General features: G+C 62.2%; 50 protein-coding genes (2 of these 50 only partly in view). 30 read left to right on the forward strand and 20 right to left on the reverse strand.

The features are described 5' to 3' along the window. The 9 genes in view from G6N78_RS20045 to G6N78_RS20085 are tightly spaced (at most 29 nt apart) and all read left to right on the forward strand, a layout consistent with a single transcriptional unit that may run on beyond the window. A protein-coding gene (locus tag G6N78_RS20045) for an ABC transporter permease (RefSeq protein WP_165223009.1) crosses the window boundary here: on the forward strand, nt 1-753 show its 3' portion. Its footprint begins 363 nt before the window's first position; the window shows 753 of its 1,116 coding nt (coding positions 364-1,116); its start codon lies off the left edge, out of view; its stop codon occupies nt 751-753. Beyond that, nucleotides 750-1,682: an ABC transporter permease gene (locus G6N78_RS20050; RefSeq protein ID WP_234906055.1), complete on the forward strand. Its 933-nt coding sequence runs from the start codon at nt 750-752 to the stop codon at nt 1,680-1,682. Before G6N78_RS20045 ends, G6N78_RS20050 begins: the two co-directional genes overlap by 4 nt. Before the next feature lie 9 nt (nt 1,683-1,691). Continuing rightward, the gene (biuH, locus tag G6N78_RS20055; RefSeq protein ID WP_165223011.1) at nt 1,692-2,414 is read left to right on the forward strand and encodes a biuret amidohydrolase; all 723 of its coding nucleotides are present in this window, start codon (nt 1,692-1,694) and stop codon (nt 2,412-2,414) included. After that, on the forward strand, nt 2,414-3,490 hold the full coding sequence (atzD, locus tag G6N78_RS20060) for a cyanuric acid amidohydrolase (RefSeq protein WP_165223013.1): 1,077 nt from the start codon (nt 2,414-2,416) through the stop codon (nt 3,488-3,490). Before biuH ends, atzD begins: the two co-directional genes overlap by 1 nt. 2 nt (nt 3,491-3,492) lie before the next feature. Continuing rightward, nucleotides 3,493-5,034, forward strand: coding sequence for an ABC transporter ATP-binding protein (locus G6N78_RS20065; RefSeq protein WP_165223015.1), 1,542 nt, complete (start codon nt 3,493-3,495; stop codon nt 5,032-5,034). 13 nt (nt 5,035-5,047) lie between these two features. Then, nucleotides 5,048-5,731 (forward strand): cysteine hydrolase family protein, encoded by a 684-nt coding sequence (locus G6N78_RS20070; RefSeq protein ID WP_165223017.1) that lies wholly within the window; start codon nt 5,048-5,050, stop codon nt 5,729-5,731. Further along, a complete protein-coding gene (locus G6N78_RS20075) occupies nt 5,724-6,512 on the forward strand; it encodes a 5-formyltetrahydrofolate cyclo-ligase (protein ID WP_165223019.1) in 789 nt (262 codons plus the stop codon). The genes G6N78_RS20070 and G6N78_RS20075 overlap by 8 nt, the downstream gene beginning before the upstream one ends. Beyond that, on the forward strand, nt 6,512-6,901 hold the full coding sequence (gene hpxZ / locus G6N78_RS20080) for an oxalurate catabolism protein HpxZ (RefSeq protein ID WP_165223021.1): 390 nt from the start codon (nt 6,512-6,514) through the stop codon (nt 6,899-6,901). Before G6N78_RS20075 ends, hpxZ begins: the two co-directional genes overlap by 1 nt. Before the next feature lie 29 nt (nt 6,902-6,930). Next, nucleotides 6,931-7,581, forward strand: a complete 651-nt coding sequence (locus G6N78_RS20085) for a GntR family transcriptional regulator (protein ID WP_165223024.1) — start codon at nt 6,931-6,933, stop codon at nt 7,579-7,581. Here G6N78_RS20085 and atzF read toward each other — a convergent pair. From atzF to G6N78_RS20110, 5 genes are all read right to left on the reverse strand, one after another. Beyond that, nucleotides 7,578-8,897: an allophanate hydrolase gene (gene atzF, locus G6N78_RS20090; RefSeq protein WP_165223026.1), complete on the reverse strand. Its 1,320-nt coding sequence runs from the start codon at nt 8,895-8,897 to the stop codon at nt 7,578-7,580. The genes G6N78_RS20085 and atzF overlap by 4 nt on opposite strands. 100 nt (nt 8,898-8,997) lie before the next feature. After that, the gene (locus tag G6N78_RS20095) at nt 8,998-9,975 is read right to left on the reverse strand and encodes a threonine ammonia-lyase (protein WP_165223029.1); all 978 of its coding nucleotides are present in this window, start codon (nt 9,973-9,975) and stop codon (nt 8,998-9,000) included. 238 nt (nt 9,976-10,213) lie between these two features. Next, entirely contained in the window at nt 10,214-11,149 is a 936-nt protein-coding gene (locus G6N78_RS20100) for a glutaminase (RefSeq protein ID WP_370691545.1), read from the reverse strand. A gap of 106 nt (nt 11,150-11,255) precedes the next feature. Then, on the reverse strand, nt 11,256-11,768 hold the full coding sequence (locus G6N78_RS20105) for a MarR family winged helix-turn-helix transcriptional regulator (protein WP_165223035.1): 513 nt from the start codon (nt 11,766-11,768) through the stop codon (nt 11,256-11,258). A gap of 375 nt (nt 11,769-12,143) precedes the next feature. Then, nucleotides 12,144-13,181 carry an NAD(P)-dependent alcohol dehydrogenase gene (locus tag G6N78_RS20110; RefSeq protein ID WP_165223038.1) on the reverse strand — a complete coding sequence of 346 codons (1,038 nt, stop codon included), beginning with the start codon at nt 13,179-13,181 and terminating at the stop codon, nt 12,144-12,146. A gap of 548 nt (nt 13,182-13,729) precedes the next feature. On the opposite strand from G6N78_RS20110, the gene G6N78_RS20115 reads away from it, so the two are divergent. Then, a complete protein-coding gene (locus G6N78_RS20115; protein ID WP_165223041.1) occupies nt 13,730-19,948 on the forward strand; it encodes an autotransporter outer membrane beta-barrel domain-containing protein in 6,219 nt (2,072 codons plus the stop codon). 268 nt (nt 19,949-20,216) lie between these two features. Here the strand turns inward: G6N78_RS20115 and G6N78_RS20120 are convergent, their stop codons facing one another. Beyond that, a complete protein-coding gene (locus tag G6N78_RS20120) occupies nt 20,217-21,218 on the reverse strand; it encodes a sugar-binding transcriptional regulator (protein WP_165223044.1) in 1,002 nt (333 codons plus the stop codon). A gap of 191 nt (nt 21,219-21,409) precedes the next feature. Between G6N78_RS20120 and G6N78_RS20125 the strand changes: the two genes are divergently transcribed. The 4 genes from G6N78_RS20125 to ptsP are packed head-to-tail and all read left to right on the forward strand — an operon-like array spanning nt 21,410 to nt 25,591. Beyond that, nucleotides 21,410-22,834: a PTS galactitol transporter subunit IIC gene (locus G6N78_RS20125; RefSeq protein WP_165223047.1), complete on the forward strand. Its 1,425-nt coding sequence runs from the start codon at nt 21,410-21,412 to the stop codon at nt 22,832-22,834. Further along, nucleotides 22,831-23,319 (forward strand): PTS sugar transporter subunit IIA, encoded by a 489-nt coding sequence (locus G6N78_RS20130; protein ID WP_165223050.1) that lies wholly within the window; start codon nt 22,831-22,833, stop codon nt 23,317-23,319. The genes G6N78_RS20125 and G6N78_RS20130 overlap by 4 nt, the downstream gene beginning before the upstream one ends. A gap of 7 nt (nt 23,320-23,326) precedes the next feature. Continuing rightward, nucleotides 23,327-23,611, forward strand: a complete 285-nt coding sequence (locus tag G6N78_RS20135) for a PTS sugar transporter subunit IIB (protein ID WP_165223053.1) — start codon at nt 23,327-23,329, stop codon at nt 23,609-23,611. Between the two features lie 15 nt (nt 23,612-23,626). After that, nucleotides 23,627-25,591: a phosphoenolpyruvate--protein phosphotransferase gene (gene ptsP / locus G6N78_RS20140; RefSeq protein ID WP_165223056.1), complete on the forward strand. Its 1,965-nt coding sequence runs from the start codon at nt 23,627-23,629 to the stop codon at nt 25,589-25,591. A 92-nt stretch (nt 25,592-25,683) separates the two neighbouring features. Here the strand turns inward: ptsP and G6N78_RS20145 are convergent, their stop codons facing one another. From G6N78_RS20145 to G6N78_RS20165, 5 genes are read right to left on the reverse strand one after another with little or no spacing between them, the layout of a single operon-like run. After that, the gene (locus G6N78_RS20145; RefSeq protein WP_234906056.1) at nt 25,684-26,616 is read right to left on the reverse strand and encodes a sugar-binding transcriptional regulator; all 933 of its coding nucleotides are present in this window, start codon (nt 26,614-26,616) and stop codon (nt 25,684-25,686) included. Nucleotides 26,617-26,667: 51 nt separating this feature from the next. Further along, nucleotides 26,668-28,017, reverse strand: coding sequence for an acetoin dehydrogenase dihydrolipoyllysine-residue acetyltransferase subunit (locus G6N78_RS20150; RefSeq protein WP_165223062.1), 1,350 nt, complete (start codon nt 28,015-28,017; stop codon nt 26,668-26,670). Nucleotide 28,018: 1 nt separating this feature from the next. Beyond that, the gene (locus G6N78_RS20155) at nt 28,019-29,032 is read right to left on the reverse strand and encodes an alpha-ketoacid dehydrogenase subunit beta (RefSeq protein WP_165223065.1); all 1,014 of its coding nucleotides are present in this window, start codon (nt 29,030-29,032) and stop codon (nt 28,019-28,021) included. A gap of 1 nt (nt 29,033) precedes the next feature. After that, nucleotides 29,034-30,032: a thiamine pyrophosphate-dependent dehydrogenase E1 component subunit alpha gene (locus G6N78_RS20160; protein WP_165223068.1), complete on the reverse strand. Its 999-nt coding sequence runs from the start codon at nt 30,030-30,032 to the stop codon at nt 29,034-29,036. After that, the gene (locus G6N78_RS20165; RefSeq protein WP_165223071.1) at nt 30,029-31,354 is read right to left on the reverse strand and encodes an NAD(P)H-dependent oxidoreductase; all 1,326 of its coding nucleotides are present in this window, start codon (nt 31,352-31,354) and stop codon (nt 30,029-30,031) included. Before G6N78_RS20165 ends, G6N78_RS20160 begins: the two co-directional genes overlap by 4 nt. A gap of 220 nt (nt 31,355-31,574) precedes the next feature. On the opposite strand from G6N78_RS20165, the gene G6N78_RS20170 reads away from it, so the two are divergent. The 7 genes from G6N78_RS20170 to G6N78_RS20200 are packed head-to-tail and all read left to right on the forward strand — an operon-like array spanning nt 31,575 to nt 38,259. Next, the gene (locus G6N78_RS20170) at nt 31,575-33,128 is read left to right on the forward strand and encodes an ABC transporter substrate-binding protein (RefSeq protein WP_165223074.1); all 1,554 of its coding nucleotides are present in this window, start codon (nt 31,575-31,577) and stop codon (nt 33,126-33,128) included. Nucleotides 33,129-33,132: 4 nt separating this feature from the next. Next, nucleotides 33,133-34,074, forward strand: coding sequence for a carbohydrate ABC transporter permease (locus tag G6N78_RS20175; protein ID WP_165223077.1), 942 nt, complete (start codon nt 33,133-33,135; stop codon nt 34,072-34,074). 1 nt (nt 34,075) lies between these two features. After that, entirely contained in the window at nt 34,076-34,918 is an 843-nt protein-coding gene (locus tag G6N78_RS20180; RefSeq protein ID WP_165223080.1) for a carbohydrate ABC transporter permease, read from the forward strand. Between the two features lie 3 nt (nt 34,919-34,921). Next, nucleotides 34,922-35,968 carry an ABC transporter ATP-binding protein gene (locus G6N78_RS20185; protein ID WP_165223083.1) on the forward strand — a complete coding sequence of 349 codons (1,047 nt, stop codon included), beginning with the start codon at nt 34,922-34,924 and terminating at the stop codon, nt 35,966-35,968. Then, nucleotides 35,965-36,954: a carbohydrate kinase family protein gene (locus tag G6N78_RS20190; RefSeq protein ID WP_165223086.1), complete on the forward strand. Its 990-nt coding sequence runs from the start codon at nt 35,965-35,967 to the stop codon at nt 36,952-36,954. Before G6N78_RS20185 ends, G6N78_RS20190 begins: the two co-directional genes overlap by 4 nt. A 23-nt stretch (nt 36,955-36,977) precedes the next feature. Continuing rightward, the gene (locus tag G6N78_RS20195; protein WP_165223089.1) at nt 36,978-37,694 is read left to right on the forward strand and encodes a hypothetical protein; all 717 of its coding nucleotides are present in this window, start codon (nt 36,978-36,980) and stop codon (nt 37,692-37,694) included. Further along, nucleotides 37,687-38,259, forward strand: coding sequence for a hypothetical protein (locus G6N78_RS20200; protein WP_165223092.1), 573 nt, complete (start codon nt 37,687-37,689; stop codon nt 38,257-38,259). Before G6N78_RS20195 ends, G6N78_RS20200 begins: the two co-directional genes overlap by 8 nt. 141 nt (nt 38,260-38,400) lie before the next feature. Here G6N78_RS20200 and G6N78_RS20205 read toward each other — a convergent pair whose 3' ends face one another. From G6N78_RS20205 to G6N78_RS20225, 5 genes are read right to left on the reverse strand one after another with little or no spacing between them, the layout of a single operon-like run. Further along, nucleotides 38,401-40,623, reverse strand: a complete 2,223-nt coding sequence (locus G6N78_RS20205) for a glycoside hydrolase family 95 protein (RefSeq protein ID WP_165223095.1) — start codon at nt 40,621-40,623, stop codon at nt 38,401-38,403. A 14-nt stretch (nt 40,624-40,637) separates the two neighbouring features. Further along, on the reverse strand, nt 40,638-41,711 hold the full coding sequence (locus G6N78_RS20210; RefSeq protein WP_165223098.1) for an ABC transporter ATP-binding protein: 1,074 nt from the start codon (nt 41,709-41,711) through the stop codon (nt 40,638-40,640). Between the two features lie 30 nt (nt 41,712-41,741). Then, the gene (locus tag G6N78_RS20215) at nt 41,742-42,563 is read right to left on the reverse strand and encodes a carbohydrate ABC transporter permease (protein ID WP_165223101.1); all 822 of its coding nucleotides are present in this window, start codon (nt 42,561-42,563) and stop codon (nt 41,742-41,744) included. Continuing rightward, on the reverse strand, nt 42,563-43,522 hold the full coding sequence (locus G6N78_RS20220; RefSeq protein ID WP_165223104.1) for a carbohydrate ABC transporter permease: 960 nt from the start codon (nt 43,520-43,522) through the stop codon (nt 42,563-42,565). Before G6N78_RS20220 ends, G6N78_RS20215 begins: the two co-directional genes overlap by 1 nt. Then, nucleotides 43,522-44,796 (reverse strand): ABC transporter substrate-binding protein, encoded by a 1,275-nt coding sequence (locus G6N78_RS20225; RefSeq protein ID WP_165223108.1) that lies wholly within the window; start codon nt 44,794-44,796, stop codon nt 43,522-43,524. The genes G6N78_RS20220 and G6N78_RS20225 overlap by 1 nt, the downstream gene beginning before the upstream one ends. Nucleotides 44,797-45,034: 238 nt before the next feature. On the opposite strand from G6N78_RS20225, the gene G6N78_RS20230 reads away from it, so the two are divergent. The 7 genes from G6N78_RS20230 (at nt 45,035) to G6N78_RS20260 (ending at nt 52,407) form a co-directional block, all read left to right on the forward strand. Continuing rightward, complete coding sequence (locus tag G6N78_RS20230) at nt 45,035-46,060, forward strand: LacI family DNA-binding transcriptional regulator (RefSeq protein ID WP_165223110.1); 1,026 nt, start codon at nt 45,035-45,037, stop codon at nt 46,058-46,060. 269 nt (nt 46,061-46,329) lie between these two features. Beyond that, nucleotides 46,330-47,772: an FAD-binding oxidoreductase gene (locus tag G6N78_RS20235; protein WP_234906057.1), complete on the forward strand. Its 1,443-nt coding sequence runs from the start codon at nt 46,330-46,332 to the stop codon at nt 47,770-47,772. A 56-nt stretch (nt 47,773-47,828) separates the two neighbouring features. Then, nucleotides 47,829-48,809, forward strand: coding sequence for a Bug family tripartite tricarboxylate transporter substrate binding protein (locus G6N78_RS20240; protein ID WP_165223112.1), 981 nt, complete (start codon nt 47,829-47,831; stop codon nt 48,807-48,809). Nucleotides 48,810-48,866: 57 nt separating this feature from the next. Then, entirely contained in the window at nt 48,867-49,334 is a 468-nt protein-coding gene (locus tag G6N78_RS20245) for a tripartite tricarboxylate transporter TctB family protein (RefSeq protein ID WP_165223114.1), read from the forward strand. After that, nucleotides 49,334-50,824, forward strand: a complete 1,491-nt coding sequence (locus G6N78_RS20250) for a tripartite tricarboxylate transporter permease (protein ID WP_165223116.1) — start codon at nt 49,334-49,336, stop codon at nt 50,822-50,824. Before G6N78_RS20245 ends, G6N78_RS20250 begins: the two co-directional genes overlap by 1 nt. Beyond that, complete coding sequence (locus G6N78_RS20255) at nt 50,821-51,519, forward strand: GntR family transcriptional regulator (protein ID WP_165223118.1); 699 nt, start codon at nt 50,821-50,823, stop codon at nt 51,517-51,519. The genes G6N78_RS20250 and G6N78_RS20255 overlap by 4 nt, the downstream gene beginning before the upstream one ends. Before the next feature lie 27 nt (nt 51,520-51,546). Then, nucleotides 51,547-52,407, forward strand: a complete 861-nt coding sequence (locus tag G6N78_RS20260; protein ID WP_165223120.1) for an isocitrate lyase/PEP mutase family protein — start codon at nt 51,547-51,549, stop codon at nt 52,405-52,407. Between the two features lie 75 nt (nt 52,408-52,482). Here the strand turns inward: G6N78_RS20260 and G6N78_RS20265 are convergent, their stop codons facing one another. From G6N78_RS20265 to G6N78_RS20280, 4 genes are all read right to left on the reverse strand, one after another. Further along, nucleotides 52,483-53,091 (reverse strand): NAD(P)H-dependent oxidoreductase, encoded by a 609-nt coding sequence (locus G6N78_RS20265; protein ID WP_165223121.1) that lies wholly within the window; start codon nt 53,089-53,091, stop codon nt 52,483-52,485. A 29-nt stretch (nt 53,092-53,120) separates the two neighbouring features. Continuing rightward, a complete protein-coding gene (locus G6N78_RS20270) occupies nt 53,121-54,479 on the reverse strand; it encodes an FAD/NAD(P)-binding protein (protein WP_165223123.1) in 1,359 nt (452 codons plus the stop codon). Nucleotides 54,480-54,516: 37 nt separating this feature from the next. Then, nucleotides 54,517-54,978 carry an RrF2 family transcriptional regulator gene (locus G6N78_RS20275; RefSeq protein WP_165223126.1) on the reverse strand — a complete coding sequence of 154 codons (462 nt, stop codon included), beginning with the start codon at nt 54,976-54,978 and terminating at the stop codon, nt 54,517-54,519. 136 nt (nt 54,979-55,114) lie between these two features. Beyond that, on the reverse strand, nt 55,115-55,270 hold the full coding sequence (locus G6N78_RS20280) for a hypothetical protein (RefSeq protein ID WP_165223128.1): 156 nt from the start codon (nt 55,268-55,270) through the stop codon (nt 55,115-55,117). A 211-nt stretch (nt 55,271-55,481) separates the two neighbouring features. Between G6N78_RS20280 and G6N78_RS20285 the strand changes: the two genes are divergently transcribed. Both G6N78_RS20285 and G6N78_RS20290 read left to right on the forward strand, forming a co-directional pair. Further along, nucleotides 55,482-57,218, forward strand: a complete 1,737-nt coding sequence (locus tag G6N78_RS20285) for an SLC13 family permease (protein WP_165223131.1) — start codon at nt 55,482-55,484, stop codon at nt 57,216-57,218. Nucleotides 57,219-57,513: 295 nt separating this feature from the next. Next, nucleotides 57,514-57,671, forward strand: partial view of a sulfate ABC transporter substrate-binding protein gene (locus G6N78_RS20290; protein WP_234906110.1) — the start only. It continues 793 nt past the right edge of the window; 158 of the gene's 951 nt are visible here — the first part of the coding sequence; its start codon is at nt 57,514-57,516; its stop codon lies off the right edge, out of view.

Raw genomic sequence — 57,671 nt, forward strand, 5'->3', positions numbered from 1 at the left:
GCCGGCGTACCGGCGTTCCTCACGCTGCCCATCATGGCGGTCACGGCCATGCTGGCCGGCGGGCTCTGGATCGGCTTTGCCGGCTGGCTGCGTTACTATCGCGGCGTCAACGAGACGATCTCGTCGCTGCTTCTCTCCTATATCGCGATTGCCACCATGAACTTCTTCGTGGAAGGCCCGCTGCGCGATCCGGCGTCTGCCAACAAACCCTCCACCATGCCGATCGGCGATGCCTACCGGATCGGCAACATTCCCGGCACAGACGTGCATTGGGGCCTCGCAGCCGGCCTGGTGCTGGCAATCGGCCTGCATATCCTGATGACCCGAACCACGTTCGGCTTCGCCGCCCGCGTCACCGGCGGCAATGCACGGGCAGCGCTGGCACAAGGGCTTCCCGTCGGCCGGCTCATCGTCGCCTGTACGATGATTGCCGGCGCCTGCGCCGGGCTCGCCGGCTTCTACGAGGTCGCCGCCGTGCACGGTCAGGCGAATGCCTCGCTAGTGGCTGGCTACGGCTTCACGGGCATCCTGGTCGCGTTTCTCGCCCGCCAGGTGCCGCTCGCCGTTCTTCCCGTTGCCGTGCTCTTTGGCGCGCTCAGCGCTGCCGGCGGCATCATCCAGCGGCGCATGGGCATGCCGGATGCGACCGTCCTGGTATTGCAAGGCCTGATCTTCGTCGTGCTGTTGACCAGCGAAACCTTTTACGGCCGCATCCCATTCCTGCAGCCGAAACGCGCGGAGGACCGCACATGAACGAGACCCTGCAGGACAGCGCGCTCATCACCGCTTTGATCGCCATGCTGGGCGGCGCGATCCGCGTCTCCACGCCCTTCATGTTCGTGGCACTGGGCGAATGCCTGACCGAGAAATCGGGTCGCATCAATCTCGGCCTCGAAGGCAGCCTCGTGCTCGGCGCCATGGTCGCCTATGCCGGCTCCTTCCTCACCGGCAACCCGTGGATCGGTGTCCTCTTCGCCGGCTGTGCAGGCCTCGTGCTCGGTGCCCTGCACGGCTTCATCTGCAAGCTGCCGAAGGTCAACGACATCGCCATCGGCATCGCCTTCATGAGCTTCGGCACCGGCCTCGCCTTCTTCTTCGGCAAGCCCTACATCCAGCCGCAGGCGCCGCGCCTGGAGGCGATTCATCTGGGTGACTGGACCGGCGATCCGCGTCTCGCCCAGGCGCTCGAAGTCAACCCGCTGTTCTTCGTCGGCGTTGCGCTCGCGATCTTTCTGTGGTGGGCCTTCCGCAACACGCGCTGGGGCCTCATCGTGCGCATGACCGGCGATAGCGCGCCGGCAGCCAAGGCCATGGGCGTCTCTGTCGACCTGGTGCGTTTCATCGCCACCGCCATCGGCGGCTTCATGGCCGGCATCGGCGGCGCCTTCCTGTCGCTCTATTATCCCGGCTCCTGGAACCAGGGCCTCTCCTCCGGCCAGGGGCTGATGGCGGTGGCGCTCGTCATCTTCGCCCGCTGGGGACCCTTGCGCTGCATTCTCGCCGCCCTGCTTTTCGGTGCGGCTGGCGCGCTCGGCCCCTCTCTGCAGTCAGTCGGGATTTCCCAGGGCTACTACTTCTTCAATGCCGCCCCCTACATCCTGACGCTGCTGATCATGATCGCCTCGGCGCGGTCGAAGGTCGCAGCGCGCGAGGCACCGGGCGAGCTTTCCATTACCAAGTGAGGTCAGACCATGAAGTCTCTCGACGAACGGATCGAACAGGCGCTCATTGCCGGCGGCACGACGCTATCCGCCGACCCCTATCCCTGGCCCTTCGACGGCAATTGGGGGCCGCACAACACCGCGCTCGTTGTCATCGACATGCAGACGGATTTCTGCGCGCCGGGCGGTTATGTCGACAGCATGGGTTATGACATCTCCCTGACCCGCAAGCCGATCGAACCCATCCAGGCCGTGCTCGCCGCCATGCGCGCCAAGGGTTATCCGATCATCCACACCCGAGAGGGCCACAAGCCGGATCTGTCCGATCTTCCCGCCAACAAGCGCTGGCGCTCGCAGCGCATCGGCGCCGGCATTGGCGACCAGGGGCCATGCGGGCGCATCCTCGTGCGCGGTGAACCGGGCTGGGAAATCATTCCGGAACTGCAGCCGGAACAGGGCGAGGCGATCATCGACAAACCCGGCAAGGGCACGTTTCTCGCCACCGATTTCGAACTCGTTCTGCAGATGAAGCACATCCGCAACATCGTCTTTACCGGCGTGACGACCGATGTCTGCGTCCATACGACCATGCGCGATGCCAATGACCGCGGTTATGAATGCCTGCTGCTGGAAGATTGCTGTGCCGCGACGAAGGTCGAGAACCATTTGGCCGCGATCGACATGATCAAGATGCAGGGCGGCGTGTTCGGCGCCGTCTCCAACTCGGCTGACTTCATCAAGGCGCTACCCTGATGCGTGAAGCCAAGGTGCACCGCATACCGACCAAAGGACCCGACGATGTATCTGGCTTGGCATCGGCCATCGCCAGAGGCGCGATCGCGCCTGAAGGCATCGTCGCGATACTGGGCAAGACCGAAGGCAATGGATGCGTCAATGATTTCACCCGTGCCTTTGCCGTTCAGGCTCTGAAGGCCGAACTCTCAAACCATCTGCCACGGGCTGCGGTGGACGACATCGCTTACGTGATGTCCGGTGGAACCGAGGGCGCCCTGTCGCCGCATATTCTGGTGCTGGAGCGCACGGCAGGCCCGGCGGACAACGATGGACCGTCGCTCGCGATCGGTCGGGCACTGACGGCGCCCCTTGCTCCGGAAGATCTGGGCCGTCTTGCCCAGGTGCGGCTGGTGGCGGACGGCGTGAGGACGGCGATGGCGGATGCCGGCATCGCCGAGATATCGGACGTGCATTTCGTCCAGATCAAATGTCCGCTTCTGACATCGGAGCGAATTCAGCGCGCTGAGGCGTCAGGCCATACGACAACAACGCGGGACACGCTGAAATCCATGGGGTTGTCGCGAGGTGCTTCTGCGCTCGGTGTCGCGGTTGCCTTGCGCGAACTTTCGCTGTCCGACATCGATGAGTCTCACATCGGGCGCGATATGTCGCTCTGGTCCTCGCGCGCCAGCACATCCGCCGGGGTCGAACTGGAAAATCATGAAATCGTCGTCCTTGGCATGAGCCGGGACTGGAGCGGGCCGCTTATCGTGGATCATGCGGTGATGGCAGATGCCATCGACGTGGCGCCCGTGAAGGCAACGCTTGAGCGGCTCGGCCTCGGCAAGGACACATCGCTTGTTGCGCTGCTGGCCAAGGCGGAGCCCGGCACCAGCGGTCGCTTGCGCGGTTCCCGTCACACCATGCTGGATGACAGCGATATATCCGCCACCCGCCACGCTCGCGCCTTTGTGGGCGGTGTCTTGGCGGGTCTCGTGGGCAGCACGGAAATCTTTGTCTCCGGAGGGGCCGAACATCAAGGCCCCGATGGCGGCGGACCTGTTGCCATCATTGCCAGACGAAACGGAGGATGATCATGAGCGCACTTGCATCCGACATGCCATTGCCGCGAAAGGCACCCTCGCTTTCCGCCATCGGCATGACGAAAACCTTCGGCAGCTTTACGGCTCTCGGCGATGTTTCGATCGATGTCGCCGCCGGCTCCTTCCACGCCCTGCTCGGAGAAAACGGGGCGGGCAAATCCACCCTCGTCAAATGCATCATGGGCTTTTATTCCGCCGACAAGGGCCAGGTGATGCTGGATGGCCGCGAGGTGATCATCCGGTCGCCGCGCGACGCGCGCGCCAACGGCATCGGCATGGTCTACCAGCATTTCACGCTGGTGCCCTGCCTGACGGCGGCGGAAAACCTGGTGATCTCGCGCGCGGATACACCCTCGGTCATCAATTGGTCGAAGGAGCGCAAGCTGCTCGACAGCTTCATGAAAACCATGCCCTTCCAGGTGCCGCTCGATACGCAGGTCGCGAGCCTCTCGGCCGGAGAGAAGCAGAAACTGGAGATCCTGAAACTTCTCTACCTCGACCAGCGCTTCATGATCCTCGACGAGCCGACCTCCGTGCTGACGCCGGGCGAAGCGGACGAGATGCTCGGCCTGCTGCACGGCATGTGCGACCGGGGCGAGATCACGGTACTGATGATCTCCCACAAGTTCCGCGAGGTGAAAACCTTCTGCGACCGCTTCTCGGTCTTGCGGCGCGGAAGGCTGACCGGCGAAGGCGACGCGAAGTCGGCGCCTGTCGACGAGATGAGCCGGATGATGATCGGTGATACGGAAGTGCGCGAACGGGCGGCGCGGACCGAGCAGGTAGGACGCAAGGACGTGCTGGAACTCGCCGGCCTCTGCGCCGAGGACGATGCGGGGCTTCCCGCCATTCAGGGTGTGAACCTGAAGATCAAGGGTGGCGAGATCGTCGGCATCGCCGGTGTCTCCGGCAACGGGCAGAGCGCGCTCGTCGAGGTACTCGCCGGTCAGCGGCCCCTGACGGATGGCGAGATCACCATCCATGGCGAAACCTTCACGCCCAAGCGCGGCAATTTTGACCGCTTCAAGGTCTACGGCCTGCCGGAGGAGCCGCTGAAGAATGCCACCGTGCCGCGCATGAGCGTGGCGGAAAACATCGCCTTTCGCACCTTCGACAAACCGCCGATCACCAGTCTTGGCTGGTGGATGTCCAAGGGACCGATGCGTAGCCAGGCAGAGGAACTGATCGCCCGCTACCGGGTGAAGACCACCTCCCCCGATGCGCCGATCGAAACGCTCTCCGGCGGCAATGTGCAGCGGGCGGTGCTGGCCCGCGAACTCTCCGGCGATGTCGATGTGCTGATCGTTGCCAATCCCTGCTTCGGGCTCGATTTCGCCTCCGTTGCCGATATCCGCAGCCAGATCATGGAGGCGCGCAACCGCGGCGCGGCCGTGCTGCTCGTTTCGGAAGACCTCGACGAGATCCTCGAACTCGCGGACCGCGTGGCGGTCATGTCCGGCGGCACGATTTCCTATGTGGCGCCGATCGAAGAAACCGACCGCAACACCATCGGCCAGCACATGGCCGGCCATTGAGGTGGATGAGCCCATGACCTTTCCCGTTCCTGCCCGCCCCTACCCTTTCCCCTTCGCGCCCGGCCGCACGGCGCTCGTCGTCATCGACATGCAGCGCGACTTCATCGAGAAGGGCGGTTTCGGCGACAGCCTCGGCAATGACGTGACGCGGCTGGAGGCGATCATCCCGACGACCGCAAAACTCATCGAGCTTTTCCGCCGCAAGAAATGGCCGGTGGTGCATACCCGCGAGGCGCATCTGCCGGATCTCTCCGATTGCCCGCCCTCGAAGATCCGCCGCGGCGACGCGCCGCTGAAGATTGGAGAGAAAGGCGCGATGGGCAGGCTTCTGGTGCGGGGAGAACCGGGCAACCAGATCGTCGAGGCGCTGAAGCCGATCATGGGCGAAATCGTCATCGACAAACCCGGCAAGGGCATGTTCTGGAACACCGACATCCAGTCGATCCTCGACAACAAGGGTGTCACGCATCTGGTGTTTGCCGGCGTGACGACAGAAGTCTGCGTACAGACCTCCATGCGTGAGGCCAATGACCGCGGTTACGAATGCCTGCTGGTGGAGGATGCCACCGAAAGCTATTTCCCGGACTTCAAACGCATGGCGATCGAAATGATCGTCGCTCAGGGCGGCATCGTCGGCTGGGCGACGCCCTTTGCCGAACTGGACGCCGCTGTGACGCGGGAGATGGCGCATGCCTGAGAGAGAAGAGGCGCAGAGAGGTCGCTGGGCGGGCCGCAATACGGACAAGGATGCGGTGCGCAACCGGATCTGGGCTGCGCTGGAAGAGACCGGGGTTGCCGTCGGTCCTGCCTGGAGCATGATCCCGAACTTCGTCGGCGCCGACGTCGCGGCCTGGCGGCTGGCCCAAACCGAGGCCTGGAAACGGGCCTGCACGGTCAAGACAAACCCGGACGCGCCGCAGATCCCGATCCGGCTGCGGGCACTCTACGAAGGCAAGACGGTCTATGCGCCGGTGCCTTACCTCACCAAGGAATTTCCCTATCTCAGGCTTGATCCCAAAAAGCTCATCGAAAAGGGCGTTTCCTTTGAGCTTGCCGCGGTGGCCGAGGGTTTTCTCGACCATGGCGAGCGTATCGGTTTCGAGGATGTCGAGCCGCTGGATTTCTGCGTGGTCGGTTCGGTCGCGGTGTCGCGCGCCGGCGGGCGTACCGGCAAGGGTGCGGGCTTTGCCGACCTCGAAACGGCGATCTTCCGCGAACTCGGCATCATCACCGACGACACACCGCTGGTGACGACCGTGCATTCCGTGCAGCTGGTCGAGGACCATGCGGTGGTGATCGAACCGCATGACAGCCCGCTCGACATGGTCGCGACCGAGAGCGAACTGATCATCACCGGCAATCGCCAAACACGCCCTGCCGGTGTCGATTGGGACCGTGTGCGGCAGGACCAGTTCGAGACCATTCCCTTCCTGACCGAGTTGAAGAACCGCATGCTGACGCGCAGAAAGAGTGCCTGATGGAGATCAATCATCCTGAAACACAGGCAGAGGTGGAGGCCATCTTTGCCGCCTATGAAACTGCCCTGCTCGCCAATGACAATGCCACACTGCTTTCCATGTTTCTCGACAATGCCGTGACCGTCCGTTACGGGGTGAACGAGGTGCAGCACGGTTTTGGCGAGATCACGGCCTTTCGCAAAAGTCAGGAACCGTTTACCCGTCGGCTGGAAAAGACGGTGATAACCACCTATGGCCGCGATTTCGCGACCGCCTCGACGCTCTTTCTGCGGCCGGACCTGCCCGGAGAGATCGGCCGGCAGATGCAGACCTGGGTGAGGACGGACGATGGCTGGAAAGTGGCCGCCGCGCATGTGAGCATGATGCCCGACCCGGCTCACCAGACGTAACAGGGTCAGACAAGGAAGACAGGTTTCGCGTGCTGAAGAAGACCCCTCGGACATCGACGGAAGACATCCGCCGCCAATTGGCCGACCGGATCATCAGCAGCGAACTGGCGCCCGGCACCGTGCTGGACGAAACGCAGCTGGCGGCCGAATTCACCGTGTCCCGCACTCCGGTCCGCGAGGCGCTCAAGCAGCTCGCCGCGAGCGGGCTCGTCGATCAGCGACCGCATGCAAGGACCGTCGTTGCCAAGCCGGACGAGAACAAGCTGGCCGGCATGTTCGAGCTGATGGGTCATCTGGAGGCACTTTGCGCTGGCGCGAGTGCGCTGCGCATGGCGGCAGTTGAGCGCGACCAACTCGACACGCTGCATGGTGAGATGGCGGCCATCGTCTCCGCCGGTGACCGGCAGGCCTATATCCAGGCGAACGAGCGTTTCCACGGCGCCATCTATCGCGGCAGCCACAATCCCTACCTGGAGGAGATCACGCTTTCGACCCGCCAGCGCCTGCAACCGTTCCGGCGGGCGCAGTTTTACACGCTTGGCCGCCTGGCCAGATCGCATGCCGAACACGGGCTGATCCTGGAAGCGATCCTGCGCGGCAACCAGATGGAAGCCGAGCGGACGATGCATGCGCATATCACGCTGGTGGAGAACGCCTATCACCGGCTGGTCGGCGGCTAACGGGCGGGGCGGTTCTCCACCCGCAGCGCAAGAGAAGCCAGCAAGCCGTCACTGTCCGCCGGACCGATGAAAGTGACGCTCGACGGCAGGCCATCGCTGCGAATCCCGACAGGCAGGGTAATGGCGGCGAGGTCCAGAAGATTGACGAAATTCGTATAGGTCCCGAGATTGGCGTTATAGGCGATCGGCTCCTCGGCGATTTCCGAAATGCGATAGAAACGGGGAACCGTGGGAACAGCGAGACAATCGAGCGCCTGCAGCACCGGCTCCAGCTGGCGCTTCAGTGCCTTCAGCCGATACATCGATTCAAACGCCTCGACTGCGGTGATGTTTTTCGACGGTCCGATAACGCTGAAAGTGACGGGCAGAAGAGCGGACGGATTGCTTTCGATGAAGGACCGGATGGCGGCATAGCGTTCGGCAACCCAGGGCCCCTCGTAGAGGAGACGCGCGACCGCGTGCAAAGGCTCGAAATCGACCTCGACCACAGCAAAGCCCAGGGACTGCAGCGTTTCCAGATCGGCGGAAAAGGCAGCTTCCGCTGCATCATCACCGAAGAACATGCGTTGTGAGGCTGGCGGCACCCCCACCTTCGGCTGTCGTTTCGGCTCTTCCAGAACCGGCCGTGGCACATTGCGGGAAAACGGATCCTCCGCATCATAGGCGGCAATGACCTGCAGCACCCGAAACGCGGTTTCCACATCGCGCGAAAAGATAGAAACCGTATCGAGCGTGCGGCAGGCCGGCACCACGCCCGTGGAGGAAATCAGCCCGAGAGATGGTTTCAGCCCCACGATGCCGTTCATACCGGCGGGAATTCGGCCGGACCCGGCGGTATCGGTGCCGAGCGAAAAATCGACGAAACCTCTCGCCACCGCCACGGCAGACCCGGAACTCGATCCGCCCGGAATGAGGTCGGACCGCAGGGCATTGGGTGCGATCCCGAAGGGGGAGCGCACCCCCACGAGGCCGGTCGCGAATTGATCCATATTGGTCTTTCCGACCAGGATCGCGCCCGCCTGTTCCAGACGCTGCACGACGGTGGCGCTCCTGTCCGGCATATAGGCAAAGGTGGGACAGGCCGCTGTTGTCGGAATTCCGGCAACGTCGATGTTGTCCTTGACGGCAAAGAGCAACCCGAAGAGCGGCTTGCGATCTCCCTCGCCACTCTCCATCCGCTCGGCTTCGGCAAGCGCCAGTTCGCGTCGCTTCAGTGCGGTAAAGACCGAGCGGCTTCTCAGATTCTCCAGTTGGGCGATGGTGTCTTTGGGAAATGCTTGGCGAACAAAACTCTCGGATCGAACGGCAGATGGCATGGAGGGAGCCCGCGCGGAGGAGATGAGATCTATTTTACATCCCTAAGATAGAGGCCTCTTGAAGAAGGAACAGACCCACCACGACAAAAGTCGAACACCTTCACGCGCCGAACCGTGCGAGCGCATCGACAAAGACAGCCGGATCGACATTGCCGCCGGAGCATACCGCCACGACTGCATCGCCTTCAATCTCGTCCCGCCGAAACAGAGCGGCGGCAAGTGCGACGGCGCCGCCCGGCTCCACGACGATCTTCAACCGCGTGAAGGCGAGAACCATTGCCTGCAACGCCTCCTCGTCCGACACGACGAGACCCGACCCGCAGAGCCTTTGATTGATGGGAAAGGTGATCCGGCCAGGCTCCGGCGTTACAATCGCATCACAGATCGAGCCGCCCATGGCGGCATTGCGTTCGATCCGGCCGCTGGCGAGCGAGCGGGCGGTATCGTCAAACCCTGCCGGCTCTGCCGGGCGCACCCGAAGGCCCGGCGCCTTTGCCTCGAGCGCCAGCGCAACGCCCGCCGTCAGGCCGCCTCCGCCGCAGCAGACGAGGACATCGGCCTCGGCCACTCCTTCGGCCTTCGCTTGCTCAGCAATCTCCAGACCCACCGTCCCCTGCCCGGCAATCACCTGCGGTTCGTCGAAAGGCTTGATCAGCGTCAGGCCACGGCGGGTCGCCAGATCCGCACCGAGAGCATCCCGGTCCTCGGTCAGACGGTCGTAGAGCACGACCTCCGCGCCGTAGGCCCTGGTGTTCTCGATCTTCAGCCGCGGCGCGTCGGAAGGCATGATGATCACGGCCGATGTGCCGTGCAGTTGTGCGGCAAGCGCAACGCCCTGCGCGTGATTGCCGGAGGAAAAGGCAAGCACACCGCGCCTGCGCACATCCGGCTCAAGCGCGGAGACCGCCGACCACGCACCGCGAAACTTGAAGGAGCCCGTCTTCTGCAGGCACTCCGGCTTGACGAACAGGCGACGGCCGGCCATCGCGTCCAGAAAGGGTGAGGACAGCAAGGGCGTGTAGACGGCCCGCGTGCCAATGCGCCGGCGCGCTGCTTCTATCATCGAAATGTCGGTCATGGGGAATCACTCACGGAGAACAGACGGGTTGGAGCCGCAGCCTACAACCCCGAACACAGGCCGCAAGTCCCATCAGAAATGGGAGGCAATGCCGCTGACATTGCCTCCCTGCCGCATCTCCCGGGAATGGGACATGTTTGCGATCGGACATCTGATATATCTGGTACTCGAAACACTTATGACAGATGCCCGAAAAGGCAAGATGCAACCGTTGCAATTTTGACAGGCGCTGCGGGCCCTATGCGGTTGGCGCCCCGAAGACCGACCAGCCGGTTCTGTTGGCAAGCATTTCCAGCGCAAGGGAGCCCACCAGCGAATTGCCGTTCTTGTTCAGGCCCGGTGACCAGACAGCAACCGAAGCACGGCCGGGCGCGACGGCCAGAATGCCGCCACCGACTCCGCTCTTGCCGGGAAGGCCCACGTGATAGGCAAAGTCTCCGGAACCGTCATAATGACCGCAGGTCAGCATCAGCGCATTGATGCGCCGGGCACGCTGGCTGGAGACCACCGTGTGTCCCGTCAGCGGCGTGCGGCCGTTGCCGGCCAGAAACAGGCCGGCCCTTGCAAGCTGGGTGCAGCTCATCGCCAGCGCGCATTGATGGAAATAGACACCGAGCACATGATCCACAGGGTGCTGCAGCTTGCCGTAGGACTTCATGAAATTGGCGAGCGCCAGGTTGCGGAAGCCCGTCGCCGTTTCGGACTTGGCTACCTCCGGATCGATCGCAATCGCCGGATCATCCGCGAGATATTGGACGAAGCGGACGATCTCGCCGATCGCTTCGCGCGGTGTATGGCCGGACAGGACCAGATCGCTGATGACGATGGCGCCGGCATTGATGAAAGGGTTGCGGGGCTTGCCATGTTCATGTTCCAGCTGAACGATGGAATTGAACGCGGAGCCAGACGGTTCGCGTCCGACGCGGTTCCAGGTCGTCTCGCCGTGTTTGCCCAGCGCAAGCGTCAGGGTGAAGACCTTGGAAATGCTCTGGATCGAAAACGGCTCGTCACAATCTCCCGCCTTGTAGACCTGACCGTGGAGATCGACGATGGAGATGCCGAACTTGGTGGGGTCAACCTCCGCCAACTGGGGAATGTAGTCGGCCACCTTTCCTTCGCCGATCCGCGAAAGCAGAGCCTCGTGAATCTCCTCAACGACCGCCTGCAGGTCCATCGTCATTCGTTGTCTTCCCAGCCGTTGTCTTCAACCCTGTCGATCCTTCTCCCGCATTGCGAAAGACTTCGCAAGATGGTGCGCGCGCAACACCGACCGTGGGTTCTTACTCGCCCTCGGCACCGCTCAAATGGTTGGCGGTGGAGCGTTTGACGTGGCCGATCTCCTCCCAGAGGGACACGATCCGGGCCGTCTCCACATCGGCCATCAGATCCCGAAGCCAGGCCTCGTGCGCATCCGCCATGGCGGAGAAGACGCGCGTCCCCTCCTCCGTCAGCCGGGCCACCGTGACGCGCCGATCCGCCGTCGGCGTTTCCCGGACGACGAGCCCTTCCGCCTCCAGCCGTTCGACCAGGCCGGTGACATTGCCATTCGTTACCATCGTGCGTTTCGACAGTTCGCCGAGCCGCAGGCCTGCCTGTTCGCGGTACAATTGCGCCATCAGGTCGAATTGCGGCAACGTGGCGCCGAACTCGGCCCGCAGACGCTTCCGGATCTCCGTCGAAATCAGCTTTGTCGTGGACAGCATGCGCAACCAGAGGCGCGTTTCCGGCTTCGCGCGCGCCTCCGGCCCATGGGTGATCATCTCGAGATCGACAGATGCGACATCGCTATCCATTATCCGTGCTGCCCCTCATTTGGCATGGTTTTCTGCCAGCTCTACGAACCGGTATTTGAAATGTCAAAGGTCGTCTGAGTGTGCCAGAGAGCAAATGAATATGCGAATGTTTTAAAGCTTTGGCGCGGGGATCGCTTTCCACCACCGGCCTGCCGACAGAGGCCCCCGCATTCGCGGGGACAATGTCCAGCTGTCCCATGACCTGAAGGATCTTTGGCAGGAGGGCCAAGACCTGAGGCCCCTGCAAGACATCCACCGTTGCGCCCTCATCGAACAGCTTCTTTACGCTAGCAAGTCCGACGCGCGAAGCGGCCCCGGTGACCGCCGCGACCATTGCCGTCATGTCGGTCGTCATGCCGTTGTGATGCGATGGCTTCACTCGGTCATGCGGATCTGCAGCTTCACATCCTGCGGCAGTCCCTTGGCGGCGCGTTCGAAGGCTGCGATGCTGTCTGCAAAGGCATAGGTTTCGGTGATCAGCGGCTTGAGATCGACCTTGCCGGAGGCGATCAGGTTGACGGCGCGGTCGAAATTATTGGCATAGCGGAACACGGTTTCGATGCGGGCTTCCTTGAAGATGGACGCGGGCACATCGAACTCGACCGGCTCGATCGGGAGGCCCACCAGAACCAGCGCACCACCCGGCCGCATCAGATCGAAGATGCCATGATAGGCCCTGGGGCTGCCGCTCGCCTCAAAAATCACATCCGCACCCCAGCCGTCCGTTGCGCCCATGACGGCGTCCTTGAGCGCGGTCTCCTGAATATTGACCGGCGTGATACCCGCATATTGTCCGGCAATCGCGAGCTTTGGTGCGCTGAGATCGGCGATGAGGACGCGCGAGCAGCCGCCGGCGAGCGCGGCAATGGCGGTCATGATGCCGATCGGGCCGCAGCCGATCACCACCGCCACATCGCCGGGCGTGATTTTGGCGCGCGTGGCGGCCTGCATGCCGACGGCGAAAGGTTCGATCATCGCGCCTTCGGCAAACGAAACATTCTCCGGCAGCTTGTAGGTGAAGGCGGCCGGGTGCACCACTTCCGGCGTCAGCACGCCATGAATGGGCGGCGTCGCCCAGAAGCGCACATCCGGATCGACATTGTAGATGCCGAGCTTGGACGCGCGCGACGCCATGTTCGGAATGCCAGGCTCCATGCAGACCCGGTCGCCGACACGCAGATTCTTGACGTCGGAGCCCACCTCGATCACCGTGCCTGCGGCTTCGTGACCCAGCACCATGGGTTCCTTGACGACGAAGGAGCCGATGGCCCCGTGGGTGTAATAGTGCACGTCGCTGCCGCACACACCCACCGTATGGATGGCGATCTTGACGTCGGCAGGACCGACATCCCGCGGCAGATCGATGTCACGGATGGCCAGTTCGCCTTTGCGTTCGAGTACCAGAGCTTTCATGTTGTGCGTCCTGAGGTCAGAGCAATTCCAGCCGAAGTGGAAACCGGTTGTACGTCCGAAATCGCGTGAAAACCTAGAGTGCGATCCCGTCCGGCTTAAAGAGATAGACGTTCGACGCATCAATGCCAGCCGTCATCTGAGCGCCAGGCGCCAGATCCGGTCATCCGTGGGCCAAAATCGTCACGGTTTCCTCGCCTGTTCGAGCGGAGATCTGTGTGGAACGATGGAGCGACCGATCGCCACGCGCTGGCGCTGGTCGCCGAGACTGCGCGTGGCGTGCCGGCAGCCTGTCTGAGCCCGGGGGAAATCGGATGGGAAACCGCAACCTCCTCGACGATCTCAAGCGCATCAGCGCCCTCAGCGATGACCGCGCCAAACACGGACGTCCCAGCCAATCGTGCTATCCGTCTCACGAAGATTTGCTCGGACTTTATATTCCGGCGAATGAGCGGCAGACATTTGTCAGCAGGTTTTCATCCGTGGCGTCAAAGTAAACAGCCTCAGGTAAGCAATAGAAATTAAGCATGATAGACAACGGGGACACCATCATGCCGACATTGATGCTTGAAGACACCATTCCGTTCGAGCGGCGCTCAGCACGTGCCGGACAAAGAGGTGTTGAGAAAGATCGATGGCTTGCAACGGCTGCCCTGTGCAGTTTCGTCGCGACAGGGGTACTGCTGGGGACCAAGGGCACGTCCAAGGCGCAGTCCGTGGTGGTGACGAAGGATGTGAAGGGCGGCGCTGTTCTGTTGAACAATCAGCAGGATATTACGCTGCCGACAGGTGCAACGGTGCCCGCCGGAACATCGAGCCTTCTGGGGGGCGAAAGCCTCGGGCAGGACTGGTTCTTTTTCGGAAAGCCGACCGAGGGCGGTGCCGTCACCATCACCAATAGCGGACGCCTTTTGAGCAACGGCTCGCAAGTTGGCGGACTGTCCGCCCTCAGTCGCGGCGGGGACGGCGCGATCGTGGCCACGGACAACGGGGCGGTTGCTCTGAGTTCCGGCGCGAGTTCCGGCGCCGTCAACATTCTCAATTCGGGTGCGATTTCCACCACGGGCGCGTTTGCTGCCGGCGTGAGTGGCATGAGTGTCGGCGGTACCGGCAATGATGGTGTGAAATCCGTCTGGGATCTGTCATCGATCTCGAAGTCGGGCGGCCCGGTGAGCATCATCATGCAGCCCGATGCCGCCCGGACTATACCGTCTGTTTCCACCAGTGGCGAGGGTGCAGCGGGTATCGTCGCGCTGAGCGCAGGCGGTGGTGATCTTGCCGAGTACCAGAAGAGAACGGGCCGGTTACAGGCTGTCTCGGGCGGGAATGCCGAAACCGTTCGGATCGACCTCGGTCCTGCGGTCATCAGCACGCGCGGCGCGCAATCGACCGGTGTGTTGGCGCAAAGCATCGGCGGTGCGTCCGGCATATCCCTGGAGGGCAAGGCGGGTCAACATGGCGGCAATGGCGCCTCGATTACCGTCACGGGAGACACGGCGGGATCCGTCACCACACGGGGACTGCATGCGGATGCCATGCTTCTCCAGTCCTTCGGCGGCAGTGGCGGCAATGGTTCCTCGGACAGCGGCAGTGTTGCGGTCGGCGGCGATGGCGGCCGAGGCGGCTCTGCAGGCGCTGTTACCGTCAACTTCCGGGGAATGCTACAGACCTATGCCGATCATGCCCTGGGGCTGATGGTGCAGAGCATTGGCGGCGGGGGCGGACGCGGTGGAAATGCAACGGCAGAAGGCCTGTTCTCCGCCGTTGCCATCGGCGGGTCCGGCGGCAATGGAGGGCAAGGCGGGCCACTCGATCTCACCTTCGGCAACATTACCACGGCCGGAAGCTTTTCGCACGGAGTCAACGCCCAGAGCATTGGCGGCGGTGGTGGTCACGGCGGTTCAGCGACCGCGCGCGCGACCTCACCGGTCTTTTCGTCCAGCGTCGCCATTGGCGGCAGCGGTGGCGAAGGAGGCGATGCCGGGACGATCACCTTAAGCCCGACCGGCAACGTCTACACGTCCGGCACGCACTCCTTTGGTCTCTTTGCCTCCAGTATTGGCGGCGGTGGCGGCACGGGCGGATCAGCCGCCACGGTTTCCGCAGCCGCAGGTCCGGTCTCGCTCACCTCCGCCGTTTCCATCGGTGGCAAGGGTGGCAAGGGTGGCAAGGGCGGACGTATCGTGATCAACCAACCGGCCGGAACGGCTGTCGCGACAAGCGGTGCCTTTTCCAGCGCCATCGTCGCGCATTCGATCGGCGGCGGCGGCGGAACAGGCGGCGATGCACGCAGCATTTCCGTCGGTGCGTCCAACGGCGCCGGCACGATTTCGGTGTCCGTTGCCGCAGGCGGTTCGGGTGGCGAGGGGAATGGCGGAGGCGAGGTCGTTGTCAGTACCGACGGTGTCGTCTCCACCCTCGGCAGTTTTGCCAACGGCATCGAGGCCTTGAGCGTCGGCGGTGGTGGCGGCAGTGGCGGCAGTGCCACCGCCATCTCGGGTGCCGTGTCTGCCGGCATTGCCGTACCGATTTCCGTTTCGGTTGGCGGCAGCGGCGGCAAGGGCGGCAACAGTTCGTCCGCGTCGGTCGTTGTGGAGCGGACATCGTCCGTGATCACGGCCGGCGATCACGCAACCGGCGTTCTGTCTCAGAGCATTGGCGGCGGCGGCGGCAATGCGGGCTCTGCCGTGTCCCTATCAGGCGCTATCTCCGAAGGCAGATCCGTCAGTCTCAGTGCCGCCATTGGTGGCAGCGGCGGCAGTGGCGGCAGCAGCGGATATGCAGGCGTGACGGTCGCCGGCCGCGTGACGACCTCCGGTGCATTCGCCAATGCCGTTCTGGTCCAGAGCATCGGCGGCGGTGGCGGCAAAGGCGGCAGTTCGCTGAGCATTGCTGCCGGGGCCTCGACAAGTGGCAGCACGCCGCTCAGCGCCTCTGTCGGGGGAACGGGGGGCACCGGCGGAAATGCTGCAGGCGCCCTCGTTTCGATGTCTCCATCCGCCTTCCTGGCGACGACGGGAGACCATTCCACCGGGGTCCTGGTCCAGAGTATCGGCGGTGGCGGCGGCTCAGGTGGCAATGCCCTGTCTGGAACTCTGAGCATCGGCGAGGTCAATAAGCCAAGTGCTTCGGTGGCCATCGGCGGGTCGGGCGGCAGTGGCGGCCAGGGAAGCCTGGTCCGAGCAGATCTTGGCGGCTTCATCCTGACGCAAGGCGTCCTGTCCCATGGCATTCTCGCGCAATCGATTGGCGGTGGCGGCGGATTTGGCGGCAATTCCGTCTCAGCCGCGCTCTCGGCTGCTGCCAGCGAAAAGGCATCGAAAAACATAGCGCTTTCGATTGGAGGCACAGGAGGAGCCGGTGGCGCCGGTGGGCCAGTTACCGTCACCAACAGTGGCAATCTTCAGACCATCGGTACGGGTTCGAATGGCATTATCGCCCAGTCTGTCGGCGGAAGCGGGGGCTACGGCGGAAACGCATTGTCAGTCACGGCGTCTGTGCGCCCGGCCTCGGAGGGCACCGGGAAACTCTCCGATGGACGCACCGTCACGCTCTCCATGGGGGGAAACGGAGGGAATGGCGGCAATGGCGGAACGGTACACGTCTTCAACGCGGGATCCATCCAGACAACAGGACAGACGGGGACGGGTATCTTTGCCCAATCCGTCGCGGGCGGCGGCGGTGCTGCGGGACATGCCACGTCAATCTATCTCTCGGCAGAAAAGAAGACGAGCTTCACCAGCGAGAACGGTCAACTGACGACCAAGGATCTGAGCAAGCTCATCCTGAGCGCTGGGGGTGTCAGGGGCGGCTTCGGGATCGGCGGTGATGTTCTCGTGGAAACGAACCGCGGCTTCGTCCGAACGGAGGGGGATGGCGCGATCGGTATTCTTGCTCAATCGATCAGTGGTGGCGGCGGAACCAGTGCCCTCTCAGACCCGATCCATCATGTCAGCTCTGTCCTGTTTGGAGCGGAAGGAAGTTCGCCCTACAACCATGCGGGGCAGGCAACAGTCGTGAACCTTGGCGAGATCAGCACCAAGGGCATTTTTTCGTCTGCAATCGTGGCACAAAGCATCGGCGGTGGCGGCGGAGCCCATCTGTCCGTGCAAAACCGTCGCAGTGAGCTGCTGGGTGCCAATGCCCTTGCAAGGGAAACCGGCTCGGTTCACCTCGGCGGTTTGAACGGCAATGGCAGCGGAAATCCCGTCACCATCGCCTCGAGTGGCTCACTCAGCACCACCGGCGACTTTGCTCTCGGCATCCTGGGGCAGTCGATTGGCGGTGGCGGCGGCCTTGTCACGCTCGACAACGACGCCTCGACAACGCTGGTTGATTTCGGGGGCAGCTGGGATAGGGTCAACCGTTCCGACGCGGTAACGATCACCAATGGCGGACAGATCACGACGCGCGGCAAGGGCGCGATAGCCGTGCTTGCCCAATCCGTCGGCGGTGGCGGCGGGCTTGTTCAGGCGGACAGTCCGGTCATTTACGCCGAGACCCCGATCACCATCATCGCCAACAAGGAGGATCGGGACCGCTATAACGAGATCTTCGATCCGTCGAATCCGTTTCGCCGCGCGGAGCGGCTTTTGAATTTCGGCGGAGACATCAATGTCACACTGACATCCGGAAGCGATATCCGAACCTTTGGCAATGGCGCCGCGGCAATCTATGCCCAGACCATTGCCGGGCCTGGTGGTCTGGTGCAGATGTCGGACGGCAGTCTGTTGTCGAAGACGTATAATCGCGGCGACCGGGCAGGCAACGTCTCGATCAACATGAATGGCCGGGTGGAAACGCACGGCAATCAGGCGCCCGGTATTCATGCGGCAATGCTCGATGGCGACTATTCGTGGCGAAGCGAACAATCGCATCGCCGTATGTCGATCGAGGTGCTTGGTAGCCTGGATACCTTCGGAACTGCCTCGCATGGGATCGTAGCGGAGTTGTCTGGTAATACATCTCGCCCGGAAAAGCAGACATCCGTGAACATCACGGTCGCGCGGGGCGCAAGGGTTGCAGTCTCCGGACAGGGATCGGATGCGATCCACATCAGCAATGCAACACCTTCGCACATCGCGGCCACCACCATCGACAATGCCGGCACCGTGGCGAGCAAAAGTGGTTTTGCCATCGTCAGCGACCAGAAAACAAGCGTGATCAATTCCGGAACCTTGACCGGCTCTATCAAGGCCGCGGGCCCGGTCTGGGCCTTCAAGGGCGACCTGCGCGGCATCTCGCTCGTCAATACGGCGAGTGGCTCGCTGTTGCCAGGCTCGACCATCGACCTTGGCATCGACAGCCTTGCTGTCCTCGGTTTGCCCGACTATGGGCACCTCCAGAATTTTGGGCTTCTGTCGCCCGGAGGACGTGGAGCGATCCAGGTCACCACGCTGCAGGGCGCGTATGTTGGCGCACAGGGATCAACGCTTGAAGTCGATCTTGATATGCGTGGGGGAACATCAGACCGGCTTGAGGCAAGCAGTAGCGTCCAGTTGAACGGCGCGGTTCGCCCGCGATTGACATCTTTTGGCCGCACGCGACAATTCACCATCGTCAAAGCACCCTTTCCGTTCGACATGGCGATGAACGCGGCGGCTCTTGATACGCCGGTTGTCGACTACTCGCTTAGTCTGCATCGATATGGCTTCCAAGGGTGGGATGCTGACGTTACCGTCAACAGCGTGAACTTTGCCGCACCAGGTCTTTCGGATCATGATGCCGTTGCAGCATCCTGGCTCAATGACCGCCTGTCGGACGGTGATACAGATGCCGACATGGTGACGCTCGCCAATGCGGAAACGCTGGCAGACTATCAGAACCTGCTCGATTCCTATGCCAGCGAGCACGCGACTCAGCAGGTCGCAGGGCTGCGCGCCTCCGCATCAGGTTTTCAGTCTGGAATGCTCAGCTGTGGTCAGATCGGTGCAGGTATGACGGCAATCGATGAAGGCGAGTGCACGTGGGGCAAAGCCTCTTCCCGCTGGTTGGAATATGATGGTGGCTATTCCGGTGACGGCCGTGATGACCGCTCACGTCTTCTTTCGTTTGGAAGCCAGTATGTGGTGGATGATCACTGGCGGCTTGGCTTTGCAGCGGGCTATGAAACGCTGACGTCTCAGGCTCGGCTTGCAAACTCCGAAACGCAGGCGGCGCATATCGGGGCCATTGCCAAATATCAGCAGGGCAACGCGCTGTTTGCCATCGGTCTGTCCTATGGTCACGGCTGGACGGATTCCAGCCGTTCCATTCCGCTCTCAACGGGCCTGACGGCCCGCGCAAGCCACGATACCGACTGGCTTCAGGCGCGCTTCAGAGCCGCCTATCTTCTGCCCGCAGGGTCGTTCTATCTGAAGCCCAGCGTGGATCTGGACGTCAACTATATCCGCAGCGGCGGCTATACGGAGACGGGCGCACCAGGTTACAACCTGATGATCGCTGCCTATGACGATGTCATGGTTTCCGTGACCCCGAGCATCGAAATCGGCACGGACCTGACAGTGTCGGAGCACCTCCAGATGCGACCATTCGCATTCGCAGGAGTGCAGCACAGCGCCGACACCACAGTGTCCAGCAACGTCAAATTCTCGCCGACATCCCATCAGTATTCGCGTCAATTCGACACCGACAAGTGGGTTGCCACCTTCGGCGCCGGCATCAGTCTGTTTTCCGACGACCGGGTGTCTCTCGATCTCCGCTACGATGGCACCTATGGAGAAAACGTCTTGTCGCATGCGGTCGCGGCAAAGCTTCGGGTCGATTTTTGATGATCCGTGGCACTCGGCATGAACAACAGGCGGCAGGCCGCTATTCCGCGTAGGACGGACAAAAAATGGGGCGCCGAGGGGTGGTGCCCCTGCGTCTCCGTATCAAGCCGCACTCTCCGGCTGTCAGCCTCCACCAGCGCCAGAGAAACCGTTCCTGATCGTGGAGATACACGTCATCAGGGCGGATGCATATCCCCCGCGACGATGTTCCCACCATTGCCACAATGCTGCGTCGTGTGCTCGATCGTCGAACGGTGGGCGCCAAGTTCTATCCCGGTGGGCGCCGCGTGCTTTTCGGCCGAGCTGCCACCAGACCCGTGGCAATACTGTGGTCGATGACCAACGTGGTGGCTATGCCGGCCTGCAGGAGGGCCAGCAGCGGCTTTGTCTTGGCCGTTCCAGCGGCCACAACGACGTTGTCTGCCTTTTGCAGATCTTCGAATTCAATTCCCGTATGGCGGTCATTCAGTTCGGTATCAGCACGTGAACCATCCGCCTTGAGGAAATGTCCGGCCACTTCGCAGACGGCCCCGGCTTCGCGCGCTCTCTTCAGATCTTCCGCGGAAATGCCGGACGCCATAAAGAAGCTGCCGGTTTCATCACAGCCGCCACAGGAGATTACATTGAAGTCCGTTGAGGCCATCTCCGCAAGGACAGGACGGATGTACGGATCGGCCTTCAACGCGGCACATGTCTCTTGAAGACCGAGCACGAAGGGTATCGGCAGGGTGCGGGCGGTGCCGCCGACGATCTGCGCCATTTCGAGGCTGAGGGAATAGGCACTCGTGCCGTCATCGTTATGCGACGCTCCCATCAGTGCCACAACTCGTGAATCGGGCTTCGACAGGACCCGCATGGCGTCGATCGTCCGACGCACCGTCGTGCCGCCACCCACGCCAACCGACACATTGCGCGTGTTCAGGATGCGCCTTCCGATATAGTTCGCCGCAGCAATACCGACGGCATCCTTGCGCTGGGGATCGAGCAGCGGATCGTCCGGATTGGCGGCGTCTGCCGGCGGGGTGAGGATGCAACGTCCTAAACCGTAGCTGGCGGCAATCCAGTCGCCCAGCGCCAGTGTTTCCGCCATCTGATGTTCGAGACTGATCTTGACGAGGCCGCTCTCACGGGCGCTGGAGAGCATGCGCACAACCTTGGTTCGCGACACCTCAAGACGACGGGCAACCTCTTCCTGCCCCAATCCATGCACGTAATAGAGCCACGCCGCCATTACGTGCAGGTCATGATCGTCAGAGCGTATACGCGCCATCAGTTCCTCTCCCCGATTCATCCGCAGCAGTATGGCGCAACTTTGTCGAGACACAAAGGCGCCGCACATTTGCGCACTTAACGCACACTTGACACAGGCGTTCCGTGCGAACAATATGGTCGCCGACGAACAAAAGTGCAATCAGGGGAGTGAGTGCACGATCGTCGGTCTTTCACGTGAGGGAGGATAACGTGGACGCAGTTCTAAGCGGCCTGAAGGCCATTATTGACGACCTGGGAGCCACGGTGCTCCTGCCCATCATGATCTTTGTTATCGGCTTGGTTCTGGGCGCCAAACCCGGCAAGGCGTTTCGTGCCGGTGTCACGATTGGCGTTGCCTTCATCGGCATCAATCTCGTCATCGGGCTGATGTGGACGAATCTGAGCGATGTCGCTCAGGCGATCGCCACGAACACGGGCGTCAAGCGTGATGTGGTGGATGTGGGCTGGCCCTCGTCTGCGGCCATTGCCTTTGGCTCACAGGTTGGCCTCTGGGTCATACCGATCGGTATCGCCGTCAACGTTGCTCTGCTTCTGGCCGGCTGGACCCGTACGCTGAATGTGGACGTCTGGAATTTCTGGCACTTCGCCTTTGTCGGCTCGCTTGTTACCGCGGCGACAGGCTCCCTGCCCTACGGGCTTGTAGCAGCCGCGCTCATGGCGGCGCTTTCGTTGTTCTTCGCCGACTGGAGCGCAAAACCCGTACAGGCCTTTTATGGTCTGCCCGGCGTTTCTGTCCCGCATCTTCTGTCGGCGCAGATCCTGCCCATCGCGATCCTGACCAACTGGATGATCGAGCGAATTCCGGGTCTGCGCGATATCGATCTGTCCACCGATCACATCCAGAAGCGCCTGGGCGTCGCCGGCGAACCCGTCATTCTCGGCCTCATCATTGGTCTCGTTCTCGGTCTGGTGGGCTTCTGGAATCCGGCAGATATTCCGGGCATGACCGCCAAAGTGCTGAAGGCTGGCATCAATCTGGCCGCGGTGATGTTGCTGCTACCCCGCATGGTTAAGATCCTGATGGAGGGACTGATCCCGGTTTCGGAAGCGGCCCGTGAGTTCGTGCAGAAGCGGGCCGGCGACCGACAGATCAACATCGGGCTCGATTCTGCGATCCTGATCGGCCATCCGGCGGCGATCTCGTCGGCTCTGTTGCTCGTACCCATCGCGATTGTCCTGTCGATCATCCTCCCCGGCAACCGCGTCATTCTGTTTGCCGATCTGGCGGTCATCCCCTTCGTTGTCGCTCTGGCAGCCCCGATCGTGCGCGGCAACGTGCTGCGCATGGTCATCATCGGCACGATTACGCTCACCATCGGTTTCTACATCGCCGGTGCGCTGGCGCCCCTCTTCACCTCGGCCGCCGGTAGTGCCGGCTTCACGATGCCGGCCAATGCCAGCCAGATTACCGCCATCGGCGATGGCTTCGTCTGGATCGGCTTTGTCGTCGTCGAACTGTTCAGCGGTCTCGGTTGGCTCGCGGCCCCCATCATCGCTGTGGTGATCGGCCTCTGCATGTGGCTGCTGAAGGTGCGTGCAGGCGCCATGGAAGCCCTCGCTTCGGCAAGTCCGGAGAAAACCACGCAATCCACCACCAGCAGGGTATCTGCATGACAGACAGCATGAACGCGACGAACTTCCTCTTGAAAGAGGACATCTTCATCGGGCTCAACGTCCGAAACGCAGATGAGGTGATCGGCCAGTTGGCCGATCACCTTCTCCGCCGCGGCAAGGTTCGCCCGAGCTATCGCGGGGCGGTCGAGCAACGCGAGCGGGAGATGCCGACGGGCCTGCCGCTGGAGGATGGTCTGGCCGTGGCGGTACCCCATACGGATCCGGAGCATGTGCTTCTGTCCGGAGCGGCGGTTGCCACGTTGAAGGAGCCCGTGACCTTCCGCAGCATGGACGATCCGGACAAGGAACTGCCGGTCCGCCTTGTCTTCATGCTCGCCCTTCACAGCAAGGAAGAGCAACTCGACATGCTGTCTGCCATCGGCGGGCTCATCCAGGACAACAAAACGCTTCACTCTTTGTGCGAAGCAAAAGACAGTGGTCAGATCTATGCTGACATCGATCGATATCTCAAACTGGGAGGTTGAGAGCACCATGACCAAGAAAACAGTCCTCGTCGCCTGCGGCACCGCCGTCGCCACGTCCACCGTCGTTGCCGCCGCGATTACGGACGCGATGGGAGATCGCGGCATCGACGTCGAGACACGGCAATGCAAGGCAACCGAGGTGCCGAGCATGCTTGATGGCGTAGACCTTATCGTGTCCACCACGCCTCTGCCGCCGAACCTGCCAAAGCCCGCCATCGTCACCCTCGCCTTTCTGACGGGCATCGGTCGCGATGCAGAGATCAACAGAATCGCCGACATCCTGCGAGCTTGAGCCAGAGGTGTATCGATGGAAATCCAGCGCGCCGTGCGCGTCGCGGTTCCGGGAGGTATTCATGCCAGACCGGCGGCCGAGATCGTAAAACTGTCCAAGGGCTATAACAGCGAGCTCTTTCTTGAGTATCAGGGCAAATCCGCCACGACGCGCTCGTCCTTCAAGCTCATTCTGCTCAGCCTCAAGGAAGGTGCGGACATCACCATCCGAGCGATCGGCGAAGATGCCGATCGCGCCGTGGATGACATTGCCGGCTTTCTCGAAGCACGGCAGGACAACCATGCGCAGGGTGCAGCGGAGGAACCGGCTCCACCGTCGGCACCCGCCGACTGTGCTGATGGTCGGCTCGGCGCGGCCTTGCACTTGGACCGCGCAATGACAGGAATAGCGGGTGGCTCGGGTGTTGCGATCGGTCCCGCCTTTCAATTCCGGCAACCGGTGCTCGCTCCGTTTCCACCGGTCGCCGCGGATGTTGATACGGAGATTCGTGCTGCGATGGAGGCCATGCAGCATGTGGGTCAGTCGCTTCGCCGACAAGCCGCCGCCGCCAGCGGCGGCACGGCAGAGGTGCTGAATGCGATCGCCGAGCTTTCGGCCGATCCCGAATGGCATGCGCGCATCGTCGGGCTGATCCGGAGTGGCCGCAGCGCCGGTGCGGCAATCCTCACTGCTGGAAAAGACCTCGCAGAAGAACTGGCCGCCCTTGAGGATACCTATGCCCGGGCGCGCTCGGAAGACATCGCCAGCTTGACACGGCTGACGGCGCTGCAATTGCAGGGCAAACAGCCGATAAGCCTCAACGAGGTGCCCACAGGCAGCATCCTGGTTGCCGATGAAATCAGTGCCGCCGAAGCAGGAGGCACCGATCTTTCGCGGCTTGCGGGCATCGTTACCCGTCATGGTTCTGCTGCCAGCCACGCGGCCATTCTGGCAAGGGCCGCCGGGGTCCCTGCGGTCTTCGGCGTCGCCGATCCGCTCGCACTCCTCGAAGGCGCCAGAGAGATCGCTCTCGATGGCGATCGCGGCCAGGTCTTTCCCAACCCGGATGCGTCGGTCCGTGCCGAAATCATAGAACAGCGTGACAGGGCCAAGGCGGAAGCCCTGGCACTGCAGGCTTTGGTCGGTGTTGCGCCCAGAACGAAGGATGGCGTCGCAATCACCGTTGCCGCAAATCTCGGTTCGGTCGAGGAGATTGCTCAAGCAAAGGCGGCCGGCGCCATGGGTGTCGGTCTTTTCCGCACCGAATTCCTGTTCATGAACAGGAACGACCTGCCAACAGAGGAAGAGCAGTTCCTCGCCTATCAACGTCTGCTGCAGGCCTTCCCGGAACATCCGGTGATCATCCGGACGTTGGACATTGGCGCAGACAAGCCGGTGCGCAGCATCGCGTTGCCGCGGGAAGACAATCCCTTTCTGGGCCTGCGCGGCATTCGACTGTGTCTCGCGCGACCGGAACTCTTTAAGCCGCAACTGCGCGCCCTCTTGCGCGCCGCCCCCTTCGGCAGACTGCATGTCATGCTGCCAATGGTGACGGGGACAAGCGAAATCGATGCAACAGTGGCGATGATCGACGAATGCCGCCGCGCGTTGATCGACGAGGGCAAGGACGTTGCGCCCTTCGTGCTCGGCATCATGGTCGAGACCCCGGCCGCGGTTTTTGCTGCCCAAACTCTTGCCCGCAAGGTGAAGTTCTTCTCCATCGGTACCAATGATCTGACGCAATACGTCATGGCTGCCGATCGGTTGAATCCCGGCGTCGCCGACCTGTGCCGCGTCGATCAGCCGGCCGTCCTTTCCGCTATTCGCATGGTCTGCACAGCTGCAGAGCAAGCGGGCATCTGGGTCGGGGTCTGCGGGGAGGCAGCAAGTGATGCCTCAGTCGCGCAGCAGTTGATTAGCGCCGGCGTGACGGAACTCAGCATGTCGCCAGCATCGATCCTGAAGATGAAAAATGCCATTTCCGGCCACGTCAGGGAATAAACAACAAAAAGATGAACCGCTCCCCCCAACAAGAATGGAGGGGGCTCTTCCATCGGCACCCGCCGCACAGTCACAACAATCGTGACACGCGGTCAGGCAATCAGCGACCGTGCCGTCTGTTCGTCCGTGATGAAGGTGGTTGGATCGACAATGCGGATCGCTCCCCGTAGCGCCAGAATCTTCTCCCTGCCGCCAGAAATCAGCACGCGTTCCGGCGTGCGCCGCAGACGGGACAGACTGGCGGACACCACACGGGAGTTCACATCGTGATTGACGATTTCGCCGGCCTCGTTGATGAAATTATAAAGCACGTCCCCCACCGCGCCGGCTTCCATCAGAGAGCGCCGATCCGACTCGGAAATATAGCCTGCGCGGTAGCTGGTCGTCAGCGTTGAAATGCCGCCGACGGAGAGAAGCGCCACATCCAGCTTGTCCGCCATCTCGAAGATTGCAGACAATCCGCAGCGTTCAAGAAGCGCATGCTTTGTCTCGGGACTGTCGACCACCGCCGGCGCCGGAATGAGGAAGCCTTCCCCCTGAAACAGTTCTGCGAACTGCCAGGCGAATTCGGCCGGGTTGAAACGGCGCGCAGCGGCAATCCCACCCAGCAGCGACACCACGCGGAAATCATCGAGCGCGCTTCCGAGGATAAAGGGCAGCGTGTTGTAGAGTGTCTGGCCCCAGCCGACGCCGACGGACATGCCGGATTTCATCAGCCCGGAGATAAAGCTACCCGCGGCTGCCGCAATCACCTTGACAGGATCGGCCTGCGGATCATCGAACGGCGCGACGATGACGCGCTTGATCTCGTAGTGCAACTCGAGTGCGCGCTCGAGTTCGGTCAACTCCGCCAGCGGCGAGGAAATCGTAACGCGCACTTCATTTCGCCGCCGTGCCTCGGCCAGCGCGCGCACGACCATGATGCGGTTGATGCCCAGAATCGACGCGACCTCGTTCTGGGTCTTGCCTTCGACGTGATAGAGCCAGACGGCCTTGGCCCTTAGGCGATCGGCTTCGTTCTGCATCCCAGCCGGCCTCATCGCCTCCTGCATCCGCAACACTCCTGGTGATGTGCCTCAACCCGGAGCTTCGACAGCCGCAAATTGTCTTTCGACGATCTTTGCCACGCGTTCCGGGCATTCGAAATGAGGGATATGCCCGATGCCGGACAGGAAATGAAGCGCAAAATCAGCTTCGACGCTCAGGGCGTGACGGAATGGCGTCACCTGGTCACGCCGCCCCCATAGGATCGCCGCCGGCATGGACAGACGTGCGAAGGCTGGACGCAGGTCAAAGGCCTGAACCCCATCCGGGAAAAGCGCATCCGCCATATCCATCTGGCAGGCGCGCATAGCCGGATCGGCACGCCCCCGCATAGCAGCCTTCGCGTAATCCTCGCCGATCAGCTCGGCATTACCCGCGAGTTGCCGCAGCCAGGGATACAGGCTGTCGACGCGCGTCGCCCGGGCAATCCCTGCCAGCATCTCCCCGTTGATGTCAGGCCCCAGCCCCGCCGGCGCGATCACCGTGAGGCTCAGGATCCGCGGCGAGCGGATATCGGCAATGGCGGCTGCCAGCGCGCCGCCCAGCGAATGCCCCAGAAGATGAACCCCGTCCAGACCACGCGTTGCCTCGTCGAAGGCCTCCAGCACCATGCGGGCCAGATGGGCGAAATTCCGGATCTTCCGCTTCGGCGAGCGACCATGTCCGGGAAGATCGATCCGGATCACGGTTCGGCCCGGCGAGAGCGCCTTTTCAAACGGCAACCAGCTCGTGCTATCGGCAGCAAAGCCATGGATGAGAACAAGCGGCGCCCCCTGCCCCGTGCGTCTGGTGATGGCAAGCGCTCCGCCTTCCGCTGACCAGCCGGCAGCGGATCGCGACGGGATCTCGCAGCGATCCAGGGCAGAGTGACCTTCGACATCATGCCTCTGGATGCGCCCGCGCGGACCGCTGCCAACGACATCCGAAAGGTCGAGGCCTGCCGTTCGCGCCGCATGACGGGCAGCGGGCGTTGCGCGCAATCCGTTCTCCATCGGCGCGACGGCTGATGCGTCCGCTCCGCCCTCGGCAGGAGCACGCCTTGGCACTCCTTCGTGCGATCCGGACGCCATATCGGTCGGTTGTGCCGCGGGGATGTCATCGACAGCTCCGGCCCGTGCGGGCGGTGCCGTATCGACCGTCTCGCCTTCCGCATAGAGCCAGGCGATCACGGACCCCACCGGCACTTTGGTTCCCGGTTCGGCCAGCACATGCTGCAGGCGTCCCGTAGCCGGCGCCTCCACCTCCATCGCGGCCTTGTCCGTCTCGATATCGAAAAGGGCAGCCCCCTTTTCAACCGCATCGCCTGGCTTGACGTGCCAAACCGCCAGCGTGCCATGGGTCATGTCCATATCGACCTTGGGCAGGATCACTTCCACGGGCATGTCAGACCTCCCGGTTCGCCAGGCGCCGCGCGGCAGCGAGGATGGAATCGACCTGCGGCACAGCCGCCCGCTCCAAATCGGGATTGTAGGGAATGGGGGCCTCGGCTCCCCCGAGGCGCAGGATCGGAGCATCGAGGAAATCGAAAGCGTCGCTTTCTGCCACCATGGCGCTGATTTCCGCCCCGATGCCGTAGCTCTTCACCCCTTCATAGACGATCAGCAGGCGTCCCGTCTTGCGCACGGAAGCGAGAATCGTTTCATGATCGATCGGACGGATGGACCGCAGGTCGATGACTTCTGCGCTCACCCCTTCGGTCACCAGTTGTTCTGCCGCTTCGATCGCACGATGCACCATGATAGAGGCGGCAACGATGGTGAGATCACTGCCGGCACGGCGAATGGCGGCCTTGCCGATGGGTGTGGTGTAATGGCCGGCCGGCACCTCGCCCTTCATCTTGTAGAGCAGTTTGTGCTCGAACACGAGCACCGGATCTGGATCAGCAAGGGCTGCGAGCAGCATGCCTTTGGCATCCTCCGGCGTCGAAGGCTGAATGACCTTGAGACCCGGCACATGGCCGAACCAGGCTTCCAGGCTCTGGCTATGCTGGGCCGCCGCCCCCGTGCCGGACCCGGCCGGCATGCGGAACACCACCGGCACCGAGGCTTCGCCGCCGAGCATATACCTGAGCTTGGCGGCCTGGTTGACGATCTGCTCCATGGCCAGCGTGGCAAAATCGGAGAACTGGAATTCGAAGATCGGCTTCAATCCTGTGAGCGCCGCACCGACGGCGACACCCGCCCCGCCGAGTTCGGAAATCGGCGTGTCCATGACCCTCTCCGGACCGAAGCGATCGACCAGATCCAGGGTGACCTGGAACGCGCCGCCATAGACGCCGATATCCTCACCCATCAGGATGACGGTCGGATCCGTCTCCATGGCCAGCACCATGGCCTCGCGGATCGCCTCTGAATAGGACAAGGTCCGGGTGGATGCTTCCTGTACCGTCACGTCCATATCAGGCCTCTGCATATACATAACGGGTCACTTCACCGATGGCAGGGGCAGCGCTGCCCCGGGCGAACTCGATCCCTTGTTCCACATCGCTGACCGCGGCATCGGCAATCGCCGAAGCCTCGGCCTCATCCAGAATGCCGTGGGCGACCAGTTCCGCCTGGAAACGAACGATTGGGTCGCGTCCCATCCACTCTTCGATCTCTTCCTTGGTGCGATAACGGTTGCGATCCGATTTGGAATGGCCGCGCCAACGATAGGTCAGGTTTTCGACGAGGCTTGGCCCGTCGCCAGCCCGTGCTCGGGCAATCGCATGGTGCACGGCCTCCGCCACGGCGGAAAAATCATTGCCGTCCACCGTGGTCCCCGGCATTGAATAGGCAGCGGCACGGTCGGAAATTCTGCGCACCGCCGTCGACCTCTCCACAGAGGTCGACATGCCATACCGGTTGTTTTCGCAGATGAAGACGACCGGCAGCTTCCAGATGGCCGCCATGTTCAGCGCCTCGTGGAAGGCTCCCTCATTATTGGCGCCATCGCCGAAGAAGCAGAGCGTCACATCCTCGCGGCCAAGTCGCTTGGCAGACAGCGCCGCGCCCACGGCGATGGGAAGTCCGCCTCCGACAATACCGTTGGCGCCGAGATTGCCGGTCTGCACGTCGGCAATGTGCATGGAACCGCCGCGACCGTGGCAATAGCCGGTTTCCTTGCCGAAGAACTCGGCAAACATCCGCGCCACATCCGCACCCTTGGCGATGCAGTGGCCATGGCCACGGTGGGTGGAGGTGATCTTGTCCGCATCGGTCAGCTCGATGCAACTCGCAACGGCGCTTGCCTCCTGGCCGATGGAAAGATGCATCGTGCCGTGAATGAGACCCCGCATATAGCTCTGTTCGGCCCCTTCCTCGAAGCGTCGGATCAGGTACATGCGCTTGAGCGCCTGCTTCAGCTGGGCAGGCGAATAGGTACGAATGGCAAACGGCCGGTTATCGGTCATGCTCATTGCAGGCTCTCCAGCATCGCATCCTGCCGTGCCCGCAAGATCGCGATCGCACTGTCGGCGGGCACAGCCGTGTTAAGGGAAGTCAACAACTCGCCCTTGCGCACCGGCACCGTCGTGCGCGCTCCGGCAAGAAGGCCACAGGGCACGGCATTGGCGGCACGCGCGTCCGTCGCGGTCATGATCCAGGCGCGATAGCAATACTCACCGATCTGGTCGAGCGTTTCACCCGGCTGAAGGTCGCGCTTGGCCACCGCGCAGACTTCCGCCACCGGGCGGGAAAGCGGCACCATGTCGGCCTTGCCGTAGAGGACAGCCCTTGCGCAGGTCAGCGGCACTTCAAGGGAGGTCAGGTGGTAGGGCCGGAAGAAGGTGAAGTACGGACCCTGTCCCATCTTCAGGTCTTCCATGCGTTCACGAATGCGTGGATGCTCCATTTCGGCGACGACGAAGACGCCGGGTGCGACACCCTTGCCGATCGAAAAATCGACACAGCCCTCCGCGGACGAGAGCACGCCACCGGACGACTGCGGTACGAGGACCTTGTTCAGCTCTTCGCGCGTGCAGGCGGGACCATGCATGCCGGGCTTGTCCGGCAAGAGACCGGTGGCATTGGCAATTGCCGCCATCTCCACCATTGTCTTTGATCCATCGACGAACTCCACCAGCATGCGCGGGTTCATGTTGCGCCGGCGCGCTTCGTCCGCGTAAAGGTCTGGCGTTGCATCGACGTTCAAGGGATTGTTCTTGCCCTTGCCCGCCGAAATGATGCGATGCCCCATGGCGCTGACGAACTCGATCAGTTCCATGCAGCTGGAGGGTTCGTCCCCTGCCCCCAGTGAATAGACAACACCGAGCTTCTCGGCTTGCGCCCGCAGATAGGCGCCGATCGTCACGTCCGCCTCGACATTCATCATCACCAGATGTTTGCCTGCCTGCATGGCAGCAAGCCCGACCTGGGCGCCGACGGCAGGAATGCCCGTGGCATCGACAACAACGTCGATCAGTCCGGCATTGAGCAGAACATTGACGTCGTCGGTTACCGCAACCAGCCCGGCCTCCATCGCGGCATTGGCCGCATCGGGACTTCCCACCATTCGTGAACGATCATCCGTGCCATAGGCAATCTGTACGGATCTTTCCGCGGCGCCGGGCCGCACTTCACTGATCGCACCGACCGTTATTCCCTGCATGTGCGCCACGCGACTAACGATATCGGTTCCCATCTCTCCGGCGCCGACAAGGCCGATCCGGACGGGTTTTCCAGCATCTGCCCGCGCTGACAGATCGCGGGCGAGCCCGGTTAGGGCAACATTGGTTGGCATGATCAACTCCTCCTCGGTGCGGCATTGATGGCGTACATTTGTTATTTTTGTCAACATAAAGTTCTCGAAATTGTATGGTGCAATGCAGCACTTTTTCCGCATTGACAGTCAGGATGAATGAACACATGTTCTATTTGCAATGATAATGTTCATTATCGCTGAGTGGAGGAGCGACCCAGCGATATTCCTGCATAGGATGAATCTCACCGGGAGGACGGATATGGGTAAGGAATTCGCAGCGGTCTCACGCCGCAGCTTTTTGCGTGCAACTGCCGCGGCAGGCGTGACCGCAGGCTTTGGGGGGCTCGCCATGCCATCGCTGGCAAAAACGGGCCTGCCGGACGTCAAATCCATTCTCGACGGCATCTCCGTCGAAGGATATGTTCGGGCCGACTACCGCAAACTCTACAACATGACCAATGAGCCGTTGTGGGATCCGGCCAAAGACTGGATCCGGACGGTCGATTGGGAAAAGGTGCGCTCGGAACAGGCGGGCAAGACTGTTCGTTTCGCCATCGGCGCAGCGGACCAGGAATCCGCAGCCGAGGGCCTGAAGCCCTTCGAGCAACTGTCGGGCATCAAGGTGGAACTCGTTCCGATCCCGGATGACAGCTTCTACGACAAGGCGGTCGCCGAATTCATTTCCGGTAATGCCTCCTTCGACGCGCTGCAGTTCTTCTCGCCCTGGCTCGGTGACTTTGCCGGCCCTGGCTTCCTGGCCGAACTGGACGACTACGCAACCAAGTGGAAGCTGCCGCTCGACGATTTCTATGACACCTATCGCCTGAACTACGGCTATTTCGGCGGCAAACTGGTCGGCATTCCCTTTGACTGCGACGTGCAGATGGTCCACCTGCGCAAATCCTCGATGGAAAAGATCCTCGGCGGCAAGATCGATACGGCGAAGTCCGTGCCGACCTACGACGAACTGATCCGCATCACGGGCGAGGCCAATAAACTCGGCGGCGGCGTGGCCGGTGTCGGCTTGATGCTGGCCCGCGGTTTCTGGGCCACCTACACCTGGGAGCACATCGCAGCGCAGGCAGGCCTGAAACTGTTCGACGAACAGTGGAATCCGACCCTGACGAGCGATGCCGGCATGAAGGCCATGGATATCATCATGGCGCTCCAGAAGAATGCCATCGAGGGCGTGGCCGGTGCCGGATGGGGTGAAAACCGCGCGGCATGGCTGGGTGGGCAACTGGCAGCCAATGTCAGCTGGCAGGATAGCGGCACGCAGGCCATGCGTCCGGACCAGTCCAAGATCGTTGATGATTTCGTGACGATCTACGAGCCGCGCATCCAGGGCGGCGTTTTCGCACCTCCGAACATTGCCGGCTCCACATCCTGCGTGGCGGCTACATCGCAGAATCCTGAGGGTGCCTTCCTGATGCTCGCCTTCCTGACGACGGCCTCGATCATGGCCATGAATGAGGCGAACGCAAACGGCGTTGCGCCGGGCTATCGTTCGGTTCTCGCCAATCCACGGCTGCGCGCAGTCAGCCAGCCGGCCAAGGTGTGGGCGGACAGCCTCGAGCATGCCTGGTGCGCACCGCGCCTGCCCGGCATGTTCGAAATGGAACAGGCCCTCGGAAACGAGATCAACCGCGCCATCACCGGCCAGATCTCGGCCAAGCAGGCGCTGGAGAATGGCGAAACGGCCTGGAAGCGCATCATGGAAAAGAACGGCTTCTCGGGAGGCAAGGGGCCGGTCGCCTATGCCGATGTCGCTCCGGGCATGTATGTCGGTGCCGGCAAGGCTCTGCCGTTCTAAGCCGATGGCAAGCTCAGCACACAGCATCAGGGCGGTGGCACCAGCCACCGCCCGTTCATCCACCGGAAAGCCGCGCCGCCGATCGCCGCTGCTGCGCAGCGCCTTTCCCTATCTTCTGGTCGCGCCCGCGGTTCTCTACCTGTTGGCGATCACACTCTATCCAGGCATATTCGCCATCTATCAAAGCCTCTATGTGGTCCGCTTCGTGAAATGGACCTGGGTCGGGCTCGGCAACTACGAACGCATCCTGCAGGACGCCGAGTTCTGGGCGGCCCTTTGGAACACCGTGGTGATCGGCGGCCTGTCGCTCGCCCTTCAGACTTTGATTGCCCTGGCCCTCGCGTATTTCGCCTACCGCGATCCGTTCATCCGCGGCTGGCGCATCATCTTCCTGATGCCCATGCTGTTCATGCCCTCGGCCGTTGCCTTCCTGTGGAAGCTTGCATTCAACGATGGGCGCGTGATCTCCGACCTGCTGATGACGCTCGGGCTGACGAGCGGCAACGTGGACTGGCTGGCTTCCGTCTGGCTCGCACGTCTGACGCTGATCGTTGCGGACGTCTGGCAATGGACCCCCTTCCTGTTCATCATCTTCGTCGCCGCCCTGCAGGGCCAGGACCAGGAAATCGAAGAGGCCGCACGGCTGGATGGCGCATCCTGGCCGGCAATCTTCTGGAACATCTCGCTTCCGATGATGCGACCGGTCATCGTGGTCGCCGTCACGCTTCGCGGCATCGATATCACCACGATGTTCACCAATGTCTACATCATGACGCAGGGTTCACCCGGCGGCGCGACGGAGACGATGAGCTTCTTCATCTATCGCCAGGGCTTCCGCATGTTCAACTTCGGTTATGCCTCGGCAGCCTCGGTTCTGATGCTTGTGATCACCATCCTCGTTGCCCAGACACTCGTGAAGCGGGCTTTCCGCTCGGGAAGGAGTTGAGATGGCTTCCGTTCGTCGCGATCGAAGCGAGCGTTTCTGGCTTCGCTATCTGATCCTCGGTTCCTGGGCCATCGTCTGCCTGGCGCCAATGCTGTGGTTTCTGACGATCGGCTTCAGGCCGCGCACGGAAGTCATCGTGCCGCATCCGATCTACTGGCCGAGTTGGAGCCTGGACGCCTGGCGCCTCCTGGTGAGCGACTGGCCAATCGCCAGTTACCTGCGCAATTCGGTGGTGGCGGTCGCCGGGTCGGTCGTCATCGATCTCGTGCTCGCCATACCGGCTGCCTATGCGCTGTCGCGCTACGAATTCCGGGGCCGCGAGGACATCGGCTTTTACATTCTCTCGACCCGCATGATGGCACCAGCCATCGTCGCCGTGCCGATTTTCTTCCTGTTCAAGAATCTTGGCCTGCTCGATACCATCTGGGCGCTGATGCTGGTCTATGCGGCCATCAACCTTAGTCTGGTGACCTGGATCATCCGCAGCTACATGCTGGACATTCCCAAGGAACTCGAGGATGCGGCCCGCACCGATGGCGCCGGCGATATGACCATCCTTTGGGAAATCATCATCCCCGCCTGCCTTCCCGGCATCATCACGGCAGCCGTCATTGCGGCGATCTTCGCGATCAACGAATTTCTGTTCACGCTGCTGATTGCCTCCACGTCGAAGGCCTACACCATGTCCGTTGCGCTGGCGAATTTCACCGGCGGTTCGGACGGCATCATCTACAATGCAATTGCGCTCGTCTCCTTCCTCGCCTTCGTGCCGATCCTGATCGTTGTGATCCTGATCCAGAAGCACCTCTCGCGCGGGTTGACGATGGGTGCGGTCAAAGGTTGAACCATGGCTTCCATTCAACTCAACAACATCGTCAAGCGCTTTGGCTCCTTCATCGGTGTCGAGAACATGTCGCTTGACATCGCAGACGAGGAATTTCTCGTGCTGCTCGGCCCGTCCGGTTGCGGCAAGACCACGACCATGCGCATGATCGCCGGTCTGGAGCATCCGACCGACGGTCAGATCGTCATCGGCGGCGAGGTGGTCAACGAGATCGACGCCCGGGATCGCGACGTCGCCATGGTTTTCCAAGGCTATGCGCTTTATCCCAACATGACGATCTACGACAACATCCGGTTCCCCTTGCGCATGCGCAAGGTGCCGGCGGACCAGCACGACCGGCTGATCCGACGCGCCGCCGACATGGTGGAGCTCGGGGCGTTTCTGGAGCGCAAGCCGGGCGCGCTATCGGGCGGTCAGAGGCAACGAGCAGCGCTCGCGCGCGCCGTGGTGCGCGAACCGCAGGTCTTCCTGATGGACGAGCCGCTTTCCAACCTGGATGCGAAGCTGCGCGCCAGCATGCGGGTGCAGATCAAGCATATGCAGCGCCACCTGAAGGTCACCACCGTCTACGTGACGCATGACCAGATCGAGGCGATGACGCTGGCAGACCGGATCGTCATCATGAACCGCGGCGTCATCCAGCAGGTCGGCACGCCAGACGAGATCTATTCCGATCCGGCCAACACCTTCGTCGCCGGTTTCATCGGCTCGCCCCCGATGAATCTTCTGGATGGGGAAGCCCACGATGGCATCTTCCGCAGTGAGGGGGTCACGGTGCCATGCCCCGAAAATGTCAGCGGACGCGTAACGCTCGGCATCCGTCCAGAGGATTGCACGGTGGGCGGGGCGCACCTGCAGGGGCTGGTCTACGGCGTCGAACCGACCGGCGATACCACCTATCTCACCGTCCAGACCGGCAAACGTGCCGTCGAAATCAAGGCTGCACGCGACTTCCGCGCCGCGATCGACACATCGATCACCATCGGCTTCGATCTCTCCCGTCTCTATTTCTTCTCCGAGACCGGCGACCGCATCCGGAGGTCCGCATGACTCCCCGCTTCGACTATTCCTGCATGGGCTTCTACACGTTCGACGCGCTCTGCCGGCCGGTCAGCCAGATTGCGCCGGGCGGCGGCACCTATTTCGTCGAAGACTTCACGCTGGCCGTTTCCGGTGCGGCGGGTTCCGCCTCCATCGTCGCGGCGAAACACGGCCTTCGCGTGCAGGCCGCTGGCGGCGTAGGCGAGGACGACATGGGTGATTGGGTGCTGATGAAACTGCACTCCTTCGGCATCGACACCCATCTGATGGCACGATGCCCGGACTTCTCCACGTCCTCCTCCATCGTCACAACGCGTCCGGATGGCGCAAGGCCTGCGCTCCACAAGCGCGGTGCAACGGATGGCTTTTTCATCAACGATAGCCAGACGGAGGACCTGCTCGATACGCGCATCCTGCATGTCGGCGGTGTCGGCCTGATGAACCGCATGGACGATACGGGCCGCACGCGCGAAATCATGACCGAGGCAAAACGGCGGGGCGTCATCACCACCCTTGACGTGTTCGCCTCGACAGCGGCGGACCTGCCGAAAGTCGAGCAACTCCTGCCCTACACGGATTATTTCCTCCCATCGGAAGAAGAGGCGCAAGCCCTGTCCGGCCTCAGCGACAATCGTGATCTCGCGCATTTCCTGTTGGAGCGCGGCGCAGGCTGCATTGTGCTAACGCTCGGCGCGAACGGCGCCTATTACTGCAGCCGTGACGGGCAGGAGTTCCATACTCCGGCTTTCGAGGTGGATGTAAAGTGCACCTGCGGCTGCGGAGACTGCTTCAATGGCGGCTTCGCGACCGGGCTCGTCAAGGGCCTGTCAGCCGAACAATGTGTCGAGTTGGCGCAAGCCTCGTCCGCACAGAACGCCACCGGGCTTGGGAGCCAGGCGGGTGTCAGGGATTACGCGCAAACCCTCGAATTCATCCGCTCGGCACGCCGCCGTCAGGGTCTGGAGGCTTTCGTGCCGGCACTCACCGCGGTATAAGAAGGCTCTCGGGAAGGGGAGTAATGGCTGTGAATCTGATGCCCATCCGTCCGGATTCGACAACGCTGAGGGAGGTGCTCCGCGGGGTGCGCCACGTGTTGCGAAGCGGTCGCAAATCCCTCAAGGATGTCAGCGCCATGGAGAACCTGCCCGAGCCGGCGGCACGTCTTGCCAGGACGCTGCTGGGCGATATGGATGATCTTGCGCGCGGACTTGACGGCATGGCCTCAAGGATCGCAGGCAAAGTGCTGCCCTCGGCCACGTCGCCGGCCACGCCCTTTGCCGAATTCCGCGCCCATCCTCAGGGGGATGCACCCTTTGCCGTCGTTGCTTATGAAGCCTTGAAGAAGGCCGTGCGGCATCTGCACGCCAGCAATGCCTTCATCAGCGAGGCGGCGGCCAGGGCAGCCTTCCAGCGCATGCGCCAAGCCACATCGCCGGAACAGACATCGGAGGCTTGTTCCGCCATTCTCATGCTGGCAATGCTTGATCTCAAGGTGGTCCGCGCTGAGCCTGTGACGGCCGAAGTCCGACATGGAGCCGGCGATGTGGACGTCCTGGCGACGTTCGCCGTGCTCTTGTGGCTGCTGGCTGACCGCTCCGACGCCGATCATGACATGGCGCTTGTCTCTGCCTGCGAACTCTCGCGGGCCCTGGCGGACAGCATCCTGCAAGCCTCCGCCAAACGCGACCTCGCTGCCTTGCGAAAGCTCTTTGAACGGTATGCCGCCAATGTCTGATATGCCCCTGCTTCGCGTAGCACTGCCGCCGACCAACCAACCACTACGCCTTGCCGTGCGCCGCTTTCGTTGGTTCAAGCTGGCTTTCCATGCGCATGTGGAGGCCGCAGGCCAGCACCTCGGCTGCGCCTTTGCGATTGATGACGAGAGGCTGGCGGACGTCTTCGTCCGCTGGCTGGAGGCGATCGACCGGCAGAACCCACGCGACAAGGCAAAACGCCGCGCGTTCTTCGAATTCGCCGCTTGCCTGATGCTGCGCGAACTGATCTCCGACCTGCCGATTGCGAGAACTGGCGAACCAACCCGCCAAAAGGGATCGGCAGGCGCCTTCTGGCCTGAAGGCTATGCATCGACGATGTTCTGCCTGTCGATCCACGCCGCCGCGATGAAGCAGGAGTTCAATCTCGATGTCGACATCAGCCCGAGCGTCGACGACCTTCGCAGTTGGTGGTCCTTCAAGGAAAATTCTGCGGAAAATCGCAGCTTCCCTGCAGGTTTCCTGCAAAAGCTTCTGGGCCACGAGCCAAACTGGTCAATGCCGGATGTCTTCAGGGCGCAGCTATAGGCGCGGGCTGGATGCACGCCTGTTCGACAAAGGCAGCGTCAGCGCAAATCCGCATGCTTTCTGCGGTCTGTCCGCTTCCCTCGCACCTGCGACGAAGCGGACAGTTCTGAATACGGCCCCGAACGGCCATCCAGCCGCGTCTCAGGTCACGATGGTCCATTGACCGGCGTGGAGGATGGGACGTGATGTCTGATCGCCGTTGCGCAACAGGATCGTTTGCGTCGCGTCCGACTTGAGCCTTGCGACAAGAACGCTTCCATCCACCCACTCCATGTCGAGTTCGATCCCGCCCCGCAGCCGCAGGCCTGAAACCTTTCCCGTCGACAGGGCCTTTGGCAGTGCCGGAAGAAGGCGGACCTCGCCGGCGCGACTGTGGGCCAGCATTTCGCAGATGCCGGCCGCGCCGCCAAAGTTGCCATCGATCTGGAAGGGGGGATGCGCATCGAAGAGGTTGGCGTAGGTTCGTGCTGGCGAAAGCTGCGTCTTCAGGATGGACCACGCCCGCTCGCCATCCCCCAGACGTGCCCACAGGCAGATGCGCCAGCCGATCCCCCATCCCGTTGCGTTATCGCCGCGGATATCGAGCGAATGTTTGGCAGCGGCCGAGAGTTCAGGCGTCGTGAGGGTATCGATGGAGAGCCCTGGATAGACGGCATAGAGGTGCGAGACATGGCGATGGTCCATTTCGGAGACATCCATGTCCCAGTCTTCCAGCCATTCCTGCAACTGGCCGGCCTGACCAATGCGGTCGGGCAGGAGACGCGCCCGTGCTTCTCGCACCCTGTCCAGGAAACGTGCATCAGTCTCCATATCCGCCGAAAGGATCGCATCGAAAAGATCGCGTCCCAGCTGGTTGTCCATCGCGGCACCCACCGAGAGGCTGACACCGAAGGGATGTATGTTTTCCGGCGAATTGGTCGGCACGGTCACCAGTGCTTCGGTGCCCGGTAACGGCGTGAGGAAATCCAGCAGGAACTCGGCTGCTCCACGGATGATCGGGTACACTCTTTCCACAAGTTCCTTGGGCCGACCGGCATAGACGCAGTGGTCCCAAAGCTGACAGGAAAGCCAGACCCCGCCCATGGGCCACAGTCCCGGGTCGGCTGCATCCATCGGACCGGCAGCCCGCCACAGGTCGGTATTGTGATGAAGCACCCATCCCCGCGCGCCGTAGTGTTCCCGGGCAATCTCGGCGCCGGTTTCGGTCAGGTCTTCCAGCATCGCGATCAGCGGCTCGAAACACTCGGCAAGATTCGTCGGGTCCGGCAGCCAGTAGTTCATCTCGGTGTTGATGTTGACTGTGTATTTCGAGTTCCACGGCGGCCGGAATTCGGCATTCCAGATCCCCTGCAGATTGGCCGGTTGCGTGCCCGGTCGCGACGAACTGATCATCAGGTAGCGGCCAAATTGCACATAGAGCGCCGCCAGTGCAGGATCCGCTTCCTTGTCGGGCGCGGCGACCCGCTTGTCGGTCGGCAGTTCCACCTTGCCGGGGCCGAACTCGATCGAGAACCGGTCGTAAAGGCGCTTGTAGTCCGCCACATGATCGGCCCGGACGGCCTCCCAACCCTTGGCCGTCACGGCCTGGATCCGACCGGCGGTCGCGCTCACGGGATCGCCCGAAACGTCGTCGAAGCGCCTGAAGCTCGTTCCGACGTCGATCCACAGGGTAACGCCGCGCACGCCGGTGAGCCTCAAGCCCCCGTCATAGGCTTCCATCGTGCCGCCATCCGGCAGAACCTTGACCCGGACCACCCAATCCAGTCCGGCCGGCACGCCGAATTCGCCGCGATTGCGGCCGCGGCAGGTGATCTCGCCCTGCTCCGCGTCGATGACCGGAGACACGGTCTGCTCGATGTCGAAGCTGATATCGGTGTTGAACGCTTCGCCACCCTGCGTCCACATGCGCGTGCCGATGACGTTGTCCGGCGCGGACGCGAAGGTCTCGCGCTTGTAGTGGATCCCCTGGTGCCGGTAATCCACAGACGCGATGGCGGTTTCCAGATCAAGCCACCTCTTGAACGTGTCGCGGTCGGGCCTGTGGCGGGTTTCAATGAACACCCATCCCGCGGGCTGGTAGGTCATCTGCGTGCGTGGCCGCGACATCATCCGCGCGTCGGCAAGCCGTTCCGCGTCGGCATAACGTCCGGCGAACATAAGCTCGCGCAACGCCGGCAGGTGGTGGTAAGCCCCCTTATTGGCGGCGCTGTAGGGCGATCCTGTCCACAACGTGTCTTCGTTGAGCTGGATCTTTTCCTTGCGGCTGCTCCCGAAGACCATGGCGCCGAGACGGCCGTTTCCAACGGGCAAGGCGCGCGTCCAGTCCACCCAGGCTTCGCGCTGGTACCAAAGTATGTTCGACATGTTCTGCCTTTATCTCAAGAAGGGATGGGAGAAGCGGACCGGACCCGCTTCCCGGATGCATCGAAGAGCATCACGCTGCGATCGTCGAAGGTGACATCGATCTGCTCGCCGGCGCAGATCCCGGGCTGATCGCGCGCCTCGACGGCGACCGGCGTATCGTTTGCCAGACGACCGTAGAGGTAGCGGGTACCGCCCAGATACTCGATCATGTCGATGGTGACCGGAAGGCGGTGCTTTTGCCCTCCCCGCGGGGCCATGTGCTCAGGGCGGATACCGATGGTGACAGGCCCCGCCAGAGTGGAAGAGCAAGGCAGCATGATGCCCGGCGCCAGATGCACCTCCCCCTGCCCTGCCTCGCCGGACAGGAAGTTCATCCGCGGGCTTCCGATGAAGCCGGCCACGAAGAGGTTGTCGGGGTCGCTGTAGAGTTGTTCCGGCGTGCCCGTCTGCTCGATCCTGCCGTCACGCATGACGACGATCTTGTCGGCGAGCGTCATCGCCTCCGTCTGATCGTGGGTGACATAGAGCATGGTCGCCTTCAGCCTCTGGTGCAGGCGGGCAAGTTCGACGCGCATCGACACCCGCAATTCGGCATCGAGGTTCGACAGAGGCTCGTCGAACAGAAACACCTGAGGATTGCGCACGATGGCCCGGCCGATGGCAACCCGCTGCCGCTGCCCGCCGGAGAGATTGGCCGGCTTGCGATCAAGCAGATGACCGATCTGCAGAACATCGGCGGCCTGGCGCACGCGCGTCTCCACCTCGGTCTTGTCGTGCCCGGCGATCTTCAGGGCAAAGCCGATATTGCGGGCAACGGTCATGTGCGGGTAGAGCGCATAATTCTGGAAGACCATGGCGACTCCGCGGGCAACGGGATCGAGATCGTTCGCGCGCATACCGGCGATCTCCAGCGTTCCGTCCGAGATCGCTTCGAGACCGGCGACCATCCGCAGCAGAGTTGACTTGCCGCAGCCCGAGGGCCCCACAAGAACCGTGAAGCTGCCGTCTTCGACCACCAGGTTGAGGTCGCGGATCACTTCGACGCTGCCGTAGCGCTTGCTGACATCTTTGAGCTCAACGTGAGCCATGTGTGTTCTCCATAATGAAGCAGAAGAGCATCACTCCTTGCCGCCGCTGGACACGCGGTTGCCGGCAGCGAACTGCTTCTGGAATAGAAGAAAGATGGAAAGGGGGATCACCGCGGTCACGATGGCCGCCACCGCCTGCTGATCAAGGTTGGGATCATAGGTCCCGGCAATCCGCGCAAGCAGCACGGTGAGCGAGATGTCGCTGCGCAAGAACAGCATCGGCAGCAGTAGCGTGTTCCAGCACCAGAGGAACTGCAGAATGCCGCAGGCCGCGATTGGCGAGATCAGGTTCGGCAGCACGACCTGCGTGAAGGTGCGGATCGGGCCACATCCGTCGATCTTTGCCGCCTCGATCAACTCCTTGGGGAAGTCCTCGAGGAAGGATTTCACCAGGAAGACGGCCCAGGCATAGCTCAGCCCGACGAAGGGGATCACGACTGCCGCCATGTTGTCGAGCAGGCCGACATCGCGCCAGAGCTGGAACAACGGGATGATCACCACCTGTTGCGGCAGGACGAAGGCGTTGATGATGATGATCAGCCACAGACGCCGCATCGGGAAGCGCAGATAATGGAAGGTGTAGGCGGCGGCAGGTGCCGTGATCATGGTGAGGATCGTAGCGGTAAGCGTGATCTTGGCCGAGACCCACAGACTTCCGGCGAGCGGATAGGTCTGCCAGACCGTGTACCAGGCCTGCAAGGAAAACTGGTTCTCGCCGAAGTGCCACCAGCCCCGGGCAATCGAGTCGGTCGTCTGCAGGGAAGTGGCTACGATACCAATGATGGGGACGATCCACAGGCAGCCGATGAAGCCGACGACGAGAATGATCCATCGGGGTGCGCGACCGGCCATCATTTGGCTCCACTCGTTCGCTGCGCAATGGCGGGGGTCGAGACGAGCAGCACACCGATCAGCAGGATGATGGTTGCTGCGGCGCCATAGCCGAGATTGAATTGCGTCATCGATTCCCGGTACATGAAAAAGCCCACGGTCTCGGTTGCCCGCGCGGGGCCGCCGGCCGTCAGAACGAAGACGATGTCGAAGGCGCGCAGCGAACTGAGAAGCGTCAAAAAGATGGCTACCCGAGCGCCCGGCAGGGACAGTGGCATCATGATATGCCACATCATCGCGAGCGGCTTGGCACCGTCCATATAGGCCGCTTCCAGGATCGAGCGCGGAATAGCCTGCACGGAAGCAAAGCTCAGAAGAAGGGGCAGTCCGACGGCGCTCCACGAGGCGGTGACGATCAGTGCGATCAATGCGGAGTGCGCACCACCAAGCCAGGGCTGGGCCAGGTCTCCCAATCCGATTGCCGAAAGCAGGCCGTTCAAGAGGCCGGCGTCGCCCGGACGAAAGATGCCGATCCAGATATAGCCCGCGACCGCCTCGGAAATACCGAAGGTGGCAAAGATCATCAGCCGAAAAATGGACGTCTGGCGCGGGGCAAAGGCGCACAGAAGAGCGACGGTCCAGCCGATACTGACGGCGACGACGGTGACGCCGACCGTAAAGACGAGCGTCGTCCAAAGCGTTCCGAGAAAGACGGGGTCACTGAACAGTCGAAGATAATTGTCGAAACCGACGAAGTGCGGCCGGCCGAGCCCGCGGATCTCCCAGAAACTGACGCGCAGCGTCTCGATGACCGGATAGATGACCGAGAGGCCGAAGAGAAGGATGACGGGCGTGAGCAACAGGAACGCGGTGGCCGATTCCGGCAGCTTCAGCCCCGGCCGCCTCTGCTGAGGATCGTGCGATCCCAAGCGCGCCGGCGGCGCACCTGGTTTTTCGATCCTTGTGTGAGCGCCACGCATCAGTAGGCTCGAGCTGCCGCTGCCTCGATCCGCGCGAGGGTCGGGGCAATATTGGCTTCAGTCGGATTGCCGATGAACTGTTGCAGGGCAAGCCGGTATTCATCGACGAGGCTGCCCGGCAGCATGTCGCCGAGCACGAAGCGGACTTCGCCTTCATTGACGAAGCGGACGGACGCCGCGGCAACCGGATCATAGATCGATACATCGACATTCGAGCTCGGCGTCGCGAAGCCGGCCTTGGCTATGAGATTGGCTCCCTCCGGGCTGAGGACATAGTCGAGGAACATGTCAGCGCCGTCCGGATTGCTGCCGATGCTTGTGGCGAGCATTTCCTTCGCATCAATGATGGATGCATTATCGAAGCCGCGGCCGAGCGCCGGGAACTTGCCGAGCGCGAAATCCACGCCGGGCTTCAGGTGATACTGCGAAATGGCGCGCGCATTGATCCACATGCCGATTTGCAGGAAATTCGCCTTGCGTTCAACGAAGATCCGGTCTGCTGCATCGTCCCAGTGGGTGGCATACATCAGCTTGCTGTCACCACAGCAATTGGCGGCGAAGAGGCGTGCATACTGGCGCAGCGCCTCAGCCACCTTCGGATCCGTCCAGGCGACCTTGTGCGCGCCGAGATCGGTGACAAGTCCCGGCCCGCCGGTGCGCATCAGCAAGGTCTCGAACCACTCGGCATGCGCATAGACCTTGGCCGGCATGGCGATGGGTTCGGCGAATCCTGCCTTGCGCAGCGGATCAAAGGTCCCCAGGAAGTCATCGTAGGAGGTGGGGAATGCCTGCAGCCCGATCTTCTGCAGATCGGCCGGCACGTGCCAGATGCCGCTGCGGTAACCGAAGATGTAGGGAATGCCGTAGACGGATCCGCCCGTCGTGCTGATATCGCGCCATGTCTTGGCGAGAGCCTTGTCCCATCCCTTGTCGGTCCAGACGGGCGCCACGTCGCGCAGGATGCCGGCATCGGCCAGTTCCTTGCGGAATGCCGGCCAGGTATTGGTGACAAGATCGGGCTTTTCTCCGCCCATCAGCGCCGTTCGCATGCCGCCACGGGCATCGCCCTGCGACGTCACGACATTGATCTTGACCTTGAAGTCCGGATGCTTGGCTTCAAAGCCTGTCACGAGCGTGTCGAGAACCTTCCGGTCCGGACCCCCGAGCCATGTCAGCAAGGTGATGTCCTTGGCGGCCTGAGCGAAGGCACTGGTGCCGAGCAGAGCCAGCCCCATTCCCAGTGCCACCACGGTAGAATTTCTAAAGCTGCACATTTTTGGTCCTCCTCCAAAAGTGCCTCGACCGCCTCTCCCAACGATATCGATCGAAACGTTACGATTGGAAGAAAATCACCGGAGATGCCGGAATGTCAAGCACGCCTGGCGAGAAATTAATCGGAAACGGCTGCAGATCCCGCAAGCGTCGTCGATGCACAACGTAGACGGTTGATTTTCCGACGATCTTCCAGCAATACTCATTCGAACAATTTATCAAAACAATTCGAGAGGACGTATGGCGACGATCAAGGATGTTGCGCGAACTGCGGGTGTCGCCATTTCCACCGTCTCGCTAACCTTTGCCAGCCCCGAACGTGTCAGCCCGGACACGGCCCAGCGCGTCTGGAAGGCGGCGGACCTGCTGGGCTACCGCCCCAATCCGTTGGCCCAGAGCCTGAAACGCGGACGCTCGCGCATGATCGGCGTGCTGGTCGGCGATATCTCCAGCCCTTTTTTCGGACGCCTACTGAAGGCCGTCGAGCGGCGGGCGCTGGAGCGCGGCTACCTCATGATCGTCGCGGACACGGACGCTGATCCGCAGCGCGAGCTCGAAATGCTCGATCAGTTCACCGCCCAGCGGATCGCTGGCCTGCTGATCTCGCCGCATGGCAGCAGTGCTGCCTATGGCCGCCGCTTGTCCACCTGCAAGACGCCGCTCGTCATGGTGGACCACCGCTTTCGCGGTGCTGCCCTTGATTACGTTGCCTCCGATACGCGCATGGCGGCGCGCATGCTCACGGACCACCTGATCAATCTCGGGCATCGGCGCATCGCCCAGATCACCGGTCCGGTGCAACTTTACACGGCGGCGGAGCGGATCGAGGGATATCGCGAGGCTCTCGCGGCTGCTGGCCTGGAGGCGGACGAAAGCCTGGTGGTGGATGGACGTTACCGCGATGTGGGAAGCTATGAGCAAACCATGCGGCTGATGACGCGTGTCGACCGGCCTACCGCCATCTTGGCGGCCAGCAACATGATGGCGCTGGGGGCGCTACAGGCCATCCAGGAACTGGGCTATGCATGCCCGAAGGACGTGTCGCTGGCGACGATCGACGACATTCCCTGGAGCGCCGTGATCCAGCCGAAACTGACCATGGTGCTGCAGGACATCGAACGGATTGCCCAGGTGTCCACCGACTATCTGCTCGACCGGATCGAGTCGACCTCGCCCGACAAGCTGGCCCCCCGTGAGACGGTTCTCATCCCGCGGCTGTTCATCGGCAACTCCACCGCGCCGCCGCCTTCCATGAACGGTGCATGACCGCCAGGTTGCCGGGCGGGTTGGAGCGCGGCTGGCCGGACAGAAATCCCGGCATTGTGCGGCAGGCACGGCCATGGCCGACGCTACACAATGCGCCGTGACACAAGCCTCCTGACGGCAACCATCCGTCCGCATCATGCACTTCGGTTTCCAGGCATCCGGCATGGCGCAGGAGCCCTGTCACTCTGCTGCCCATCCATCCGCAGAGCGCAAGCCCTGTCCCTCCCCATCGCCCTCAAGATCGGCTCTTGCCAAATAGAAAAATACTCTTGTATGTTACATACAACACGGAATTGGAGGGTGCGGTGGAAGAGGTTAACGGGGATCAGCTGCTGGCGAAACTGCGGCAGGCGCTGGGTGCAAATGCCGTTCTTTCGGGAAACGATCTCCCAGAGCGCAATCGCACCGACTGGAGCTTCCTCCCCAACGCTGCCCCGCTGGCCGTTGTCCGTCCAGCATCGACCGAAGATGTCGCGACGGCGCTGAAGCTATGCCATGACGCGGGTGTTGTGGTGACCCCGCAGGGCGGGCTGACAGGCTTGTGTGGTGGCGCGCGGCCTCCAGACGGCGGGATCGCCCTGTCGCTGGAACGGATGCACGGTATCGAGGCCATCGATCCCGTTGGCATGACGATCACCGCGCGCGCCGGGACGCCGTTGGAGGTCATCCAGAAGGCGGCCGACGAGGCCGGCCTCTTCTTTTCCCTTGATCTCGGCGCGCGTGGATCCTGTGCAATCGGCGGCAACCTCTCGACCAATGCCGGCGGCAATCGCGTGATCCGTTATGGCATGGCCCGCGATCTCGTTCTCGGTCTCGAGGTCGTCACCATGGACGGCACCGTCCTCACGATGATGAACCGGATGATCAAGAACAATGCGGGCTACGATTTGAAGCAGCTGTTTCTCGGCAGCGAAGGAACGCTCGGCGTCATCACGAGGACGGTTCTTCGGCTCCATCCCAAGCCCGGATGCGTGCAGGCGGCACTGTGTGTGGTGACGGGATATGATCAGGTTCTTGCATTATTGGAGAGTGCAAGACGGGCTCTGGGGCCGTTGCTCTCGGCATTCGAGGTGATGTGGGCTGACTACTGGACGCTCTATGCCGATCACGTGCCCGGCGCCCGACCGCCCGTGTCGCTCGGCAATGGCAGCCATGTCGTTCTCATCGAGATGCAGGGGTTGGACGAGATGATCGATGGCGGGCGGTTTTCGGCTTGGCTGGAGGGCATGTTCGAACAGGGCGCAGTCGTCGATGGCGCGGTTTCGCGCAGTGTTGCCGATCTCCAGGCCTTCTGGAAAACGCGCGATGCGGCTGCCGAATTCGCCAATCCCGAGGTCGCCGGACCGCATATTTCCTTTGACGTCGGGTTGCCGGTCGGGCGCATGGACGAATTTGCCAGCCGTTCATCGACGGCGCTCACCGAAGCGCTCGGATGCCGCTCCGTTTATTATGGCCATGTGGGCGATGGCAACCTGCATGTGGTCGCCTGGGTCAAGGGCGCGGCGCCCCAGCCGCTGCCCGCCGTCAGCGAGGTCGTATACAGGATCGTCCGTGAACTTGGCGGCACTGTTTCAGCGGAACACGGCATCGGCACGTTGAAAAAGCCCTATCTCGGCTACAGCCGCAGCCCGGTCGAAATCGACCTGATGCGTCGATTGAAGTCCTGCCTGGACCCCAAGGGACTGCTTAATCCCGGAAAGGTCTTCGACTGAAGAAAACGCGTTCAGGAGGATGAACGCGACTGCCACAAACCCAAGGAGGAGAAATCATGTCTATCAAACGTCGCCACGCCCTGGCTCTTGCAGCAGGCCTTGCTATCGGCAGCCTCTGTTCCGCTCCCGCCTTCGCTGAATGGCCCGCAGGCGCGGTTACGATGATCGTGCCCTGGGGCGCGGGCGGTGGAACGGACGCCACCGCGCGAATGATCGCCAACCTGCTTCAGAAACAACTGGGCGTGCCGGTTCCCGTCGTCAACCGCACGGGCGGCTCGGGTGTCGTCGGTCATTCCGCCATTGCCGAGGCCGCCCCCGATGGCAGCACGATCGGCATTGCCACGCTGGAAATCGGCACCATGCACCACCTGGGGCTGACCGCGCTGGACTACAAGGCCTATACGCCCATCGGGCTCTACAACTCCGATCCTGCAGCCGTTTTCGTACGCGCCGATAGTCAATACAAGGACATGCAGGCATTGCTGAAGGCTCTCTCCGCAGCAGCAGACCGCGAACTCAAGGCGTCAGGTTCGGCACAGGGTGGTGTCAATCATCTCGCGCTCGCCGGCATGCTGGCGGCTGCAGGACTGCCGGTCGATCGGGTGGCGTGGGTGCCATCCGAAGGTGCCGCTCCCGGCCTGCAGGACCTGGCGGCGGGCGGCGTCGTCATCGCAACGGCATCGATGCCGGAAGGCGAGGCATTGATGCAGGCCGGGCGCATCAAGCCCCTGGCGGTATTCTCAGCGACCCGCCTTGAGAAATATCCCGATGTCCCAACCTTTGAAGAGGCCTCAGGACATGCCTTTGCCATGGGGTCCTGGCGCGGCATCGTCGCACCTGCCGGCCTCCCGGCCGATGTGACCATCAAGCTGAGCGAAGCGGTCGAGGAGGTCGTCAGTGACCCCACCTACCTCTCCTTCATGAAGGAGCGCGGATATGCGACGCAATGGACGCCTGGCGAGAAGTTCGGACGCTTCATGGAAAAATCGGATGCCACTCTCGGTGACACGCTGAAATCGGTCGGTCTCGCCAAGTAATGCATGGAAGGCCCGCCTGCTTGCGCAGGCGGGCCTCACCATTGCGGAGGGGTTTTCATGAAACTTCACGACTCGCTCATCGGCTTGCTGTTGATCGCCTTCGGCGGCTGGGTTCTTTGGCAGGCACAGAGTTTTCCGGCGATGCCAGGGCAGATGATCGGCCCCTCGACATTCCCGACATTGCTCGGCGGCCTGTGCGCCCTGGGCGGCCTCCTGCTTGTCTGGCAGGGCCGGAGAATATCCAGGGATGAACTCGTCTGCATCCATGAGGGCTGGCGCATTGGCTCGCGTGTCGCCTGTGTTGCCGTGGCGGTGTTCGGCACCCTGCTTCTGGGCGTCACGTTCGAGACCGTCGGCTTCCCGGTCGGGGGCACGCTGCTGCTGTCGGCGCTGTTCTACGCAGCAGGTCTGCACAGAGCCAGATGGATCGCGGTCTCCGCCATCTTCGTGCTGACGGTGCATCTGGTCATGACGCGCCTTCTTTATGTTCCCTTGCCGTCCGGCTTTGTGAAGGGGCTGCTGTGATGTACGCCGATTTCGATACCGTCATCTCGCTGGTGTTCAACTGGAACATGGTGATCGTGATGGTCAGTTGTTCCGCATTCGGTTTGTTTGTCGGAGCGGTCCCCGGATTGTCGGCCACGATGGCGACCGCCATTCTCGTCCCGATCACCTTTTTCATGGAGCCGGTCCCCGCCATCGCGGCCATTGTCACGACAGCGGCCATGGCGATCTTTGCCTCAGATATTCCAGCCGCCCTCATCCGCATTCCCGGCACAGCCGCCTCGGCGGCCTACATCGGAGACCTCAACGCCCTGACCCTCCAGGGGCGCGTCGGACGGGCACTCGGCATCTCCGTGGTCGCATCGGCGATCGGCGGACTGTTCGGGTCCGCGGTTCTGATGCTGGCAGCACCGCAACTGGCCGAGGTGTCGCTCAACTTCACCTCTTTCGAGTATTTCTGGCTGGCATTGCTCGGCCTGTCCGCCGCCGTCATGCTTGGCTCCGGTTCGTTGTTGAAATCGCTGATGTCATTGCTGTTCGGGTTGATGATTGCGACGGTCGGAATGGACACCACGATCGGGCATCCGCGGTTCACTTTCGGCTTTGCCACGCTTCTCGACGGCGTGGCCTTCGTGCCGGCGCTGATTGGGGTGTTCGCCATTCCTGAGCTGGTGAGAACCTTCGTCAACCGCGAACGAACTCCTCCTGCCGCGCCGGTGGGCAATCCGTTTCGCATGTTCGATGGGCTTGCAGCCGTTCTCTGGCGCTACAAGGCCAACCTGTTCAGGGGATCGGTGATCGGCACGACGGTCGGCATCCTGCCGGGTGCGGGCTCCGACATCGCATCATGGATTTCCTACGCAGTCTCCAAGCGCTTTTCGAAACAGCCGGAGCTTTATGGCAAGGGTTCGGAAGAAAGCCTGGTGGATGCCTGTTCGGCCAACAACTCCGCCCTGTCGGGTGCCTACGTTCCGGCCACCGTCTTCGGCATCCCGGGCGATTCCATCACGGCAATCGTTATCGGCGTCCTCTACATGAAGGGCCTCAACCCCGGCCCACTGGTTTTCATCAACAAACCCAATGAGGTGATGGCCATCTTCGTCACCTTCTTCCTGGCCAATATCCTCATCGTGCCGTTCGGATTGCTGGCCATCGCCCAGGCCTCGCAGGTGCTGCGGGTCCCCAAGCTCATGCTCGCCCCGCTCATTCTCGGTTTCTGCGTTGTCGGCGCCTACTCGATCAATGCGGCCGCCTCGGGCATCATCATCATGTTGGTGCTCGGCCTGTTTGCCTATCTCATGGAAGAGAACGGCTTCCCTGTGGCCCCCTTGATCCTCGGACTGGTGATGGGGCCGCTGGTGGAGCGGAACCTGGTGACATCGTTGATCAAGGCGGACGGCGCTCCCCTGGTCTTTGTCGAGAGACCGATTGCTGCCGGCCTTGCCCTGCTTGTATGTGTCGTCTGGGCTGTTCCGGCCGTGATGCGCCTGAAAAAGGGACGGATGACATGAGAAAAATTGCGCAACCGCATTCCTTGGCAGAGATTGCAGCCGCACAGTTGCGTGAGGCGATCGTCACCGGACAGTTGCGTCTGGGTGAGAACATCTCGGAGGAAAAGCTGGCGCGGCAATTGGGCATCAGCCGCACCCCGATCCGCGATTGCATGGCGATCCTGTCGAAGGAAGGCCTTGTCGTCGTTCGCTCAAAACGCGGTTCGTTCGTTTTCGAGACCAATGTCGCGGATATCGGCGAAATCTGCGATTACCGGCTCATGCTGGAGCTTCAGGGCATCAAGGCGGCCGTCGGCCATGCGCCGGCAGCCTATCAGTCCAGTATGACGCAAATCCTTCAGGATATGGAGGCGGCGCTCGCGCGAGGCGACAGCGTTGCCTACGGGACAGCCGACACCGCATTCCACCAATTGGCCTTTGACCTGTGCGGCAATTCCTATCTGCGCGACGCGTACAGCCTTGTCGCCGGCCGTATTGCAGCGCTGCGTGCCAATATCACCGCAGCCTATGACGAGCGCCGGCGGGAGTCCTTCACCGAGCACCGGGCCATGGCGGACATGATCGCCGCGAAAGACTTTCCCACCCTCGAGACGGCCTTGTCGCGCCATGTCGGCCGAACGCGAGAGGTCTACATCAAAGCCATCCAGGAAGGGCATCTCGGCCCGCCCGGCGCTCCTGTCGATATTTCCGCCTGACCACCGACCCATGCCATGGAGACCGATATGCACCCCGCGGACAGCTTGAAAGCCCTGATTTCCAGAGGCGAAATCGTCATGGCACCGGGCGCGCCCGACCCACTGACAGCCCGTTTGGTGGAGCAGGCGGGTTTTCCCGCAGTCTATATGACCGGATTTGGGGCAACAGCCAGTCATCTTGGCCTGCCCGATCTCGGCCTGATGAGCCAGACGGAAATGACGACCCATGCCCGCAATATGGCGCGGGTGGTCTCGATACCCATCATTGCGGATGCCGACACGGGTTACGGTGGCCCGGCCAATATCGACCGTACCGTCAGGGAGTATATGCAGGCCGGCGTTGCGGCCATTCACCTTGAAGACCAGCAGCAGCCCAAGCGCTGTGGCCAACTGGCCGGCATTAAGCTGATCGCGGCCGAAGAGAATGTCCGCCGGTTGAAATGCGCCCTTGCGGCACGCGATTCCGGCAAGCTTCTGATCATTGCGCGCACCGACGCCCTGCCCGCTTCTGGAGCCGAAGAGGCTATTCGCCGGGCGAACATGTATCGCGACGCGGGCGCCGATCTTGTCTTCGTCGACGGCATCAAATCCATCCGTGACATTGAGACCGTCGCCAGGCATGTCGAAGGACCGAAGGTGGTGAGCATCGTCGATGGCAACGAGACAACCGAACTGACGGCAGACCATCTGGGGCAGATGGGTTTTCAGGTCGTATTCTATGCCGTATCGACACTGTTTTCAGCAGTCAGGGCGATCCAGGACACCCTTTCGGTTCTCATGCGAGATGGCACGCCCAAGGCGCGGCAATCGGCCATGGTGACTTATCAGGAATACAGCCAAAGCGTCGGCCTGACGGATTTCCAATCTCTGGACGATCGCTTTGGCTGAAGAAGCCCTGGCTCTACCGGGCTTCCATCGTACCGGCGCCTCGTGACGGGACAGTCCTCTCGTGTGCGCAAGCGGTCAGGAATTGGCCGCGACAGGCCTATCCGTTCCGCGCCAACGGTCGATCCGGGTGGGAAGCTGAGGACTGATCTCACCCCTGCGCAGATAGGGCTCGAACTGCCCGACAGCGCGGTCGAGGCGGCTGATCAGGGCGGGCGAGATGATTTCGTCTCCAGCGAAGTCGCGCTCGCAGGCGTAGACGCCGGTGGCCAGCGTCTGTGCCTCGAAGAAGCCGAAGAGCGGCCGCAGGTGATGCTCGATGACAAGGGCGTGCTTGTCGCCTCCGCCGGTGGCTGCCAGCAGAACGGGTTTGCCAGCCAGGATCATCGGATCAAGCAGGTCAAAAAGATGCTTGAAGAGTCCGGGGTAACTGCCCTTGTGGACGGGCGTCGCGATGACGAGCGCACGCGCTTCGGCAATGTGTTGAACCGCATCACGTGCCGTACCCGTCAAATCCTGGATCTGGCGGGCGAGAGCGAAGCCGGGTGGCAGCTGGGAAAGATCGATCACCTTGGAGCGCCCGCCGAAGCGCGCCGCCGTTCGGGAAACAGCCTCCTCCACGAGACGCCGTGTTTTGGACGGAACGCTGAAGCTGCCGGCAAGTCCGAGAATGTCGAGTTTGGACATGAGATCACCTCCGTTTTCAGTCTATCGGTTTAGGCCGTGTGCGTCGCCGAAAGCCCCGGCGTGCCGATCAGCCGCTCGGCCAGGCAGGCCGCCTGAACGCGAATGTCGGGCACGGCGGTGATCTCGAAGTGCGTGGCTCGCGTGATGGGTCCAACGCCGAAGATCCGGCGCGCACTCCGGCCGTCTCGGTCGATCAGCGCGTCATTCTGGTCGAAGTCCAGGCCGAGGCTTAAGGGATCGAGACGGCCGAGCCCCTGATCCACCAGCGACTGCAGCAGCCGGTTCGGTGTCGGGAGTGACAGGCGCCGAAATCCACGGCAATCAATGGCATAGGCGCCCTCCAGACGTGCAAGAGACTTCTCCCCGGATGGCCTATAGGTGACGCTTGTGCCGGAGACGTGTCGCTCGGCCCCCTGGAAGTGACCCTTGACGATGCGGAGAAGACCGGCGGCCCGAGCCTCCTCCATGCGGGCGGCTGACGAGGGCGGCATGCGATGACGATGCGTCTCCCAGAGGCTCGAACCTTGCCGGAGAAATCTTTGCCGACTGTCAGGGGGAAGGTGTCGCCACAGGAGTTGTGTATGCGGTCGCAACCCGTCCATGACATCGCGCCAGTCTCCTCCTGCGGCCTCATGCGCCCGAATTGTGGTTCGCAGCCATTGCAGCAGGTAACCGGCGCTCGATCCCATGGGAATGTCGGCAGTTGACAGCTTCAGTGGTTTCGTTGGCCTGTGTGGTTGCGGCAGGAGACCCCGCCTAGAGATCGCGTAGATCGGCGCAGACTGGCCCGCGTTGAGGAGAGACAGGACCATGTCGACCATGGTCAGCCCCGTGCCGACCAGAACCACAGGAGACGCCGGATCAGCATCGGATGGACGCGACCACGGGTCCTCCAATCCCGAGGCCTTCTGATCGTCGCGGCAGATGCCGGTTGCGAGAATGGCAAAATGCGCTGGCAGCACGCTGCCATCCGCCAGGCCAACCTCGACGCCATGGTCGTGAACCCGCAACGCCACACATTCCTGGTCCAGGATCTGCAGGCGCGGCACCAAGCCGCCCTCTGCCGCCGGTCCCAGCAGGTCGGCGAGATACCGCCCGTAGGTCTTGCGCGGCACGAAATCCATATCCCGGCCCGGGCCAAAACCCTGCCCCTCCAGCCATCGGCTGAAATGCGTGGGATCGTCGGGGAAGGCGCTCATGTTGTGAACGCGCGTGTTGAGCAGGTGGCAGGCCTGAACCGTCGAATAGGCGACGCCGCATCCGACATCCTGCCGCGCCTCCACGATGGTGATCCGCAATCTCTGGGGGTTCACCCGCCGCTGAAGCAGGTGTGCGGCGGTCAGCGTTCCGCTGGCGCCACCGCCGATAATGGCGACATGCAGCGTCATGATGCCATCTCCCGGGTTGCGAGAGGGCCAAGTCCCGTCAGGAGGCGGAAAGTGCTGCCGTTTCCAGGTCCGCCTTTTCGTCCTCCACCATCTGCCGCATGGCGGTGAGAGACTTGTTGTCCAGCACGGCGGCGATCGCTTCGCGCACCTCCAGCATGGTCAGCCGCACGGCACAGGCGTTTTCGTCCGCACAGTCGTGGCAGCGTTGGTAGGCCGTCCGGCTGGCGCAATGGATCGGCGCCAGGGGGCCATCCAGGACCCTGAGGACATGCCCCACCATGATGACGTCGGGAGACCGCGTCAGGCAGTAACCGCCGCCGCGCCCCTTGCGGGTCTGCACGAAACCGCTGTGGCGCAGGTCCGCGAGAATGGCGTCGAGGAATTTCTTCGAAATCGCGTGTTTTTCGGCAATCTCGACCGATTGCGCCATCACGCCTGGAGGCAGTCCGGCAAGGTGGGTGAGCGCTTTCAGCCCGTACTTGCCCTTCATCGACAGCATGGAATGGAACTTCCTCTCGGAGAGTTTCAAGACAGAATCTTGTCCCTCCATATAACCGTCCGCTTCGCTCACGACCAGTGAATCCTCGCATCGTGGCACTCCTTTCACCCTATCGGTTGACGTGTTTGGGGCCCTGCTATTTCATGCGGTCAGACGCGGCGGCCACGTGCCTCGGTCCCGGGGAGTCCGGTTGCCGGCCGATCGGCACGGAAATCATCAGAACGATGAGCAGGTAGGAAGCCAGGAAGGTCGCCCAGGCGAGCGTATTGTCGGATGTCTTGCTGCCGTGCATATCACCATCTCCCGTTGGAACGATGTGAAACTTCGCCTTCGGCCAGGCCCTTCCGGCGAGCCTGGACTGCAACACAGAATGATTCAGTCTACTTCTTTAGTAGACATTTTCCACTCCAAAACGCCCGGCGCGGGAAAAAGTTCTGGATGCCGATGCCGCGGTGCTCGTCTATTGTGACCCTGACCGGTTCCACGACGAGATGAGTTCAGGTGTGACGCCCAGCCAGATCCTGATCATCATCCTGCTCGCGGGTCTGCTTGCCGCCTTCGCAAGCGACCGATTCCGCGCCGAGAACGTGGCGATCGCCGGGCTGGTTGCGGGCGTTGTGCTGGGGCTTGTTCCAGTCCATCGCATCTTCTCGGGTCTCACCAACCCCGCGGTCATCACCGTCCTTGAAGTGCTGCTGATCGTCCATGCGCTGGCGCGAAGCCATGTCTTCGACCGGATCGGAGACGTCTTGGGCCGTCGGTTCATCGACCCTCGCATGCAGATCTTGGTGCTTTGCGTCATCGCCGCCGTCCTGTCGAGCGTGATGAACAACATCGCGGCGTTCTCCCTGATGCTGCCGGCCTGCTTTTCCCTGATGGCGCGAGGACGGGTGCCCGTGCGCTGGATCTTCCTCCCGCTCTCCTATGCCACATTGCTGGGCGGGCTGTGGACCTCGATCGGCACGCCACCCAACCTCATTGCCAGCACCTTCTTGCAGCGCGCCGGGATGCAGGGTTTTGCCCTGCTGGACTTTGCACCGGTCGGCATTCTCGCCACCGCAGCCGGATTGCTCGCTATGGCTTTCTGGTTGCCGCGCACGCTGATGGACGAAGGCGACTCCGAAACGGACGGGGACACCCAGAGCCTCTCCCGAGTCACGACGGAACTGCGGATATCCGTCTCCGAACTGCCGCCTCCGTCGGTCGCCACCCTTCAGACGCGGCTTGGTGGGCGCATCCACAATATCATCCGCGACGGGAAACGGATCTTTCCGCTCCGGCCGGATACCACCATAGATGCATCGGACCGACTGCTGGTGGACGCAGAGCCGAAGGCGCTCGACCGCGCGCTTGCAGCAGGAGCCGTCTCCTACTGGCGCCGGGCACACACCGGCGAACGACGGCGCCTCAGCGCGATCGTGATGCCACACAGCCTTCTGGCCGGCTCCTCCATCGCCGCGCAGAACCTGACGGACAACACGGGCGTGGAGATCCTGCAGGTCGAAGGCGAACAGGTGCGTTATGACGGGCCTTTCGAGGAAGTGGCCCTCAGGGTCGGCAGCATCCTGCTTCTCGAAGGTGATGAAGCCGCGATCGGGGCTTTCATTGCCTATCATGACCTGGTCGAAGTTGCGGAGAAGCCCAATTCCGGCACGACCGTCGTCGGTGTCATACCGCTTGCGGTATTCGCAGTGGGAGTGGTGGCGGTCGCCTGCGGCCTCGTCGCACCCGAAGTGGCACTTGGCGGGGTCGTGGCCTTTCTCTGCCTGACCGGCAAGCTCGACATCCGATCGGCCCTTCGCACCCTCAACTGGCCGATCCTCGTTATTCTCAGCGCAATGCTCCCCTTGGGCGAGGCCGTGGGCACCACGGGCGCTGCGGCTGCCATTGCATCAGCGCTGGCAGATCACCTGCCCCTCACCTTTGCGCCCGTCGCGGTCTTTGCACTGCTTGCGACCGCCATGGCCATCACGCCCTTCGTCAACAATGCAACGACCGTGACCATCCTGGCGCCGATCGCCATCGAGATTGGGCATGCCACGCAGCTTTCGCCGCAGATGCTCGTCATGGCAGTTGCCGTCGGAGCCTCCTGCGACTTCCTCACCCCCTTCGGCCACCACAACAACACGCTGGCCTATGGGCTCGGCCATTACCGTTTCAGGGACTTCCTGAAGCTCGGATGGCCGGTCTCGCTTGCCAGCTTCCTCGTCGCCGGCAGCGTTCTGTTGCTTTACTGGTGAGACGATACTCCGAGATTTTCGGATCAAGCCGGTCGCTCGCCCGAATGTTTTATGCGCCAATCGCCGGCTTCACGACGTGCACATTGCGGCCCAGCCAGCCTGCTGATGGCTCCCGTTCTCTCCGGCAGACGCGAAGGGAAACACTTTTCCCGTCGAAAGAAGCCGCGTTGACTTAGTCTACTGCGCTAGTAGTCTGATCGCAGTCAACGGAGGAAGCCTCATGTCCAGATCCATACGATTGTTCGGTCTTGCCGCAGCCGGCGTGCTTGCATCCCTGCTGGTGGCGCCCCAGGTCATGGCCGATACGACACTGCTCAACGTTTCCTACGACCCGACCCGCGAATTCTACAAGGATTTCAACGCGGCCTTTGCAAAACATTACAAGGCCGAAACCGGTGAGACCGTTACCATCCAGCAATCGCATGGCGGCTCCGGCAAGCAGGCGCGCTCGGT

This window comes from Allorhizobium pseudoryzae (assembly GCF_011046245.1).
In the GTDB taxonomy this organism is placed as follows: Bacteria; Pseudomonadota; Alphaproteobacteria; order Rhizobiales; family Rhizobiaceae; genus Neorhizobium; species Neorhizobium pseudoryzae.

What these genes read in the sequence shown, in the direction of transcription:
- G6N78_RS20050 (WP_234906055.1), top strand. Translation starts at nt 750, where the DNA reads ATGAACGAGACCCTGCAGGACAGCGCGCTCATCACCGCTTTGATCGCC.
- biuH (WP_165223011.1), top strand. Translation starts at nt 1,692, where the DNA reads ATGAAGTCTCTCGACGAACGGATCGAACAGGCGCTCATTGCCGGCGGC.
- atzD (WP_165223013.1), top strand. Translation starts at nt 2,414, where the DNA reads ATGCGTGAAGCCAAGGTGCACCGCATACCGACCAAAGGACCCGACGAT.
- G6N78_RS20065 (WP_165223015.1), top strand. Translation starts at nt 3,493, where the DNA reads ATGAGCGCACTTGCATCCGACATGCCATTGCCGCGAAAGGCACCCTCG.
- G6N78_RS20070 (WP_165223017.1), top strand. Translation starts at nt 5,048, where the DNA reads ATGACCTTTCCCGTTCCTGCCCGCCCCTACCCTTTCCCCTTCGCGCCC.
- G6N78_RS20075 (WP_165223019.1), top strand. Translation starts at nt 5,724, where the DNA reads ATGCCTGAGAGAGAAGAGGCGCAGAGAGGTCGCTGGGCGGGCCGCAAT.
- hpxZ (WP_165223021.1), top strand. Translation starts at nt 6,512, where the DNA reads ATGGAGATCAATCATCCTGAAACACAGGCAGAGGTGGAGGCCATCTTT.
- atzF (WP_165223026.1), bottom strand. Translation starts at nt 8,897, where the DNA reads ATGCCATCTGCCGTTCGATCCGAGAGTTTTGTTCGCCAAGCATTTCCC.
- G6N78_RS20095 (WP_165223029.1), bottom strand. Translation starts at nt 9,975, where the DNA reads ATGACCGACATTTCGATGATAGAAGCAGCGCGCCGGCGCATTGGCACG.
- G6N78_RS20100 (WP_370691545.1), bottom strand. Translation starts at nt 11,149, where the DNA reads ATGGACCTGCAGGCGGTCGTTGAGGAGATTCACGAGGCTCTGCTTTCG.
- G6N78_RS20105 (WP_165223035.1), bottom strand. Translation starts at nt 11,768, where the DNA reads ATGGATAGCGATGTCGCATCTGTCGATCTCGAGATGATCACCCATGGG.
- G6N78_RS20110 (WP_165223038.1), bottom strand. Translation starts at nt 13,181, where the DNA reads ATGAAAGCTCTGGTACTCGAACGCAAAGGCGAACTGGCCATCCGTGAC.
- G6N78_RS20115 (WP_165223041.1), top strand. Translation starts at nt 13,730, where the DNA reads ATGCCGACATTGATGCTTGAAGACACCATTCCGTTCGAGCGGCGCTCA.
- G6N78_RS20120 (WP_165223044.1), bottom strand. Translation starts at nt 21,218, where the DNA reads ATGGCGCGTATACGCTCTGACGATCATGACCTGCACGTAATGGCGGCG.
- G6N78_RS20130 (WP_165223050.1), top strand. Translation starts at nt 22,831, where the DNA reads ATGACAGACAGCATGAACGCGACGAACTTCCTCTTGAAAGAGGACATC.
- G6N78_RS20135 (WP_165223053.1), top strand. Translation starts at nt 23,327, where the DNA reads ATGACCAAGAAAACAGTCCTCGTCGCCTGCGGCACCGCCGTCGCCACG.
- ptsP (WP_165223056.1), top strand. Translation starts at nt 23,627, where the DNA reads ATGGAAATCCAGCGCGCCGTGCGCGTCGCGGTTCCGGGAGGTATTCAT.
- G6N78_RS20145 (WP_234906056.1), bottom strand. Translation starts at nt 26,616, where the DNA reads ATGCAGAACGAAGCCGATCGCCTAAGGGCCAAGGCCGTCTGGCTCTAT.
- G6N78_RS20150 (WP_165223062.1), bottom strand. Translation starts at nt 28,017, where the DNA reads ATGCCCGTGGAAGTGATCCTGCCCAAGGTCGATATGGACATGACCCAT.
- G6N78_RS20155 (WP_165223065.1), bottom strand. Translation starts at nt 29,032, where the DNA reads ATGGACGTGACGGTACAGGAAGCATCCACCCGGACCTTGTCCTATTCA.
- G6N78_RS20160 (WP_165223068.1), bottom strand. Translation starts at nt 30,032, where the DNA reads ATGAGCATGACCGATAACCGGCCGTTTGCCATTCGTACCTATTCGCCT.
- G6N78_RS20165 (WP_165223071.1), bottom strand. Translation starts at nt 31,354, where the DNA reads ATGCCAACCAATGTTGCCCTAACCGGGCTCGCCCGCGATCTGTCAGCG.
- G6N78_RS20170 (WP_165223074.1), top strand. Translation starts at nt 31,575, where the DNA reads ATGGGTAAGGAATTCGCAGCGGTCTCACGCCGCAGCTTTTTGCGTGCA.
- G6N78_RS20175 (WP_165223077.1), top strand. Translation starts at nt 33,133, where the DNA reads ATGGCAAGCTCAGCACACAGCATCAGGGCGGTGGCACCAGCCACCGCC.
- G6N78_RS20180 (WP_165223080.1), top strand. Translation starts at nt 34,076, where the DNA reads ATGGCTTCCGTTCGTCGCGATCGAAGCGAGCGTTTCTGGCTTCGCTAT.
- G6N78_RS20185 (WP_165223083.1), top strand. Translation starts at nt 34,922, where the DNA reads ATGGCTTCCATTCAACTCAACAACATCGTCAAGCGCTTTGGCTCCTTC.
- G6N78_RS20190 (WP_165223086.1), top strand. Translation starts at nt 35,965, where the DNA reads ATGACTCCCCGCTTCGACTATTCCTGCATGGGCTTCTACACGTTCGAC.
- G6N78_RS20195 (WP_165223089.1), top strand. Translation starts at nt 36,978, where the DNA reads ATGGCTGTGAATCTGATGCCCATCCGTCCGGATTCGACAACGCTGAGG.
- G6N78_RS20200 (WP_165223092.1), top strand. Translation starts at nt 37,687, where the DNA reads ATGTCTGATATGCCCCTGCTTCGCGTAGCACTGCCGCCGACCAACCAA.
- G6N78_RS20205 (WP_165223095.1), bottom strand. Translation starts at nt 40,623, where the DNA reads ATGTCGAACATACTTTGGTACCAGCGCGAAGCCTGGGTGGACTGGACG.
- G6N78_RS20210 (WP_165223098.1), bottom strand. Translation starts at nt 41,711, where the DNA reads ATGGCTCACGTTGAGCTCAAAGATGTCAGCAAGCGCTACGGCAGCGTC.
- G6N78_RS20215 (WP_165223101.1), bottom strand. Translation starts at nt 42,563, where the DNA reads ATGGCCGGTCGCGCACCCCGATGGATCATTCTCGTCGTCGGCTTCATC.
- G6N78_RS20220 (WP_165223104.1), bottom strand. Translation starts at nt 43,522, where the DNA reads ATGCGTGGCGCTCACACAAGGATCGAAAAACCAGGTGCGCCGCCGGCG.
- G6N78_RS20225 (WP_165223108.1), bottom strand. Translation starts at nt 44,796, where the DNA reads ATGTGCAGCTTTAGAAATTCTACCGTGGTGGCACTGGGAATGGGGCTG.
- G6N78_RS20230 (WP_165223110.1), top strand. Translation starts at nt 45,035, where the DNA reads ATGGCGACGATCAAGGATGTTGCGCGAACTGCGGGTGTCGCCATTTCC.
- G6N78_RS20240 (WP_165223112.1), top strand. Translation starts at nt 47,829, where the DNA reads ATGTCTATCAAACGTCGCCACGCCCTGGCTCTTGCAGCAGGCCTTGCT.
- G6N78_RS20245 (WP_165223114.1), top strand. Translation starts at nt 48,867, where the DNA reads ATGAAACTTCACGACTCGCTCATCGGCTTGCTGTTGATCGCCTTCGGC.
- G6N78_RS20250 (WP_165223116.1), top strand. Translation starts at nt 49,334, where the DNA reads ATGTACGCCGATTTCGATACCGTCATCTCGCTGGTGTTCAACTGGAAC.
- G6N78_RS20255 (WP_165223118.1), top strand. Translation starts at nt 50,821, where the DNA reads ATGAGAAAAATTGCGCAACCGCATTCCTTGGCAGAGATTGCAGCCGCA.
- G6N78_RS20260 (WP_165223120.1), top strand. Translation starts at nt 51,547, where the DNA reads ATGCACCCCGCGGACAGCTTGAAAGCCCTGATTTCCAGAGGCGAAATC.
- G6N78_RS20265 (WP_165223121.1), bottom strand. Translation starts at nt 53,091, where the DNA reads ATGTCCAAACTCGACATTCTCGGACTTGCCGGCAGCTTCAGCGTTCCG.
- G6N78_RS20270 (WP_165223123.1), bottom strand. Translation starts at nt 54,479, where the DNA reads ATGACGCTGCATGTCGCCATTATCGGCGGTGGCGCCAGCGGAACGCTG.
- G6N78_RS20275 (WP_165223126.1), bottom strand. Translation starts at nt 54,978, where the DNA reads ATGCTGTCGATGAAGGGCAAGTACGGGCTGAAAGCGCTCACCCACCTT.
- G6N78_RS20280 (WP_165223128.1), bottom strand. Translation starts at nt 55,270, where the DNA reads ATGCACGGCAGCAAGACATCCGACAATACGCTCGCCTGGGCGACCTTC.